General features: G+C 42.1%; 54 protein-coding genes, 3 tRNA genes, 2 rRNA genes and 1 pseudogene (2 of these 60 running past the window's edge). 38 read left to right on the plus strand and 22 right to left on the minus strand.

All coding sequences use genetic code 11. The annotated features are described in order from the left end of the window. The 3 genes from VOI46_RS00655 to VOI46_RS00665 form a co-directional block, all read left to right on the plus strand. Positions 1–1,874: ribosomal RNA gene (locus VOI46_RS00655) — 23S ribosomal RNA — on the plus strand; it begins 1,013 nt to the left of the window's first position. 202 nt (positions 1,875–2,076) lie between these two features. Next, a 5S ribosomal RNA gene (gene rrf / locus VOI46_RS00660) occupies positions 2,077–2,191 on the plus strand. A 597-nt stretch (positions 2,192–2,788) separates the two neighbouring features. Then, complete coding sequence (locus tag VOI46_RS00665) at positions 2,789–3,445, plus strand: NAD(P)H-dependent oxidoreductase (protein ID WP_282337999.1); 657 nt, start codon at positions 2,789–2,791, stop codon at positions 3,443–3,445. A gap of 49 nt (positions 3,446–3,494) precedes the next feature. Here the strand turns inward: VOI46_RS00665 and VOI46_RS00670 are convergent, their stop codons facing one another. From VOI46_RS00670 to uvrD, 3 genes are read right to left on the minus strand one after another with little or no spacing between them, the layout of a single operon-like run. After that, positions 3,495–4,343 (minus strand): hypothetical protein, encoded by an 849-nt coding sequence (locus VOI46_RS00670; RefSeq protein WP_004588661.1) that lies wholly within the window; start codon positions 4,341–4,343, stop codon positions 3,495–3,497. A 58-nt stretch (positions 4,344–4,401) separates the two neighbouring features. Next, positions 4,402–6,462, minus strand: coding sequence for a GNAT family N-acetyltransferase (locus VOI46_RS00675; RefSeq protein ID WP_004588662.1), 2,061 nt, complete (start codon positions 6,460–6,462; stop codon positions 4,402–4,404). Then, positions 6,440–8,605 carry a DNA helicase II gene (gene uvrD / locus VOI46_RS00680; RefSeq protein ID WP_004588663.1) on the minus strand — a complete coding sequence of 722 codons (2,166 nt, stop codon included), beginning with the start codon at positions 8,603–8,605 and terminating at the stop codon, positions 6,440–6,442. The genes VOI46_RS00675 and uvrD overlap by 23 nt, the downstream gene beginning before the upstream one ends. 311 nt (positions 8,606–8,916) lie before the next feature. Between uvrD and VOI46_RS00685 the strand changes: the two genes are divergently transcribed. Then, positions 8,917–9,141, plus strand: a complete 225-nt coding sequence (locus tag VOI46_RS00685; protein WP_004588664.1) for a hypothetical protein — start codon at positions 8,917–8,919, stop codon at positions 9,139–9,141. A gap of 113 nt (positions 9,142–9,254) precedes the next feature. Then, on the plus strand, positions 9,255–9,623 hold the full coding sequence (locus tag VOI46_RS00690; protein WP_004588665.1) for a YacL family protein: 369 nt from the start codon (positions 9,255–9,257) through the stop codon (positions 9,621–9,623). A gap of 130 nt (positions 9,624–9,753) precedes the next feature. Here VOI46_RS00690 and VOI46_RS00695 read toward each other — a convergent pair whose 3' ends face one another. Further along, entirely contained in the window at positions 9,754–10,398 is a 645-nt protein-coding gene (locus tag VOI46_RS00695) for a peroxiredoxin-like family protein (RefSeq protein ID WP_282337998.1), read from the minus strand. Between the two features lie 105 nt (positions 10,399–10,503). Here VOI46_RS00695 and VOI46_RS00700 point away from each other — a divergent pair, with 105 nt between their 5' ends. Further along, a complete protein-coding gene (locus VOI46_RS00700; RefSeq protein ID WP_004588667.1) occupies positions 10,504–11,127 on the plus strand; it encodes a dUTP diphosphatase in 624 nt (207 codons plus the stop codon). Between the two features lie 8 nt (positions 11,128–11,135). Here VOI46_RS00700 and yrfG read toward each other — a convergent pair whose 3' ends face one another. Continuing rightward, positions 11,136–11,783 (minus strand): GMP/IMP nucleotidase, encoded by a 648-nt coding sequence (yrfG, locus tag VOI46_RS00705; RefSeq protein ID WP_004588668.1) that lies wholly within the window; start codon positions 11,781–11,783, stop codon positions 11,136–11,138. 62 nt (positions 11,784–11,845) lie between these two features. Here yrfG and nudE point away from each other — a divergent pair, with 62 nt between their 5' ends. From nudE to VOI46_RS00740, 7 genes are all read left to right on the plus strand, one after another. Then, on the plus strand, positions 11,846–12,418 hold the full coding sequence (gene nudE, locus VOI46_RS00710) for an ADP compounds hydrolase NudE (RefSeq protein ID WP_029772216.1): 573 nt from the start codon (positions 11,846–11,848) through the stop codon (positions 12,416–12,418). After that, positions 12,411–13,202 (plus strand): 3'(2'),5'-bisphosphate nucleotidase CysQ, encoded by a 792-nt coding sequence (gene cysQ / locus VOI46_RS00715; protein ID WP_004588670.1) that lies wholly within the window; start codon positions 12,411–12,413, stop codon positions 13,200–13,202. Before nudE ends, cysQ begins: the two co-directional genes overlap by 8 nt. A 148-nt stretch (positions 13,203–13,350) precedes the next feature. Next, a tRNA-Met gene (locus tag VOI46_RS00720) sits at positions 13,351–13,427 on the plus strand. A 78-nt stretch (positions 13,428–13,505) separates the two neighbouring features. Then, positions 13,506–13,582: transfer RNA gene (locus tag VOI46_RS00725), tRNA-Met, on the plus strand. 182 nt (positions 13,583–13,764) lie between these two features. Further along, positions 13,765–13,841: transfer RNA gene (locus VOI46_RS00730), tRNA-Met, on the plus strand. Between the two features lie 350 nt (positions 13,842–14,191). Next, positions 14,192–14,806 (plus strand): trimeric intracellular cation channel family protein, encoded by a 615-nt coding sequence (locus VOI46_RS00735; RefSeq protein ID WP_055255143.1) that lies wholly within the window; start codon positions 14,192–14,194, stop codon positions 14,804–14,806. A gap of 33 nt (positions 14,807–14,839) precedes the next feature. Beyond that, complete coding sequence (locus tag VOI46_RS00740) at positions 14,840–16,348, plus strand: YifB family Mg chelatase-like AAA ATPase (protein ID WP_004588672.1); 1,509 nt, start codon at positions 14,840–14,842, stop codon at positions 16,346–16,348. Between the two features lie 105 nt (positions 16,349–16,453). Here the strand turns inward: VOI46_RS00740 and VOI46_RS00745 are convergent, their stop codons facing one another. Together VOI46_RS00745 and VOI46_RS00750 are read right to left on the minus strand one after the other, a co-directional pair. Beyond that, positions 16,454–17,158 (minus strand): response regulator transcription factor, encoded by a 705-nt coding sequence (locus tag VOI46_RS00745; RefSeq protein ID WP_004588673.1) that lies wholly within the window; start codon positions 17,156–17,158, stop codon positions 16,454–16,456. 179 nt (positions 17,159–17,337) lie between these two features. Further along, positions 17,338–19,833, minus strand: coding sequence for a S9 family peptidase (locus VOI46_RS00750; protein ID WP_282337997.1), 2,496 nt, complete (start codon positions 19,831–19,833; stop codon positions 17,338–17,340). A gap of 84 nt (positions 19,834–19,917) precedes the next feature. On the opposite strand from VOI46_RS00750, the gene VOI46_RS00755 reads away from it, so the two are divergent. Continuing rightward, entirely contained in the window at positions 19,918–20,994 is a 1,077-nt protein-coding gene (locus VOI46_RS00755; protein ID WP_282337996.1) for a hemolysin family protein, read from the plus strand. 18 nt (positions 20,995–21,012) lie between these two features. Here the strand turns inward: VOI46_RS00755 and VOI46_RS00760 are convergent, their stop codons facing one another. After that, entirely contained in the window at positions 21,013–22,230 is a 1,218-nt protein-coding gene (locus VOI46_RS00760; RefSeq protein WP_004588676.1) for an EAL domain-containing response regulator, read from the minus strand. Between the two features lie 182 nt (positions 22,231–22,412). Here VOI46_RS00760 and VOI46_RS00765 point away from each other — a divergent pair, with 182 nt between their 5' ends. Continuing rightward, a complete protein-coding gene (locus VOI46_RS00765; RefSeq protein WP_004588677.1) occupies positions 22,413–23,429 on the plus strand; it encodes a site-2 protease family protein in 1,017 nt (338 codons plus the stop codon). A 44-nt stretch (positions 23,430–23,473) separates the two neighbouring features. On the opposite strand, the gene VOI46_RS00770 is transcribed toward VOI46_RS00765, so the two are convergent. Then, positions 23,474–24,784, minus strand: coding sequence for a TIGR00366 family protein (locus VOI46_RS00770; RefSeq protein ID WP_004588678.1), 1,311 nt, complete (start codon positions 24,782–24,784; stop codon positions 23,474–23,476). A gap of 225 nt (positions 24,785–25,009) precedes the next feature. Here VOI46_RS00770 and VOI46_RS00775 point away from each other — a divergent pair, with 225 nt between their 5' ends. Next, entirely contained in the window at positions 25,010–26,077 is a 1,068-nt protein-coding gene (locus VOI46_RS00775) for a potassium channel family protein (RefSeq protein ID WP_282337995.1), read from the plus strand. A 19-nt stretch (positions 26,078–26,096) separates the two neighbouring features. After that, a complete protein-coding gene (locus VOI46_RS00780; protein ID WP_004588680.1) occupies positions 26,097–26,303 on the plus strand; it encodes a hypothetical protein in 207 nt (68 codons plus the stop codon). A gap of 2 nt (positions 26,304–26,305) precedes the next feature. Here VOI46_RS00780 and VOI46_RS00785 read toward each other — a convergent pair whose 3' ends face one another. Both VOI46_RS00785 and VOI46_RS00790 read right to left on the minus strand, forming a co-directional pair. Then, on the minus strand, positions 26,306–27,337 hold the full coding sequence (locus tag VOI46_RS00785) for a hypothetical protein (RefSeq protein ID WP_004588681.1): 1,032 nt from the start codon (positions 27,335–27,337) through the stop codon (positions 26,306–26,308). Between the two features lie 122 nt (positions 27,338–27,459). Then, complete coding sequence (locus VOI46_RS00790; RefSeq protein WP_029773519.1) at positions 27,460–27,918, minus strand: EVE domain-containing protein; 459 nt, start codon at positions 27,916–27,918, stop codon at positions 27,460–27,462. 79 nt (positions 27,919–27,997) lie between these two features. On the opposite strand from VOI46_RS00790, the gene tesB reads away from it, so the two are divergent. Next, positions 27,998–28,855, plus strand: coding sequence for an acyl-CoA thioesterase II (tesB, locus tag VOI46_RS00795; protein WP_004588683.1), 858 nt, complete (start codon positions 27,998–28,000; stop codon positions 28,853–28,855). A gap of 195 nt (positions 28,856–29,050) precedes the next feature. On the opposite strand, the gene plsB is transcribed toward tesB, so the two are convergent. Further along, positions 29,051–31,489 (minus strand): glycerol-3-phosphate 1-O-acyltransferase PlsB, encoded by a 2,439-nt coding sequence (gene plsB / locus VOI46_RS00800; protein WP_004588684.1) that lies wholly within the window; start codon positions 31,487–31,489, stop codon positions 29,051–29,053. 412 nt (positions 31,490–31,901) lie between these two features. Here plsB and rpsJ point away from each other — a divergent pair, with 412 nt between their 5' ends. Genes rpsJ through rpsQ form a run of 11 tightly spaced genes read left to right on the plus strand, consistent with a single transcriptional unit; the run spans position 31,902 to position 36,868 of the window. Then, positions 31,902–32,213 carry a 30S ribosomal protein S10 gene (rpsJ, locus tag VOI46_RS00805; RefSeq protein ID WP_002957900.1) on the plus strand — a complete coding sequence of 104 codons (312 nt, stop codon included), beginning with the start codon at positions 31,902–31,904 and terminating at the stop codon, positions 32,211–32,213. A gap of 27 nt (positions 32,214–32,240) precedes the next feature. Beyond that, positions 32,241–32,876, plus strand: coding sequence for a 50S ribosomal protein L3 (gene rplC, locus VOI46_RS00810; RefSeq protein ID WP_004588685.1), 636 nt, complete (start codon positions 32,241–32,243; stop codon positions 32,874–32,876). A gap of 17 nt (positions 32,877–32,893) precedes the next feature. Then, complete coding sequence (gene rplD / locus VOI46_RS00815) at positions 32,894–33,499, plus strand: 50S ribosomal protein L4 (protein ID WP_004588686.1); 606 nt, start codon at positions 32,894–32,896, stop codon at positions 33,497–33,499. Continuing rightward, positions 33,496–33,798, plus strand: a complete 303-nt coding sequence (rplW, locus tag VOI46_RS00820; protein ID WP_004588687.1) for a 50S ribosomal protein L23 — start codon at positions 33,496–33,498, stop codon at positions 33,796–33,798. Before rplD ends, rplW begins: the two co-directional genes overlap by 4 nt. A 17-nt stretch (positions 33,799–33,815) precedes the next feature. Beyond that, complete coding sequence (gene rplB / locus VOI46_RS00825; RefSeq protein ID WP_004588688.1) at positions 33,816–34,640, plus strand: 50S ribosomal protein L2; 825 nt, start codon at positions 33,816–33,818, stop codon at positions 34,638–34,640. Between the two features lie 15 nt (positions 34,641–34,655). Then, entirely contained in the window at positions 34,656–34,934 is a 279-nt protein-coding gene (gene rpsS, locus VOI46_RS00830) for a 30S ribosomal protein S19 (RefSeq protein WP_004588689.1), read from the plus strand. Between the two features lie 14 nt (positions 34,935–34,948). Continuing rightward, a complete protein-coding gene (rplV, locus tag VOI46_RS00835) occupies positions 34,949–35,281 on the plus strand; it encodes a 50S ribosomal protein L22 (RefSeq protein WP_004588690.1) in 333 nt (110 codons plus the stop codon). Between the two features lie 11 nt (positions 35,282–35,292). Next, positions 35,293–35,994, plus strand: coding sequence for a 30S ribosomal protein S3 (gene rpsC / locus VOI46_RS00840; RefSeq protein WP_004588691.1), 702 nt, complete (start codon positions 35,293–35,295; stop codon positions 35,992–35,994). A gap of 12 nt (positions 35,995–36,006) precedes the next feature. Beyond that, a complete protein-coding gene (gene rplP / locus VOI46_RS00845) occupies positions 36,007–36,420 on the plus strand; it encodes a 50S ribosomal protein L16 (protein ID WP_002957890.1) in 414 nt (137 codons plus the stop codon). Next, positions 36,420–36,611 carry a 50S ribosomal protein L29 gene (rpmC, locus tag VOI46_RS00850; protein WP_004588692.1) on the plus strand — a complete coding sequence of 64 codons (192 nt, stop codon included), beginning with the start codon at positions 36,420–36,422 and terminating at the stop codon, positions 36,609–36,611. Before rplP ends, rpmC begins: the two co-directional genes overlap by 1 nt. Continuing rightward, entirely contained in the window at positions 36,611–36,868 is a 258-nt protein-coding gene (gene rpsQ, locus VOI46_RS00855) for a 30S ribosomal protein S17 (protein ID WP_004588693.1), read from the plus strand. The genes rpmC and rpsQ overlap by 1 nt, the downstream gene beginning before the upstream one ends. Positions 36,869–37,194: 326 nt before the next feature. Here rpsQ and VOI46_RS00860 read toward each other — a convergent pair whose 3' ends face one another. Further along, entirely contained in the window at positions 37,195–37,731 is a 537-nt protein-coding gene (locus VOI46_RS00860; RefSeq protein ID WP_004588694.1) for a helix-turn-helix transcriptional regulator, read from the minus strand. A gap of 181 nt (positions 37,732–37,912) precedes the next feature. Between VOI46_RS00860 and VOI46_RS00865 the strand changes: the two genes are divergently transcribed. Beyond that, complete coding sequence (locus VOI46_RS00865) at positions 37,913–38,386, plus strand: hypothetical protein (RefSeq protein ID WP_004588695.1); 474 nt, start codon at positions 37,913–37,915, stop codon at positions 38,384–38,386. 112 nt (positions 38,387–38,498) lie between these two features. Beyond that, positions 38,499–39,095, plus strand: a complete 597-nt coding sequence (locus VOI46_RS00870; RefSeq protein WP_004588696.1) for a hypothetical protein — start codon at positions 38,499–38,501, stop codon at positions 39,093–39,095. Positions 39,096–39,125: 30 nt separating this feature from the next. On the opposite strand, the gene VOI46_RS00875 is transcribed toward VOI46_RS00870, so the two are convergent. Continuing rightward, entirely contained in the window at positions 39,126–40,757 is a 1,632-nt protein-coding gene (locus VOI46_RS00875; protein WP_282337994.1) for an endonuclease, read from the minus strand. 306 nt (positions 40,758–41,063) lie between these two features. Here VOI46_RS00875 and VOI46_RS00880 point away from each other — a divergent pair, with 306 nt between their 5' ends. The 4 genes from VOI46_RS00880 (at position 41,064) to VOI46_RS00895 (ending at position 46,086) form a co-directional block, all read left to right on the plus strand. Next, on the plus strand, positions 41,064–42,875 hold the full coding sequence (locus tag VOI46_RS00880) for an assimilatory sulfite reductase (NADPH) flavoprotein subunit (RefSeq protein WP_004589440.1): 1,812 nt from the start codon (positions 41,064–41,066) through the stop codon (positions 42,873–42,875). A gap of 60 nt (positions 42,876–42,935) precedes the next feature. Continuing rightward, the gene (gene cysI / locus VOI46_RS00885; RefSeq protein ID WP_024031990.1) at positions 42,936–44,633 is read left to right on the plus strand and encodes an assimilatory sulfite reductase (NADPH) hemoprotein subunit; all 1,698 of its coding nucleotides are present in this window, start codon (positions 42,936–42,938) and stop codon (positions 44,631–44,633) included. A 42-nt stretch (positions 44,634–44,675) separates the two neighbouring features. Further along, the gene (locus VOI46_RS00890) at positions 44,676–45,416 is read left to right on the plus strand and encodes a phosphoadenylyl-sulfate reductase (RefSeq protein ID WP_004589442.1); all 741 of its coding nucleotides are present in this window, start codon (positions 44,676–44,678) and stop codon (positions 45,414–45,416) included. A 127-nt stretch (positions 45,417–45,543) separates the two neighbouring features. Next, positions 45,544–46,086 carry a DUF4124 domain-containing protein gene (locus VOI46_RS00895; RefSeq protein ID WP_004589443.1) on the plus strand — a complete coding sequence of 181 codons (543 nt, stop codon included), beginning with the start codon at positions 45,544–45,546 and terminating at the stop codon, positions 46,084–46,086. A 209-nt stretch (positions 46,087–46,295) separates the two neighbouring features. Here VOI46_RS00895 and acnA read toward each other — a convergent pair whose 3' ends face one another. The 3 genes from acnA to VOI46_RS00910 form a co-directional block, all read right to left on the minus strand. Then, a complete protein-coding gene (acnA, locus tag VOI46_RS00900) occupies positions 46,296–49,037 on the minus strand; it encodes an aconitate hydratase AcnA (protein WP_004589444.1) in 2,742 nt (913 codons plus the stop codon). A gap of 219 nt (positions 49,038–49,256) precedes the next feature. Next, a complete protein-coding gene (locus VOI46_RS00905; protein WP_004589445.1) occupies positions 49,257–49,685 on the minus strand; it encodes a hypothetical protein in 429 nt (142 codons plus the stop codon). Positions 49,686–49,792: 107 nt separating this feature from the next. Beyond that, the gene (locus VOI46_RS00910; RefSeq protein WP_024031994.1) at positions 49,793–50,176 is read right to left on the minus strand and encodes an RNA-binding S4 domain-containing protein; all 384 of its coding nucleotides are present in this window, start codon (positions 50,174–50,176) and stop codon (positions 49,793–49,795) included. 269 nt (positions 50,177–50,445) lie between these two features. On the opposite strand from VOI46_RS00910, the gene VOI46_RS00915 reads away from it, so the two are divergent. Both VOI46_RS00915 and VOI46_RS00920 read left to right on the plus strand, forming a co-directional pair. Continuing rightward, entirely contained in the window at positions 50,446–50,748 is a 303-nt protein-coding gene (locus VOI46_RS00915; protein WP_004589447.1) for a hypothetical protein, read from the plus strand. A gap of 81 nt (positions 50,749–50,829) precedes the next feature. Further along, positions 50,830–51,459, plus strand: a pseudogene (locus VOI46_RS00920) (hypothetical protein). Between the two features lie 45 nt (positions 51,460–51,504). Here VOI46_RS00920 and VOI46_RS00925 read toward each other — a convergent pair. The 5 genes from VOI46_RS00925 to glnA all read right to left on the minus strand — a co-directional run bounded on the left by VOI46_RS00925 (position 51,505) and on the right by glnA (position 56,604). Continuing rightward, positions 51,505–51,963 (minus strand): cyclic nucleotide-binding domain-containing protein, encoded by a 459-nt coding sequence (locus VOI46_RS00925; RefSeq protein ID WP_004589450.1) that lies wholly within the window; start codon positions 51,961–51,963, stop codon positions 51,505–51,507. Positions 51,964–51,991: 28 nt separating this feature from the next. Beyond that, positions 51,992–53,377, minus strand: coding sequence for a nitrogen regulation protein NR(I) (glnG, locus tag VOI46_RS00930; protein WP_004589451.1), 1,386 nt, complete (start codon positions 53,375–53,377; stop codon positions 51,992–51,994). A 15-nt stretch (positions 53,378–53,392) separates the two neighbouring features. Beyond that, complete coding sequence (gene glnL, locus VOI46_RS00935; RefSeq protein ID WP_004589452.1) at positions 53,393–54,463, minus strand: nitrogen regulation protein NR(II); 1,071 nt, start codon at positions 54,461–54,463, stop codon at positions 53,393–53,395. Between the two features lie 89 nt (positions 54,464–54,552). Next, complete coding sequence (locus tag VOI46_RS00940) at positions 54,553–55,065, minus strand: DUF4124 domain-containing protein (RefSeq protein WP_004589453.1); 513 nt, start codon at positions 55,063–55,065, stop codon at positions 54,553–54,555. 132 nt (positions 55,066–55,197) lie between these two features. Beyond that, positions 55,198–56,604, minus strand: coding sequence for a glutamate--ammonia ligase (gene glnA / locus VOI46_RS00945; RefSeq protein ID WP_004589454.1), 1,407 nt, complete (start codon positions 56,602–56,604; stop codon positions 55,198–55,200). 507 nt (positions 56,605–57,111) lie between these two features. Here glnA and typA point away from each other — a divergent pair. Beyond that, positions 57,112–57,671: the 5' end (the start) of a translational GTPase TypA gene (typA, locus tag VOI46_RS00950; RefSeq protein ID WP_004589455.1), read on the plus strand. Its footprint extends 1,264 nt past the window's final position; the window shows 560 of its 1,824 coding nt (coding positions 1–560); it begins with the start codon at positions 57,112–57,114; its stop codon lies off the right edge, out of view.

Consider the following 57,671-nt stretch of genomic DNA (forward strand, 5'->3'; position numbering starts at 1 on the left):
ACGATGTGGAAAGGCCCAGACAGCCAGGAGGTTGGCTTAGAAGCAGCCATCCTTTAAAGAAAGCGTAATAGCTCACTGGTCGAGTCGGTCTGCGCGGAAGATGTAACGGGGCTAAACTATGCACCGAAGCTGCGGATTCATCTTAGGATGAGTGGTAGGGGAGCGTTCTGTAAGCGGTTGAAGGTGTACCGGGAGGTATGCTGGACGTATCAGAAGTGCGAATGCTGACATGAGTAACGATAATGCGGGTGAAAAACCCGCACGCCGGAAGACCAAGGGTTCCTATCCCATGTTAATCAGGGTAGGGTAAGTCGACCCCTAAGGCGAGGCCGAAAGGCGTAGTCGATGGGAAACGGATTAATATTTCCGTACTTGGTATAATTGCGATGGGGGGACGGAGAAGGCTAAGCAAGCATGGCGATGGTTGTCCATGTGAAAGTGAGTAGGCTAGTGACTTAGGTAAATCCGGGTTGCTGTTAGGCTGAGACACGAGACGAGCACCCAAGGGTGTGAAGTTGCTGATGCCATACTTCCAGGAAAAGCCTCTAAGCTTCAGATTATACCGAATCGTACCCCAAACCGACACAGGTGGTCAGGTAGAGAATACTAAGGCGCTTGAGAGAACTCGGGTGAAGGAACTAGGCAAAATCGTACCGTAACTTCGGGAGAAGGTACGCTCCTATCTGTGATGAGATTTACTCTCTAAGCGGACGGGAGCCGCAGTGACCAGGTGGCTGGGACTGTTTATTAAAAACACAGCACTGTGCAAAATCGCAAGATGACGTATACGGTGTGACACCTGCCCGGTGCCGGAAGGTTAATTGATGGGGTTAGTTTTCGGACGAAGCTCTTGATCGAAGCCCCGGTAAACGGCGGCCGTAACTATAACGGTCCTAAGGTAGCGAAATTCCTTGTCGGGTAAGTTCCGACCTGCACGAATGGTGTAACCATGGCCACGCTGTCTCCACCCGAGACTCAGTGAAATTGAAATCGCAGTGAAGATGCTGTGTACCCGCGGCTAGACGGAAAGACCCCGTGAACCTTTACTACAGCTTGGCACTGAACATTGAACCTACATGTGTAGGATAGGTGGGAGACTTTGAAGCAGCGACGCTAGTTGTTGTGGAGTCGTCCTTGAAATACCACCCTTGTAGTTTTGATGTTCTAACGTTGGCCCCTGAATCGGGGTTACGGACAGTGCCTGGTGGGTAGTTTGACTGGGGCGGTCTCCTCCCAAAGAGTAACGGAGGAGCACGAAGGTTGGCTAAGTACGGTCGGACATCGTACGGTTAGTGTAATGGTAGAAGCCAGCTTAACTGCGAGACAGACACGTCGAGCAGGTACGAAAGTAGGTCATAGTGATCCGGTGGTTCTGAATGGAAGGGCCATCGCTCAACGGATAAAAGGTACTCCGGGGATAACAGGCTGATACCGCCCAAGAGTTCATATCGACGGCGGTGTTTGGCACCTCGATGTCGGCTCATCACATCCTGGGGCTGAAGTCGGTCCCAAGGGTATGGCTGTTCGCCATTTAAAGTGGTACGCGAGCTGGGTTTAGAACGTCGTGAGACAGTTCGGTCCCTATCTGCCGTGGGCGTTTGAGAATTGAGAGGGGTTGCTCCTAGTACGAGAGGACCGGAGTGAACGAACCGCTGGTGTTCGGGTTGTCATGCCAATGGCATTGCCCGGTAGCTACGTTCGGAACTGATAAGCGCTGAAAGCATCTAAGCGCGAAGCAGGCCTCGAGATGATTTCTCACTAGACTTTTAAAGTCTCTGAAGGGCCGTTGAAGACTACAACGTTGATAGGCAAGATGTGGAAGTGGTGTGAGCCATTAAGCTAACTTGTACTAATTACCCGTGAGGCTTAACCATACAACGCCAAACGCGTTTTGTGACAGAAACAAGCGACAGAAGTTAATAGCTAAAGTAGATAAATACTTAGACTTAAAAAATATTATCAGAATTTTCCAAATTTATGAGGTGACTCTTAGCGCGTAGCGTTAAAGTTGAGGCACCTTGCGCAAAGGAAAAAGAAGCACTACGTGCTTGTCATTAATCCTTTGCACCTAATTTGCTTGGTAACCATAGCGTTTTGGACCCACCTGACCCCATGCCGAACTCAGTAGTGAAACGAAACAGCGCCGATGATAGTGTAGCATTTGCTATGTGAAAGTAGGACATTGCCAGGCTCCAAATAAGAGAAACCCGTTACAGCGATGTGACGGGTTTTTTGCTGTCTGGGATTTAGTAAATAACCAAGAACCCATGCCAAACTCAGTATTCAAACAAAACAGCTCGAAGGCGAGCCCCACGGAAGGCCGACCCGACACAATGATAATGTCCCATTTGCTATGTGACTCTCTACCGCTGTGGGCACTACGACATCGCCAGGCTTCAAATACAAGAAAGCCCGACTCGAAAGAGCCGGGCTTTTTTACGTCTGCAGAAAAGAGAAATACCTGCCTTTACACAGTCTCCTCGACCTCCGTAGCGTGGGTTGAGTATCACGAAACCCGCGGATAAGGCTCGCCGCACATCTTTGTATGGTAAATATAGTGTTCTTATCTCACGAGTTGGATTACCAGCAACAACAGTATCCGCCTCTATATGTTTCGTAACGACCATTCCCGCAGCAATTAAACTGTTACCCCAAAAGGTATGAGCTTGATCTATTATCAAATTTTTTTAGAAAGTCTTTTAAGTATTTTGCTAATTATCAATTGATAGCAAACCCTATAAACTTGCCCCATCTTGTATTTACATACCTTACCAAAGGGGAGAAGAGCATGTCTCATCAAATTATTAAAGACTTACATAACCGTTACACGGCTAAAAAATACGATACGAGCAAACGTATTTCATCGGCGGATCTTGACGTAATTAAAGAAGCTATTCGCTTGTCTGCTTCTTCAATTAACTCTCAACCTTGGAAGTTTGTATTGGTAGAAAGTGATGAAGCTAAGCAGCGTTTGCACGATACATTTGCTAACAAGCACCAGTTTAATCAATTACACGCTAAAGAAGCGTCGCATACGCTGTTATTAGCTTACGATCCTAAGTTTACTAAAGAGAAGTTTGTTAAACGTGTGGATGTTGAAGTGAGCTCTGGTCACTTACCAGCGCAAATGCGTGATAGCTTTATGGGTGCCTACGCTTTTGCTGAAATGAATACGGATGAAAATGGCTACAATGGCAGCTGGACTAAAGCACAAGTTTACCTAGCGCTGGGTAACATTATGCATACACTGGCGCGTTTAAATATTGCATCTACGCCTATGGAAGGTGTTGATCCAGAGTTAATCGGTGAGAAGTTTAGCGAAGAGCTTGATGGTCATATTTGTGAAGTGGCACTTGCAATGGGTTACCCAGTTGAAGAAGAAGATTGGAACTTTGGCAAACCTAAAGCGCGTTTACCTGTTGAAGATATTATAGCTACTGTATAACGTGTTGCTATAAGTTAATTAGCCGAGAGCCTTCTCGGCTTTTTTATTTTTAGAATAAACCATACGCTTGTGTTTCTTCGTCTTCCTCTTGTGCTAAATGATCAGGTCTAAATATTGCGCTAGGGTCTATTAAAACACTGTGTTTTTCGGCTAACTTTATTAGCCCTCGCATCATGCCTTTGGTTTGCGGGTCTATATCAAAGCCTACATCGGTTAATTTATCGAGTGGCTTAATGTCTTCTTTTTTATAATCTATATTGTCCTCTACTTTATCTACTAGTAATCCGATATGCGGGTTGAGCCCATCTTTAGTAGTAAAAACAATAATAGGTTTATAATCGAGTGTTATTTGCTCTTTTGCCGCATCAAACAGTCGTTGTAATTGCATAAAGCTGTTGCGCTTTATACTCGCTAAATATTTACTGGCTTGTTTATAGTCTTGCTCGTTATGAGTACTAACTGCGCGATCTGTAGTTGTTACTAGCGCTTGAAAAGGCTCATCAAGTTTTTCTATGATAGTTTTTAGGTCACTGTTGTCAGTTTTAAACTCTTTATAAAATACGGCGATGTTGTGCAGCTGAGTTTTATCGTTTGTTATTACGTGGCTCTGTTGCGCGATGCTTTTTTCAAATTGGCTAAACCAATCATTAAGCGAGGCTTGCCAAGTTCTTAGCTCATTAAGTGCTTTTTTATTACTTTGCTCTGTAGAGCTGCCATTTAAAATAACACCTAGGTCGAACACCGGCGTGGGTGTTTCCATGTAGTCTTTTACACCAATAAAGCTCTTATTGTTATTTGGCAATGTAGTGAGGTTATTATCAAACCGCTCGGTGAGTAAAATATCGAGAATTTTAAGTGAAATGGTTTTACAGCCCACTTGAAAGTTTATGAATTCCATACCTTTATCTTTAATTGCCTTGTAATGCTTTAAGGATAGAACAAAATAGATAAATAGCTTAAAGGTTGTGTGGTTTTTTAATTAGTGACTTAACTGCGAGTTTAAATTGTTGCTCTAATGCTTTTTTTCCACTTAAACGATGTTGCTTGATTAGCTGCTCATTACTGTGGTTTTGTAATACCATTTGTATCAGCAAGTGGCGATCTTCACTTTTAGTTGCCATTAGGCTGGATGGGGAGTGGTTAAATAAATACCATAGTTTTGGCGCGGTATTAAAGCGATTTATTGTACTAATTGCAGTGTTTATAGGTGGGCTGGGCACGCTAGATTCATCGATAAATTTACTTATTAGCTCACTGACTAACTCACTGTCCAGTTGGCTAAAGTGCGTTAATAAACCATAAAACAAATCACTTTTAAATTGTTGAGCTAAGGTATGTAAGCCCTGCGTGGATGTGTTTAATGCTTTAATAACGAGGGCTGAGTGCTCACCCGTGCTTTTATCTCGCTGATAACCTAGCTTTACAGCACTAAAGTCCTGAGATTGCCAAAAACGTAAAAGCCCTGCTGTAGCCCCAAAACTTGCACCTATATAACTACAGGTGGGGGTTAGCTGATGTTGGCAATGCGCTAGCAATGCTTTACCTACACCTTGTTGGTGCAGGTTAGGTGCAACAGCTATACGAATAACGCGTGCGCTTTGTTTTGTTAAATAGCTTGGCTGTGCGCTTAATTGCGCGAGCGATTGCGCCATTAAATGCCCTTGTGGGCGGCGTTCACCACTGATTACTTGCTTAGCTAGCTCTGCATCCATACCGCCTTCAACTGCTATTAAACACACCCCCACAACATGCATGTCGCATCTACTAATAAACAGCCTTTGCGCTGGGGCATCAAGTAATTGGCGTAAATCGTTAACACTGCTCTGGTAATGGGCAAGTGCTAGCAACGCAACTATTTGCTGCAGTAAAGGCTCATTGTCAACGAGTTGCTGTTGAGTGACCTCAATATGCTCAATGTTATTTAAAGCGGGTGGGTATTCGTTATATTGTGCATCTAAAGCAAAGAGTGTGCGTACATGTTGCTCAAGAGGGTCGCCCTTGGCAAAGCGTAAAGGCTCTTCTAAGTTTACAATTTTTGCCGCTTTGTAATTTACTTTAATATATTGCGTAAAGCGAATGGTATAGCCTCGGCCATTACCCTCGTAGCCTACCAAGGTGCTTGCAAAGACTATACGCGGGTAGTGCTTTAATATGGTTAACAGTAGTGGGACAGGTATTGCGGCGGCTTCATCAACCAGTAATAAATCACATGGCGGCAACTGATTAAGCAGTGCATCGGGCGCCATGTATTGTAAATTAGCTAAATGTTTTTGCTGAGCCTTGTATTCCACCTGTAAGGTTTTAGCTAAATGCTTAAAACAGCTATGGGTGGCTCTAAATTGTGTTGCGCATACAATGATTTTTTTATCATGTAATGCTGCGGCTGCAAGACCTAGCGCGGCTGATTTTCCTCGCCCTCTGTCGGCATTAATAATTAAAGGCCTGTTCGCACGTCCTGTGGCCACCTTAATTATTTGCTCAACGCAGTGTTGCTGCGCCTGATACTCAATTTTATTTGTTACATTGCTTTTGAGCGGCGGCTGTTTAAAGTCAGTATGTTCATCAAAGTGTATGGCAGGTAGCGTTTGTAAAAGGCGAGAAAAACGTAAATTAAAATAGCTTTGCTGATTACTACACCCATAAGACTGCACGCTTTGCAGCGCAGGGTCTTGCCATGAGGCTAAATGTTGTAAATCAGGCAGTAATAAAAATAAAAGCCCGCCGGCTTTTACGGTGCCGGCTAATGCAGCGAGTTTATCGGGGTAAATGCCACTAAAACCATCATAAACGGCATGAGGAAACTCTTGCCCAAGTAGTTGATGAGTATGCTCAGGCCAACTTGCATTGGCAAGGCTGCTTGAAAGTAGCTTTACATCATCCGAACGGGTTAACGCGCTTAATAGCTCATAGCACCACGTAGGCTGGCCTGTAATTAGCACTAACTGACGATGCTTTGCGCCAGTTAGTTGCTGCGTTAATTGCTCAACACAGTGCTTATACAGCTTGAAGTCGTGCATATGCGGTTACTAACCATTTGCTACCGAGGTCATCAAAGTTTACTTGCACACGCGATTGCGCGCCGCTGCCTTCGTAATTAAGCACAGTGCCAATACCAAATTTAGCGTGAAGTACACGTTGGCCTAAGTTAAAACCACTTTCTTCAAATACAGCATGGCTTACTGATGCGCTAAAACGTCCTGCAGCAGGCGGTCGTGATACCTGTGTTTTAATACGAATTTCTTCTACGCAATCTTCGGGTATTTCACGTAAAAATCGCGATGGGCTATGGTACTTTTCTTGGCCGTATAAACGACGGCTTTCGGCATGGCTTATGTAAAGTTTGTCCATGGCACGGGTCATGCCCACGTAACAAAGGCGGCGTTCTTCTTCTAAGCGCCCTGACTCTTCATTACTTTGCTGCGATGGGAACATGCCTTCTTCAACGCCCACCATAAACACAAGCGGAAACTCTAAGCCCTTAGCAGAGTGAAGAGTCATCATTTGCACAGCGTCTTCGTGTTCATCGGCTTGGCCTTCACCAGACTCAAGTGAGGTATAAGCTAAAAAGCCTTGTAGTGGTGAGCTAAACTCTTCTTCTTCGGGGAGTTCATACTGATCGCAGGCACTGATAAGCTCTTCTAAGTTTTCTACGCGAGCTCGGCCTTTTTCGCCTTTTTCAGCTTGATACATGGCCATAAGGCCAGAGGTTTGGATAGTGTATTTGGCTTGCTCTTGCAGTGTAAGGTCGCTAATTTTATCTTCTATGTGCTCTACCAACTCTACAAATTTTGTAACAGCGCTTGCCGCACGACCCGATAAATGTTGCTGTTCAACAATTGCTTTAGCTGCGTACCAAAGAGGCAGCGACTCAGCACGCGCACAGTCGCGTATATGGCTAAGTGTTTTATCGCCAATACCGCGCGCAGGGGTGTTAATTACACGCTCAAATGCGGCGTCGTCTTGGCGGTTTCCTACCAATCGTAAGTACGATAGCGCATCTTTAATTTCTTGACGTTCGAAGAATCGCATACCACCGTAAATACGGTATTTTAAGCCTTCTTGTAGCATGGCTTCCTCGAGTACACGAGATTGCGCGTTACTACGGTATAAAATAGCGGCGTCTTGCAACGCATTACCAGCATTTAACCAGCTGCGTAGCTTGCTGCTTACAAAGCGGGCTTCGTCTAGCTCGTTAAAGGCGGCATAAATTGATATAGGCTCGCCTTCGTTACCATCGGTCCAAAGGCTTTTACCCATGCGCTCTGAATTGTTTTTAATTAGCGCATTAGATGCTTTTAGAATGGTCGCGGTTGAGCGGTAGTTTTGCTCAAGACGAATAGTTTCGGCGTCAAAATCAGTTAAAAAGCGTTTAATGTTTTCTATTTTAGCGCCGCGCCAACCGTAAATACTTTGGTCATCGTCGCCTACAATCATAATGCTTTGTGTATCACCAGCAAGTAGCTTTAACCATGCGTATTGAATGGTATTGGTATCTTGGAACTCGTCTACCAGCATGTGGGCAAAGCGCTGCTGGTAATGGCGAAGTAGCGTAGGGTTATTTTTAAGTACTTCGTAGCTACGTAGCAGTATTTCTGCAAAATCAACTAAACCAGCACGGTCACACGCCTCTTGATAGGCGGCATATACACGCAGCATCATTTGCTCGTTTATATCGTAGGCTTGAATATCTTTAGGGCGCAGGGCTTCATCTTTTTTAGCGCTGATGTACCAGCCAAATTGTTTGGCGGGCCACTTTTTGTCATCAATATTCATTGATTTTAATAAGCGCTTGATCATTCTAAGTTGATCGTCAGAGTCTAAAATTTGAAAGGCTTCTGGTAGGTTTGCTTCACGGTGATGAGCGCGCAAAATACGGTGTGATAGACCATGGAAAGTACCAATCCACATACCACCGACAGGTGCTTTTAAGGTTTCTTCAACACGGGTGCGCATTTCTTTAGCGGCTTTATTGGTAAAAGTAACTGCAAAAATACTATAGGCTGATGCTTGCTCAACCTGCATTAACCACGCGATACGATGAACTAAAACACGTGTTTTACCCGAACCAGCACCTGCTAATACCAGCATGTTTTGTAGTGGGGCTGCAACGGCATCGCGTTGTTTGTCATTTAAGCCATCGAGTAATTCAGAAACGTCCATCGTTACGCCTTTTCAATCAATAATGAGGGCAGTATAACAGGTGTTTTTGTTAGGCTAAATAAAATACTGTTTTTATGAACAGCTATTCTAAAAATACTTGTAAAACTAATCCCTTAGCCGCTTTTTTGTACTCTTAAGTAACGATAATTAATAATAAAAATAATCAAATTGACCTATATTTAGTAAAAAATACTAAAGCAGTTATTTAGTAGTAATTTAACTATCTGATTTTTAAGCTTTAATAAATTGGCATAAAGTGTGATAGTAAGTAAATAACTAAAACTTAAAATTAATTAACTACAGAGGTGAGTATGGCTGATCAAGGTTCTGGCGGTAATGTTATTGCAGCGTTGTGTAATATATTTTTTCCTGGTTTAGGGCAATTGGTACAAGGGCGAATTTTAGCCGCTATCTTTTTTGCGCTAGCTATTATAATTAGTTACGCACTTATTTATGTATTAGTAGGCTTCGTACTCGTGCCTATTATTTATTTATGGTCGATTATAGATGCTGCACGTTTTAGATCGCGAAGTTAGCTTTTATGTCACCTATTTAATAGCGCCCATTGGCGCTATTTTGCGTTTTAGGGTCGGTATTTAAGGCTATTTATGGGTATAATTAGTGCATTAGCGTTTTAAAAGTAAAAATTATGGAATATCAATTTATACGTGACCCTATTAGTGGGCTGCGCATTAAAATAAGCAGCGAGCATGCCCTAATTGGCCGCTGGTTAAACGAAGAAATTGGCAAAGAAAAAGTCGCGATGGTACAAGCACTTATTAGCTCGGTAAAAACAAGTTACGAGCCAATAACGTTAAAAGGCCAAGAGATAGACTTAATACTCTCTAAAGACGAAGCCTTATTTGAAGCCCATGCTCTACACCAAGACAGCGAAGATTTAGTCGCCTATCAAGATGATGACTTAATGCTTGAAGAAAATGGCCTAGTGAGTGGTTGTGGCTTTGAAGATTTTATAGATTTAATAGAGTCGTGGGCTGAGTTTACTGGCTCGCGTTAAACGTTTAAAAGGCCAACCTAGTTGGCCTTTTTTGTAATATCAATTGTGTAAAGTTATTAAGCATTTATAGCGCTCTATTTAGCACCCTAGAATGATTAAATATTTAAGTCGATTGGTATATAACTACAGATTATTGATTTTCTATTGATTTAACGCCAGCTAATAATAGCTCCTCTGTTAAACGTACTTTGTAATTAGGGTTTGCGTACTGAAAATACACAACGCCACTTTTATCAATTACAAATACAGCCGGTACAGGTAAAGCGACGTTTACCTTGCCTTGGGCATCAACAAAGTTAACACCGCGCTTATTGCGATAGATAGCGGCTGTTTTATCATCTAAAAAATAAGCTAAACCTAAGGCTTTTGCTAGGGTTAGGCTATCATCTGAAAGCAGTAAATAATTTGGCGAGCTTATTTTACTTTGGGCTAGTTTTTCTGGGCTATCTGGCGATACTGCAATAATTTGCGCGTTTAAATTAGCGAGTTGCTGCTCAATTTTTTGTATATTAGCCAGTTGCTTTGAGCAATAAGGACACCAACCTCCGCGGTAAATAATAAGCACCGTTGTTTTTTCAGCAAAGCGCTTTTGTAACTCTACATTATTACCATGTTGATCTTTGAGCGTTATATTAGGCACGCTTAAGCCCGGTAATAATGATGATACTTGCTCGGGGGCTGCAGCAATTCCTTCTGTACTTGCTTGCGCATTCGTTACTAAAAAAGCAGCCATTACAATAGTCGCCAAGGTGTGTAGTAACACTTTACTCATCATTATTTCCTGCCTTGTTTTTATGTGCTGTTTATAATAGATCAAAAATGCACTTTTTATTATTTGCCTGTATCATAAGCGTAATTTAAAAGCTCAAGTGGAAACGATATGTCAGCCAACTTAAATAAGCTAGTAGTAATGCTAGAAATGCAAAATGCCATGAACACTAAAGTTCATGATCAATGGTTTAGCCAAGGCTTTGAGTGGTACAGAGCCATTTGGGTAGAGTGTGCAGAAATGCTAGATCATTACGGTTGGAAGTGGTGGAAAAAACAAACCCCAGACACCGAGCAAGTAATTCTAGAATTGGTTGATATATTTCATTTTGGTTTGTCGTTAAGAATTGACGGAACAACCTCTTACGAAGAGTTAGCTAAGCAGCTAGAACAAGAACTTAGCGCACCACAGGCCGCAGATGACTTTAAACAAACTCTTGAAATATTAGCAGCTTCAGCAGTTGCAAATAAAACCTTTAACGCGGCCGCGTTTGCAGGGTGTATGGCGCAAATAGGGATGGATATTGACGATTTATACCGCGGTTACGTAGGTAAAAACACGTTAAACTTTTTCCGCCAAGATCATGGCTACAAAGATGGCAGCTACATCAAAGTATGGAATGGCCAAGAAGATAACGAGCATTTAGTCGAAGTCGTTAAAAGCCTTGATACCGAACATGCCGACTTTGCAAAGTTAGTATATCAAGGCCTAGTGGCGCGTTACCCACAACAATAATCTAGCTGCTAGATTATGTTTCTGTAGTCGGTTACGTTTAAGTAATCGGCTATTACATTATGTGGTTGCTGGCTATCTGGGTTGGCCACCGCAAGTAAATGTTCAATGCCGTATTCTCGGGCAGCATTTAAAACTGGCACACTGTCATCAACAAACAAAGTGCGCTGCTTATTAAACCCTAAGTCCTTTTGTACTTGATGCCATAAACTTTGCTGCTCTTTACTCACTCCGTATTGATGAGTAGACACCACGCCATCTAAATAATTATCTATCGCGGTATGTTCAAATTTAAGCATGACGTTTTCAGGGTGGGCGTTAGTTAAAAGAATTAGCTCTTTACCTGCTTTTTTTAACTCTGTTAAAAAGTGGGGCACATCTTCGCGTACTTTTATTAAGTGCTGGGTTTGGCGTTTTAATTCCATTATCGGTAAATTGAGTTGCTCTTGCCAATAATCTAAGCAATACCACTGTATTTGACCACTTACCGCTTGATAGCGTTTGTGCATATCGGCTTTTGCTTCATCAAGGGTAATATTGCGAGTGAGCGCAAGTTGCTCTGGTACAACGTTAAGCCAGAAGTGACTATCGAAATGTAAATCGAGTAATGTTCCGTCCATATCGAGTAAAACGGTATCGATTTTTGACCAATTTAGCATGGGCTTTTCCTTGTGAAAAGTTTATGATTAAGCACAACTGCCATGATAGCAAAATAACGCCAATGACACAGAAAAAGCACCCAACTCCGCCTCAAATTATTAGTAACAATGTAGTTGCTAAAAGCCGTTTATTTACTGTTGAATCGTTAGAGCTTAAGTTTTCTAATGACGAAGAGCGCCAGTATGAGCGCATACGTGGCGGTGGCCGCGGGGCTGTAATGATTGTACCAATAACTGCAGATAACGAAATGCTACTGGTACGTGAGTATTGCGCGGGCACAAACGACTACCAATTAGGCTTTCCTAAAGGCTTGATAGACCCAGGCGAAACACCACAGCAAGCAGCAAACAGAGAGCTTAAAGAAGAAGTGGGTTTTGGTGCTGAATTTTTTGAGCCGCTAAAAGTAGTATCAATGGCGCCAAGTTACTTTAACGCGACCATGCATATTTTATTTGCTAAGCAACTATATCCGCAAACGTTAGAAGGTGATGAGCCCGAACCTTTAGTGGTTGTTAAGTGGCCATTAACAGATTGGCAGTCATTATTAGAGCAAGACGATTTTACCGAAGCTCGCAGTGTTGCCGCTTTGCTATTATTAAATAAGTATTTAGCGTCTGGAGCTGCAAATGAATAAATTACTAGAGCCTTGTATTGAACTTGCACAAAGTGCAGGCGATGCCATTATGGCTATTTATAAAAAAGACGATATTGGCCAGCAAGAAAAATCAGACTCTACGCCTGTTACAAAAGCAGACTTAGCGTCTAACGATGTGCTTGTTGCTGGTTTAAAAGCGCTTGCGCCCGACATCCCTATCATGTCGGAAGAAACGCCTATTCCGGCACTTGCCCAAAGAAAGAACTGGCAGCGCTATTGGTTATTAGATCCGATGGATGGCACTGGCGAGTTTATTTTAGAAAGTGGTGACTTTGCCGTTAATATTGCACTTATTGAAAATAATCACCCCGTTTTAGGTGTGATTCATTGGCCAGCAAAAGGGATCACTTACTTTGCTACTGCTAATCAGGGGGCATTTAAACGAGAAAATGGTAGCGACACAAAAATGTCGGTAGCAACACCCGATAACCTAACGTTGGCAGTAAGCCGTAGACAAAAAATTGAAGCGGTCAGTCAGTATTTAAATACGCAGTTTGCCACTATTGCAGTAGGCTCGTGCTCGCTAAAAGCATGTATAGTTGCCGAGGGTAAAGCCGACTGCTTTTTACGAATTGGCCCTACAGGCGAGTGGGATACCGGCGCGTCACAAGTTATTGTAGAAGAAGCGGGCGGGTGTATAACCGATGCAGAATTTAATCCGCTTACTTATAACCAGCGTGAGAGCACTGAAAATCCTGACTTTATTGTAATGGGACACCCAGATTGGGAGTTTCAAAAAATGATAAGCCCACATCAGAGATAGCTATTTATAGTGCTTGTTGGTTGCTTTTTGTTCGGTTGAACACAATTAACTAGTTAAAGCCTTGCAATATAAGTTTATTCCTATATTATAGCGCTCTCTTCGAAACAGGCTCGTTATTAACACGAAACTATTTCAAAGAAATTACAGGCGCGGGATGGAGCAGCCTGGTAGCTCGTCGGGCTCATAACCCGAAGGTCGTCGGTTCAAATCCGGCTCCCGCAACCAATTTTTTAAAAAGTTTGGTTACTGTAAACTCTAACTTAAGAGATTAAATTAAGTAGTCGATAGACTTAAAATAACAGGCGCGGGATGGAGCAGCCTGGTAGCTCGTCGGGCTCATAACCCGAAGGTCGTCGGTTCAAATCCGGCTCCCGCAACCAATTTCCTTTAGGGGTTTGAGGTTACTGTAAAATGTTAGTTAAAGAAAAGCTTGTCGGTCTCAGCTCTTCATTAGCCAGCAAAGGTAGTCGTTTTAAATCCGGCTCCCGCAAGCAATTTCCTTTAGGGAGTTGGCAGCCACGTTGTAATGTAAGCAACGCTAAATAAGTATACATATTTCAGGCGCGGGATGGAGCAGCCTGGTAGCTCGTCGGGCTCATAACCCGAAGGTCGTCGGTTCAAATCCGGCTCCCGCAACCACTGAAATACATAAAATGAAACGACACGCCAAAAGCGTGTTTTTTTATGCCTGAAATTCAGTGAAATGAATAGCTCGTCGGGCTCAGCTCTGCATAAGCCAGCAAAGGTCGTCGGTTCACCTTTCATAAGCTCTGGCTCCCGCAACCACTGAAATACATAAAATGAAACGACACGGTTAAAGCGTGTTTTTTTATGCCTGAAATTTATATTTCTTTCCCTATAAAGCACTCTTAGATTTATACCCCCGAGTAATATCTATAAATATTATAAACTTCTCTAAAAATATGTTATTACTTAAAACTTTGTATAGTTTGTGTTAAAACGGCACAAATAATTTTGGGTTGTTACACATGACTGAACTTTATCACTGGTTTGATTTAATCGGCATTGCTGTGTTTGCTGTTACAGGTACTTTGGTCGCACACGAAAAGAAAATGGATGGTTTTGGGGTTGTAGTATTAGCAGCGGTAACAGCGATTGGGGGCGGTACGGTTCGCGATCTCATATTAGATGTTCCGGTATTTTGGCTACACGATCAAAGTTTTTTTTATGCTATTTTAGCCGCGGTATTTATTACCACGCGGCTTATTAACAAGCAAAAGTCGATTCCGCACTACACATTACAAATTGCCGATGCATTTGGTTTAGCATTTTTTGCGGTAATGGGCACCCAAAAAGCCTTACTAGCCGGCATGCCAAATATGACCGCGATTATTATGGGTGTAATTACCGGTTGCTTCGGGGGCATGCTCCGTGATGTGCTTGCTCGCGAAATTCCTATGCTGCTAAAAGGTGAGTTATACGCTATTACCTGTATTGCTGGCGGTGTAGTTTATACGCTGGGAATTCATTTTGCGTTCGCGACCGAACTTGCCATGGTAATGGCAATGCTAACCACCTTATTGCTTCGTATTGCGGCTATTAAATGGCAAATCACAGTACACGTTTTTAAATATTCTGACTAAACTAATTAATTAAACCATTAATTAGGATAAGGAATGTCGCTAGCTCGCATTTACTCTCGTGCCCAAGTGGGTATAAACGCCCCCGAGGTTATTGTAGAAGTACACCTAGGTAATGGTTTACCGGCATTTAATATTGTTGGGCTGCCAGAGGCCTCAGTTAAAGAATCAAAAGACAGGGTGCGTAGCGCCCTAGAAAACTCTCAATTTGGTTTTCCTGATCAACGTATTACCGTAAATTTAGCCCCTGCCGATTTACCTAAAGATGGCGGGCGTTTCGACTTAGCCATTGCCGTAGGTATTTTAGTGGCCTCGGGGCAGGTAGTGTGTCCAGATATACATAAATATGAATTTTACGGTGAGCTTGCCCTTAATGGTGAAGTGCGGGGAGTTAATGCCATTTTGCCTTCTGTACTTGCTGCAAAAGAGCAAAACCGTTGCTGCTTTTTACCTTTTACCAACGATAGCCTCGCAAGTTTGGTGAACGGCGTTAAGCGTAAAGCGGTTAACTCGTTACAAGAAGTATGGGGGGATTTATTAAATCAGCAGCCACTACCTTTAAATATTGAATACCCAGATTGCGCCCAGTCTCCCGACTTTTTACTCGATTTAAGTGATGTTAAAGGCCAACCCGGTGCTAAGCGAGTGCTAGAAATAGCCGCCGCTGGAGGCCATAACCTACTTTTTTTAGGTCCACCTGGTACGGGTAAATCTATGCTAGCGCAGCGTATGGCTACGATAATGCCAACCATGTCAGACGATGAGGCAATATCAACGGCTGCACTGTATTCTATTATTGGCCAATCAATTGATTTAAATAATTGGCGCCAACGGCCTTTTCGAAACCCACACCACACTTGCTCGGCAGTCGCTTTAGTTGGTGGCTCTTCAAACCCTAAACCGGGTGAAATTTCACTTGCGCATAACGGGGTGTTGTTTTTGGACGAGCTTCCGGAATTTGAACGTAAGGTACTTGATTCGCTGCGTGAACCCATGGAAACCGGCTCGGTGGTTATTTCGCGGGCTGCAAGGCAAATGGAGTTTCCGGCGCAGTTTCAGCTTATAGCCGCACTAAACCCAAGCCCTACCGGGTGTCATAATGATAAGCGAGCAACACCTGACCAAGTGATGCGCTATTTATCGCGCGTATCAGGCCCGTTTATCGATCGTATCGATTTACAAATAGAGCTACCGCGACTAACAAGTGTTGAACTACAAAGTACCGAGCCTGAAGAAACCAGCGCCCAAGTAAGAGCCCGAGTAGAGGCGGCCTACAGTGCACAGCTAAAGCGCCAAGGTAAAGTTAATGCACGATTAAATAATAAAGAAATGAATATACATTGCACTTTAGCCCCGGCTGAGTTGCAGTTTTTAGCGCGCGCTAGCGAAAAGCTGTCGTTATCGCCACGCTCGTACCATAGGGTCATTAAAGTGGCGCGTACTATTAGTGATTTAAAAGGTGCAGAGCATATTAGTTTAGAAGAGCTAAAAGAGGCGCTAAACTATCGCGCTTTTGAGCGGTTACTAGCGCAGTTAACTAAATAAACTAAACGCTGCTGGAAATAATACCGAACCGCAATAATGTTTAATCATTTTAAGGTGCTAAGCTCGGAGCTTGCTGCGTTTTTCTGCGTTTAAAATTTTAATGCGCTAAATTGAGAGCATGTAACCTTTGCCGCGCACGGTTACAATGCGTTTTTGGTCTTTTTCATCGTATAGTTTTTTACGCAAACGGCCAATTAAAACATCCACAGTGCGGTCATTTGGGCTCCAATCTGGTTGGCCTATTTCTTCTGATATTTTTTCTCGCGAGGTTGCTTTGCCTGCGTTGCTAATTAAACAAATTAGCACTTTGTGCTCGGCTTCGGTTAAGCGCGATTCAATACCTGATGAGGTAATTAATGTGCGGTTATCGGGGTGGAGTTTAAAGTCGGCGTACTCTATAAACTCTTCGCTTTCATCATCGTCTTGATTAATTGCAATACGTTTATAAAGTGCGCGCATGCGCAGCTCAAGTTCTAATAAATCAACAGGCTTACAAATATAGTCATCAGCACCTTGTGCAAGCCCTGCAATACGATCGGCTTGAGAGTCGCGGCTAGATAAAACAATCACGCCAATATCGGTCAAAGTGTTGAGCTCTTTGGCAAGCTGCAACCCATCACGCTTGGGTAATACAATATCAATAATGGCAAGAGAAATAGCACTGCGCAGGTTTACGCGTTGCCTAACTATGTTTAGGGCATCGGCACCTGTGGGGTCTATTTCTATCGAAAATTCGGTGTCTGTAAAGTGATTTTGGATGCGCTTAACGAGTAGCTCGTCGTCTTCAACCAATAAAACGTTAATTGCCATAGGACTTATTTTTGTATATTTATAGCTCTGTATGGTAGCACCAATCGTTAAATGCTGAGAAGGGGGCGGTGTAACTTTTCGGTAACTTTATGTTTCAGATATAAAAGGCGGATTACCTAAGGTTGCTGTTTATGTGAGTAAGCTCAGCACATTTAGCTAAAAATGTGCTGAGCGCTGTGTTACTTATCTGAATACATTGCGTCCCACCACTGTGGTTCGCCTTTTAGTTGTTTATCAAAATAAGCAAGCATGGTGTTCCACCAATCAAAGCGTTTATCACGAGCAAAAATTTGATGGTCGGCGCCTTTATATTCAATAAGTTCTACGTCTTTATTTAAAAGCTTTAAGGCGGTATACATGGTTAAGCTTTCGCCAACAGGTACATTGGTATCGCCATCGCCGTGTAACAGTAGTAAAGGGGTCGTTACTTTATCGGCATGAAATACAGGGCTGTGATCGCTATAAAGTGAAGCGTTATTCCACGGAAAGCTATTTTTTGATGCTTCGCCTGAGTATAAATACCCCCACCAACCTTCGCCCCAATACGAGGTTAAGTTTGATATACCCGCATGCGCAATAGATGCACTAAACATGTCTGTTTTGGTGGCAAGTAGCATGGTCATGAAGCCTCCGTATGAGGCGCCTAAGTTACCCACTTTTTTGCTATCAACAAAATCGTATTTTTTTAAAAAGGCGTGTGTACCTTGCATTATATCGCTAGCGGTATAGTCGCCCCAGGCGTTAACGTGCTGAGCAGAAAATGTTTGCCCAAAACCAGTTGCCCCTGTTGGCTGCAATACATAAACAACATAGCCATTTTCTGCCCACAAGTTAAATGGGTAGCGCCCTGTAAAACCACGGGTAACCGGTGAGGTGCCACCGTAGTAATAGACAAGTGCAGGGTGTTTTTTAGTTTTATCTAGGTTAGTAGGTATGTACACACGCCCTGTAATTTCTACGCCGTCTTTATTTGTAAAGTTAAACTCTTCCAGAGTCGGTATTTGTGTATTAGCGTAGGCAAGCGGCTTAGAGTCCCAGATTAGGTCTGTTTTATTTTTACTTATATTTAAGCGTTTAAGCTGCTGAGGGGTAGATGCTGTGGTACCGCTTAGTAGCACTTGCGGGTTTCTCTCGTGCGAGTAGCTAAATTGCTCAACGATATCTAAACCCGTATTAAGTTTTTTAAAGCGCTGTTTGCTCAAGTCATATAAATACAAAGGTTGGGTATCTTGCTCGGTTACTTTTATAAGCGCATCGCCATTATCAAGCACATGTAATTCACCTATAGCGGGGTCAAACTGTTTACTAAGCGCTTTTACGTTTTTACCGTTATCGCTAAGTAAGTATAATTGGCCGTCGTAATTATTAGCTAACATCCCTTTTGGAAGGGCACGGCCTGCGCCATTTTTAAAATCTGGGCCAGCAACAACGTACACATCTTTGTTGGCGTACTTTGCATGGTTAAAGGTTTTAAATTTACCAAAAGACGTTATTTTATTCGATTGTAAGTCAAGTTCCACCAGTTCAGTTTCTGGGTGGGTGGTGGCTTGCATAACCATAACTTGGCGGCTCATTAATACTTTGCCACGATTAGTGTTTGCATCTTCAAAGCTATGCGAAATAGGGCCTTGGCTAAGCGCTTTGGTTAAGCCGCTGTTGGTGTCTAACATATAGAGCTGACTTACGTTGCGTGCGTATGACCATCTATCTTGAAGGCCTTTGTAGTGCTTAGTTAAGCTGTTGTTGTCTTCGGGGGTTTTAGACCAGCTAAAAATAAGGCTGTTGTTATCATAAAAATTAAAGTTACTCGCGCCTTCAAGCTCTCTGGCCAATGTTTTAATGCTGAAGTTTTTACGGTTTAGCTGTTTTAGTTCACTCCCTAACATATAAACTAAAAATTGATTATTGGGGCTCCATACCATATTGCTTGGTTGCTGGCCTTCAAAGCGATACAAGGTTTGATTTTGGCTATTTTTAAGCTCAGTTACCACGTTTGCTTGGTTAGCTGTTTTATTTGAATAGCTACGCGTGCTGGTAACGTATTGCTTAGCATCGGGCGCTAAAGAAAGTCCACTAATGGTGGGTGCATCAAAAAGTTGCTCGGCTGAAAGTCGCTTAGTTGTAGAGGTGTTAATTGTAATGTTGTCAGTGTCGGCTTGGGGTTCAAAGTCGAGAGAAACGTTGTTCCAGTTAGCCACTTGTTGCGCCACTACAATCACACTATGAGAGCCATTAGTTAACGATAAAGAGTATGTGTGGTTATCGCCTTTTTGAAGCTTGGCATCAATAAACAACTGAGCGTTTTCTATCCCTTTTATAGTTAATGTGCCTTGGCTATAGCGGGTTGTTTCAATATTGAACTTAAGCGCTTGTAGGCCACCTAAAGTAAGTGCGTTTACTTTATTAAACGGCTGCCAGCTATGCTTTTTACCAAATACAGACACACTTTGCGTATTACGTTGCAACTGCTCTAATAAGTTATTAATAATGACTTGGCCGTGTGGTGTTTGAAATGGCTTAACTTGCATGTTTTCGCCTAAAGGGCCAATAAACTCGATATTTGATTTATCAAGCGGGGCTGCTATTGCTGTCAAGCTCAAGCTGCCAAGAGCAAAAAAGGTAGCTGCTTGTTTTAGTAATTTATTTTTTGTGGTCCAAGGTGAGCTAATTCTCATATTTGTGCCTATTATTGATAGTTATTTGGCCAAATATAGCATGTATTGTTACCATGCCCATATGTTCAACTCATCGGAGAAAAAGTGACTTTACTGATTGTGTACATGGTTGCTGCCATCGTTATTTCTTTTTTATGCTCTGTAATGGAAGCTGTACTGTTAAGTATTTCGCCCAGCTATGTGGCGCTATTACGCAAAAAACAGCCTGAACTTGCAAAGCAGCTCGAAAAACTAAAAAATAATGTAGATCAACCGCTTGCTGCAATACTAACGCTTAACACAGTGGCCCATACCGCTGGCGCTGCAGGTGTGGGTGCACAAGCCGCTGTGGTTTTTTCAGATGCGGCAGTAGGAATTGCCTCTGCCATAATGACACTTTTAGTATTAGTACTTTCAGAGATTATTCCAAAAACCTTAGGGGCCAATTTTTGGCGTGCCTTAACCCCTAGCGTGACCTATTCTTTACGCTTTTTAGTGATATCGCTAAAACCATTTGTGTGGCTTGCTCAAAAGCTTACTAATTTAATGGGGGCCAAGCACGATGAGGCTTTTTATATTCGCCAAGAAATAGAAGCTATGGCAGATATAGGCACCGAAACAGGGGCAATCCATGCCGATGAGTCAGAAATAATCCGCAACCTTTTACATTTTAGGCATGCGAAATTAACCGACTTAATGACGCCGCGTACTGTGCTGTATAAAGTGCATAAAGGGTTAACGGTCGATCAGTACATGAGCGAGCACGGCTCGTCTTCATTTTCGCGCGTGTTAGTGTTTGATAAAGACGCCGATGACATAATTGGCTTTGTGCATAAAAACGATATTATGTTGGCTTATCACCGCTTAGGTACCGATTATAAAATTAGCAAATTAGTTAAGCCTATTCATACGGTACCCGAAGGGCATAATGTGTCATCGCTACTACAAATCTTGCTTAAACAGCGTACTCACATATGTTTAATTGTTGATGAATACGGTGATGTTCAAGGCATTGTAACCCTAGAGGATATGATAGAAGCCCTTATGGGGCTTGAAATTGTTGATGAGCGCGACCAATCGACCAATATGCGCATGGTTGCCAAGCAGCGCTGGCGCCAGCGTTTAGCAAGCAGCGAGCACATAGTTAGTGAAGATGACGACACGCCCCGAGATAATAAATAATTACGACGGGGTTGAAGGTTAGCGTTTAATTGTGCCCCCCGTCGTATTTACCCAGTTTAGTGCCCACTCTATAAAATCGTCTTTGGCTTTTGGGCAGGTAAACAAAAATCCTTGCATGGCTAAATTAGTGCGGTAGTTTTTTAAGTAGAGCGATTCTTCGGCGCGCTCTACGCCTTCGGCCACAAGGGCTAGTTGCTCTTGACTGGCAATATCAACCAGTGAGCTGACCACCACTTGCGAAAACTGATCTGTTTCAATATTACTAATAAGTGTACGGTCAATTTTTATTTCAGTAAAAGGCAGGCGCTTAATCTGGTTCATGTTGGTAAAGCCAACCCCAAAGTCATCCAATGATATGCCAAAGCCATGCATTCTTAATCTGTTTAAGGTTTCTAGTTGAGAAAGGCTAGACAGCGCATGTTGCTCGGTAATCTCTAAAATTATATCACTAGGTGATAGCTCATTGAGCTGCAATATAAGCATCAGCTTGTTGGGGCAGCTTAAATCATCTAATTGTGTGGGAGATAGGTTAAAAGCCAGTTTTAGGTGTGCAGCAATGTTTGTTCGTATAGCTTTTAAGTCGCTGGTGGCTTGCTCAAATAAGCTAAAAGTAATTTGATTAATTAACCCCGACTGCTCCGATAACGAAATAAATCGATTGGGCGAGATAATTTCGCCAGTGTGCGTTTTAACGATACGCGCTAGCACCTCAATACTTTCTATTTCGCTGGTTTGAGAATTTATTTTTGGCTGATAGTAAGGGATTATCTCGTTTAAATTGATTGCCTCATGCAATGCTTTTTCTGAAATAGAGGCATGAGAAAGGTCGTTATGTACTGCTAAGTGCTTTGCTTTTTGTAAAACGGTTTTTACTTGGCTAAGTTGCACGGGTTTAGCTAAATTTGCGACTAAATGAATATTGCTATGGCGCGCTAAATTGGCAGCTAGGTTAATAACCTTATGATCCATCTCCGAAATTATAACTACTGCGCCTGTAAAATTAAGCTCGCCTAGTTTTCTTATAAACTCCATACCATCCATTTCAGGCATGTTTAAGTCTGTAAATACAATATCGTAAAAGTTTATATCGTCGGTTACGTGAGTTAGTGCTTGCTGAGCACTCAGGCATTTTGTAACTTTATTCGAGACTCCTAGCTCATTTAAAATGGCCTCCATAACAATTAAAATCGCCTTTGAGTCATCCACAACTAAAATATTGGGTACCGAAATCGACATGCTCTATCCTTGTAACTGCTTAATATATTAGTACTGTAAAAATAGCGCCTGATCAGCCTTTTGTCAGCTTAGTTTTATATTATTTTTTATCTTCTAAGTGCTTTTGCGCTTATGGTTTAAGGCAATTCGTGTTTTTTAAATTCATCGGTATACTAGCGCCATTGTTTTAACTGGTTTTAGTCATGATAAAAATCGATCTCATGCTTGCAGAGCAACCATTAACGCTAATGGTATCTGGGCATAAAATAGTACAAATATTTCATAATCAACAGGCCATAAGCTTTACAACACCCAAAGAGCATTACGCCGAATTTACTTTAGATAATAAGCAAATAGGGATTGATAGCTCACATGTTCATGAGCAGTCTTTATCGTTATTTATTGATGGTGTGTTTGCTACTGAACTAGCTTTACCTGCGCCGGTAAATAGCCAGCCTAAAAAAGGCTTTTTAGGGCTAGCGGCATTGGGCTTTAAATTATTTAAAAGTGCAAAAGTAATTAAGGTGGCTTTAGCGAGTGCATCGGTTGCCGGCTATGCATGGTTATTTAGTATTGAATTTGCACTAATGCTAATTGCCTGTTTAGTGGTACATGAGTACGGACACGTTAGAGCCATGAAATACTTTGGCATAAAAACCAAGGGTATTTACCTTATTCCCTTTGTAGGCGGATTGGCTGTTAGTGACGATAAAATAACAACACGTTGGCAAGATGTCGTTATATCCCTCATGGGGCCAGCGTTTGGTTTGTTTACCTCAGTGTTGGGTGTGGTTTTATATTACGCCACCGAAATGGACATATTTGCCGGCGTTGCAGTACTCAGTGCCTTATTGAATTTGTTTAACCTTTTGCCTATTTTACCGCTTGATGGCGGGCATGTATTAAAAAGTATCAGCTTTTCAATGCGCTCTTGGGTCGGTTTAAGTGTGTGTTTACTCGGTGTGTTATTTGGATTATGGCTTAGTTATACATTTGGCTTAATGTTGCTGGTGTTCTTTTTGTTTGTTGGCGCACTGGAAATCGTATTCGAATGGCGCGGTCGACATTACTCGCATTTATTGCCGCTTGATAAATACGGCCAAGGTTTTTCAGCCGCTATGTACGCTATTGTAGTTGCAGGCCATGTGGCAGTGATGATGCACTTTGCAGATTCAGAAAACCCAATATTGAGCCTGCCGATGACGATTTTATCAAGCTAAACGCTATACGCGCAGTATACCTAAATACTGCGCGTTATTAAGGGTTAGTAAAAGCTCAGCACTAGCGATATAAATACCCCCGTTACAAATAACTGCACAACACAAAATCCCATAATGTCTTTTGCTTTTAACCCTGCAATGGCTAATACCGGTAAAGCCCAAAAGGGTTGAATTAAATTGGTCCACGCATCGCCCCACGCAACAGCCATAGCAACACGTGATATATCGGCGCCCAGCTCTTGCGCTGCGGGTATAACAATAGGTGCTTGTACTGCCCATTGGCCCCCGCCAGAAGGTACAAACATATTAACGAGTCCTGCACTTATAAAGCTAAAAAATGGCAAGCTATCGGCATCAGCAACAGCTATAAAACCACGCGATATTTGCTGCGCTAAACCGCTGTCGACCATCACAGCCATTATGCCTGCGTAAAACGGAAATTGAATGACAATACCCGCACCGCTGGGAATTGCTTGTTGCAAGCTATTAAGCAAGTTATGGGGTGTTTGGTGCAAGGTAATGACTAAAAACAAAAACACAGCAATAATACTGTTTAGGTTTAGGCTACCGCCTGCAACTATAAAGTAATACGCCAAATAGCAAAGGCCAAGTAAACCAATCGAAATGCCAAGCAGCTTTGTGTGTTCTAAATGCTGAGCAGGGCGAGTAATTTTTTCATGTACGGGCGGGGGCTCTTTAATAAGTGCTGGGTCTACATACACGCTGTTTTTATCACTGGGTAGCATGTAGCGGTTAACCAACGGCATAATAATAAATAAGCCAATTAATATTGCTATGTTAAAACCAGCAAACAGGGTTTGCTCGGTACTAATTATGCCAATGCTATTTTGTGAAAAGTGCCCTTCGGTAGCAATCGTAAGCGGAATTGAGCCTGCTAAGCCGCCATGCCACACCAAAAAGCCAGAATAAGCACTGGCAACTAATAGGCGGTAATCGACCTGTGTTTGCCTTGCAATTGCTTTGGCAAATAAAGCCCCAATAACTAAGCCAAACCCCCAATTAAGCCAGCTGGCTAATAGCGAAATAAGCGTGACTAAAATAATCGCTTTTGGCGCTGAATTAGCAAGCGCCGCCAGTTTGTTTAATAACGAATTGATAATGGGGGTGCTTGCTAGCATGTAACCTGTAATCAGCACTAACAGCATTTGCATGGCAAAGCTAAGCAAGTTCCAAAAACCACTCCCCCATGCGTTAATAACTTCAATATGTGTTGCGGGGGTAAAAATACTGGCAGAGAGTAAAGTAATTAAGCTCAGCAATATGACAAATATAAAAGGGTCAGGTAAGTAGCGCTCTACTAATTTGGTAAACGGTGTGGCAATTTTATTAAGCATAATGTGTCTGTGTGTTTTTTAGTCTTATTATAATTAATCATGCTCTTAGCACATTAGCAAACCCGCATTTAGTCTTATATTTTAGGGTCTGAGTATCTTATAGGTTGAACAAAATTTAATCCTAAAAGGGTAACAGGCCTTACTTAAAGGCTTAAACGTTGCTTAAAAGCATGGCTTACAGTAACGTACTGTTTATAGATAATTTACTAACAAAGATTTTGTATCATGCCGGTAATATTTAAGAGGCTAGCGCTACTTGTTCGTGCTCATATCGATCAGCTGAGCTGGCAAGCCGTGGTGCTTGCAATACTTGCTCATATGTTAGTGACTTGGGGGCTGCTATTTATTGCAAATGAGCAAGCGCTTACCTCGTTTACGACCTTTTTTTACTACTACACAGTAACTACCTCAACAGTGGGTTACGGCGATTTTAGCCCAACCAGCGAGCTGGGGCGTTGGGTTGTGGCTTTAATACAAATTCCGTTTGGATTAGCTTTATTTGGCGTTCTGTTAGGAAAAACAGGGCAAACAGTGACTTACTTAATTAGGCGCGCTATGACTGGTGATAAAAACTTTGCTCACAGTAACAACCACATTATTATTTTTGGTTGGCACGATACCCGAACAAAAAAAATGATTGATTATATCCTTGCCGATACCAAACGTACCGACCGCCGTATTTTGTTGGCGGTGACCGAGCAAATGGATCACCCATTTTTAACTAACGAAAATGTCGACTTTGCCCGCCTAGCAAGTTTTACTGATTTAGAAGAACTTGAGCGCGTAGCTATATGCCGTGCCGACAAAGTTATTATTGATGGGCAAGATGACGACCAAACATTTACAACGGCACTGCGTATTAGCCGTTTAGTTAAAGATGAGTGCCATATTAGCGCGCACTTTTTAGATGAAACCAAGGTCGATATGTTGCTTGAGCATTGCCAAAATGTGGAGTGTAGTAGCGCTAAGTCGGCTGAGATTTTAGTACGCTCAATGCAAGACCCAGGCTCGAGTCGAGTACAAGAAGAGCTATTATCTACATTGCACGGCGACACGCAGTTTAGCCTAGCTATTCCAAGTGAATGCGAAGAGATGGAGTTTGGCACTTTATTTCATCATTTTAAGCATGACTATAATGCTATTTTGTTAGGGGTGGCGCATAACTTAAGTGCACAAAATATGGATTTAAATCCGCCACTTGATTACAAGGTAAATGCGGGCGATATCCTGCACTACATTGCACTTGAACGTGTGCTAACAAATGAAGTGGATTGGCAAAGCTTGGCCAAATAACCAAGGCTTAGGTTAAATAATGAATGAAGTAGTATTTTTAATAATTATTTTAAGCGCTTATATATTACCCGTGGTGATAGTGGTTAATAGTAAGCGCACCCAAGGCCACGAAAAAAACGGCTGGTTATTAGGCGTAATTATTTTTTCGTGGTTGGGGCTTTTTATGTATTTTACGATTGTGCCCAAGCATGGTCACAAAAAAAGAAAGAAGAATAAACCGTCATAGGTCTATTCTAGCTGCTTGAGTTTGTGCTCAACCAGCGGATCATCTGGCACTATTTGTTGGGCAACTTCTAATAACTGAATAGCATCATTTGGGTGTTCATCTTGATGTTTAAGTGCGACATCTATTAACGGCTGAATATCTATTTTGGCCTGATGTTCTTGCACATGCACTTCTTTTTCATCTGCTAAAATTTGATGTGCTGTACTTAATAATGCCAAGCGGTGAGGCGAGCTCGCATTTGCCTTATTTAGGCTTTGATAATACTCTTCTTTTAAGCGCAAGGTTTTGGTTTGCAAACGAAACTGCGCTATATCAATCTGCTGGTGGCGTATAAAATCAACAGCCACTTGTTTGTAAAAGCCAAATTTGGTGAGGTAACTTGCGTGGGTACCGTGGCCCATGCCAAACACTCTTAAATGAGTCAGTTGTGGGTACCGCTTAGCATGTAGGCGGTCTATTTTATTGGTGGGGTCATAAATTATATACCCCTTAGCATGGCCTAAATCGAGGTCGTTATACTCACTTTGCCAATCAAATTGCTGCGCAAGCTCTGTGCTGGAGCGGGTGTCCCACGGAACTGTTTCGGTGTTTTTGGTGCTAACAGGATGAAAAAATAAAACCTGATCTAATTTAAGTAATTTTGCAAACGCGCCAACAGCAAAACCACCGCGACTAAGGCCATAGCCTAAGCGGCACTTAAACGGTGTAAGTAAGCTTGATAACTGCTCCAAAAAGAAGATTAAATTACGGCTTCTAAACCAATTGCTTTTGCCTAAATGTTGGAACGAAATAACATTAACATTTTGTTTTTGCGCTAAGTGATAGCCCCAAGGGGCAAAGTCATCGGTTAGGTCGTGTTCTTGGACGTTGGTCCCCGCGGGGGAAAAAGTAAAAAGCAGGGGCTTATTTAAATCAACAAAGTCGTATTTTACATACACATCGCCGAGTAGGTCGCCGCCACACATAGGCAGCTTAGTTTGTTGTTCATCACGGCAAAGCGTTAACCATTCATCTAACCAATACAGTAGTTTCATTAATCCCCCAATTATAACTCGCGGGGGATCGTATCAAACACGGCCAAATGAGGTCAAACATAGCCAAGCTCTAGCCCGTTAATGATTAGCTACTATTACAGCTTGATATTTGCTTACTGAGCTTAATTGCTCATGGCTATGATTTGCTCCCAGTCGTTTTGTGTGACTGGCATTACCGAAAGACGGCCTGCTTTTTTAAGGGCTAATTCGGTAATTGCCTCGTTAGCTTTAATGTCTTTTAAGCTTACGCGTTTGTTTAAATGGCTTTTATAGGTTACTTCAACTACAAACCAGCGTGGCTTGTCGGGCGTCGCTTTCGCATCGTAATAGTCACTATTTAAATCAAACTGAGTTGGGTCGGGGTAGGCTTCTTTAGTAACAGTGGCTATGCCCACAACGCCTACTTGTTTGCAGCTAGAGTGGTAAATAAATACTAAGTCACCTAATTTTATATCGTCACGCATAAAGTTACGTGCCTGATAATTACGCACGCCTTCCCACAGGGTGGTTTGTTGCGGCGCTGTTTTTAAATCATCAATCGAAAAAGCATCGGGCTCAGTTTTAAATAGCCAATAATTCATAGCGTTACTCATTTAGTTAGATTTACATAGCTGCATTGTATAGTATCATTAGCTTATCTGGGGATTGAGAGAACAGCAAATGAGCCAAGTATTAGATGATTTATTATCGTTATTGTCACTTGAAGAAATTGAACAAGGTTTATATCGTGGGCAAAGCCAAGATTTAGGGTTTAGAGCGGTATTTGGTGGTCAAGTAATGGGGCAGGCGTTGTCTGCTGCAAAAGAAACGCTACCAAAAGGACGTGTTGTTCATTCATTACACTCTTACTTTTTACGCCCCGGCGACGCCGCAAAACCGATTGTTTACGACGTAGAAACCATCCGCGATGGTAAAAGCTTTAGCACCCGCCGAGTAAGCGCTATTCAATACGGTAAACCTATTTTTTATATGACTGCGTCGTTTCAGGGTGAAGAAGAAGGCTTATCGCATCAAGCAACCATGCCTAATGTACCGCCACCAGAGGAGCTTCGCTCGTCTCTAGAGTTTTATCAAGAAAATGCCCACCACATACCCGAGGTGATCCGTAATAAGTTTATACGCGAAATGCCCATTGAAATGCGCCCGGTTACTTTTCATAACCCGTTTAAGCCAGAGGTTATTGAGCCCGTAAAGCACATTTGGATTAAAGCCAATGGCGATATGCCCGACGATCAACGCATTCATAATTACTTATTAGCGTATGCCTCTGACTTTGAGTTTTTACCTACGGCATTACAGCCCCATGGCGTATCGTTTATGCAGCCAAATATGCAAGTGGCAACGATTGACCATGCTATGTGGTTCCACCGCCCATTTAGAATGGACGATTGGATTTTATATACCATAGACAGCCCAAGTGCTAGTTCTGGGCGAGGCTTGGTAAGAGGCCAGTTTTTTGACCGCCAAGGTAATTTAGTCGCATCAACGATTCAAGAAGGGGTGATGCGACAGCGTTAATTTTATTAGACTTACTGGCAATAGACTGGCTGTTAAGCGCAAATTAGTAGTGCTTTCGCTAAAGGTTTTGCCAAGAGATAAGAGTCTTTATGTAGCGTTGTTGTTCAATAACCAAACGTACAAAAAAGCCTCAACATGTTAAATGTTGAGGCTTTTTAATGGTGTTTAATTAGAGCTTAAATTACAGCAGCTCGGCTAATTACATTGATCTTGCACTATGTCGCTAACCGATTGCCATATACGCGCAGGTAATAAGGTTTTTAAGTACATGTATATTTCACACAGTTGTGTACTACCGTGAATACCATTTTCACCTTCAGTAATGAGCAGCTCACCGCGTAAATTATCAATAAAGCTTACCAGTACTTTTTTATCAAAAAACTCCGGGGTTTTAATGCCGTGTAAGGTGCCTAAACGGTTTGCCAGTACTTGGCTTTCACGCTCTAGTTCGGCTTTTTCAATTCCGTTACTGGTTTGAATAAAGCCCACAACAATGGCATAACGTTGCAACGTAAAGCTAAGCGACCTTCCTAGCATTTCAAGTTTGGCTAACGAATCATTCGTGTTAGTAACATGAATGGTATCGCCATCAAGCTCAATTAAGTTTTGATCGCTAAAGTTAGCCAAAATACGGCTTATGTAGTTTTCATCTAGCGGCTGTAAATACCATTCTTTTGCAAACAGAGGGTAAAAAGCCGAAACAAGCTTTTGGCATTGCTCAACCGTACTACTGTGTTGCTTAAATAAGTGCAAAGCAATAAGGCTTGGCACAGCAAATAAGTGCAAAATATTATTACGATAATAGTTAAACAGGGTTTTTTCTTTATCGTTAATTGCAATAATTTCGCCAAATTCATCGCTAATAACATCAAACTTATTAAGCTTAATGGCGTGCGTTAATAGTTGCTCTGGTGTTTCATCGGGGGCAGTGACTTTATCGCTATAGCTTGCATCGCGTTGTAGGCGTAAGTAAAAATCTAGTTGCGCTAATAGCTTAGGCTTACTTAACGCGTGCTTGTCGTTAACTAGCAAAATCATAGCCAGTAAATTCACAGCGTTAAGTGCTGCGGCATTATTAATTTTTACCATTACTTGGTCGGCCAATGCGGCTACTTGAGGGCCTAGCCATTGCGGCTTTTGCACATCGGTAGGGTGTATTGCATCGCGCCAATCAGGTTGGTTGTCGTTTAAGTATTGGTTTATAGAAATAGGGTCGCCAAAGTTTAAGTAACCACGGCCATAATTTTTAAGGTTTTTAATGGCTTTAAAAATACCAAAAATGGACTCGCCTTTTTTATCTTTACCGGCAAGCTCTTTTAAGTAGGTATTGATTTCCATTACATGTTCATAGCCAATGTATACCGGCACAATAGAAACCGGGCGATCTATGCCGCGTAGCATTGCTTGCAATGTCATGGCGAGCATACCGGTTTTTGGCGGTAGTAATCGGCCTGTGCGGCTGCGCCCGCCTTCAGTGTAAAACTTAACTGAGTAACCTTTAATAAATAGCTGGCTTAAATACTCTTTAAATACGGCAGAGTAAAGTTTATTACCGGCAAACGAGCGGCGGATAAAAAACGCCCCTGAGCGGCGAAAAATACCACCGGCAGGGAAAAAGTTAAGATTAATGCCCGCGGCAATATGCGGCGGCACCAAACCTTGATGGTATATGGCATAGGTAAGTAACAAGTAATCCATGTGGCTGCGATGACACGGCATATAGATTATCTCGTGACCTTTATTTGTTAGCTCATGAATTTGCTCGGTGTATTTTATATCTAAACCGTTATAAAGCTTAGTCCACAGCCACGTTAAAATTCTGTCGCCTACACGTATCATTGCCTCAGAGTAATTAGCGGCAATTTCATCTAGTAGTTTTAACGCGTTTTGGCGGGCTTCTGTTTGGCTTATTCCTTTTGACTTTGCTTCATCTTGAATTGCTTTTTTTATTGTCGGCGAAGCCAAAAGTGAGTTAAATAGTTGCTCGCGCGAGGGCATTTTAGGGCCCGTAGCGGCCAGTTTTTGGCGTTTAAAGTGCACACGAGCAACACGCAATAGTTTTTGTGGTAGCTCATTTACGTCGGCTTTTTCGTTCACGATAAGTGATAAATCGAGTGGCTGGCTAAAGCGAATAAAGTTATCGCGCCCAGAAAACAGCACAACGAAAAATTTTCTAAACCAACTAGGCGTAAGAGAGTGGGTAATTAAGGTACGAATACCTGGCTTTTCTTTACCTGGGTCGCGCCCCCATAAAATAGTTACCGGCACCACTTGTACATTCTTTTGCCCGCTATTTAATAAATGCTCAACTATTTGCTTACCCTGTGATAAAGCGGCAGTCGGTTTAGCTGTATCGCCAAATAAAGGCGGCGGATTTTTAATACCAATAAAGCGGGCCAACTCGTGGTTTCCTAACGTTTGATATTCGCATGGGTTAGGCAAACCATACTTTTTACATACATTAGTAAGCGCGGCTAAATCGAAACGCGAATTTAAACGTACTATATAAAAAGTAGGGTGTTCAGGATTAAGGCCATATTGCTCTATAGGGCTTTGGGGAAGGACCTTACTTTTTACCAAAACACGGCTTACGCAGCTAGTAAGAAAATTCAAACAATAATTTAATAAACGCATCGACTCACCATATTGAGAGTATTAAAAGCAAAATTAGCGCATAGGATACCATAATATCTATAAAATCCTGTAATTTGCGTAATCGGTTAAATTATAAACATAAGACTAATTTGGCGCTGAGCAGTTCAATTTTAGCTATAAATAACCAGTGGCGGTTATTTGGGCAGCCTACACCCATAATTAATTTGCAATTAGTTGTTGCATTTATCACCAATATCACTATAATACGCAGGCTTTCAAGATTCATCTGGAACTTGAAGGGATAAATTAAGCTTGGATTTCAAGCTAATAAACAGGAGTTCCGATTTGGAACTCATCGTAGATATAAATCAACAACCGGCATCTTAATTATTAAGATTGTTTCGGTCGTTTTTTTATGCTCTTTAAATGCTCTTTATATTGAGGTTTAAGAATGTCAAATCAACGCATTCGTATTCGCCTAAAAGCTTTTGACCACCGTTTGATTGACCAATCAACGGCGGAAATCGTGGAAACTGCGAAACGCACAGGCGCACAAGTACGTGGTCCAATCCCACTACCTACACGCTTTGAACGTTTTACTGTACTAACTTCACCGCACGTAAACAAAGATGCGCGTGATCAGTACGAGATCCGCACCCATAAACGTCTGATCGACATCGTAGAACCAACTGACAAGACTGTTGACGCATTAATGCGTTTAGATCTTGCTGCTGGTGTTGATGTTCAAATCAGCCTGGGTTAATCGAAAGATTAGAGAGGTTATAGGAAAATGGCATTAGGTCTAGTCGGTCGTAAAGTGGGTATGACACGTATCTTCACTGAAGATGGTGTATCTATCCCTGTGACAGTTATCGAAGCGACTCCTAACCGCATTGCTCAGATCAAATCTGACGCAACAGACGGTTATAACGCGCTTCAAGTAACCGCAGGCACTAAAAAAGCAAGCCGTGTAAACAAAGCAGCAGCGGGTCATTTCGCTAAAGCTGGTGTTGAAGCGGGTCGCGGTCTGTGGGAATTCCGCCTAAATGGTGGTGAAGGCGATTTTGAAGTAGGCGCTGAGCTTACTGTTGAATTATTCAACGAAATCAACAAAGTTGACGTAACCGGTACTTCTAAAGGTAAAGGTTTCCAAGGTGGTGTTAAGCGCTGGAATTTCAGCATGCAAGACGCTACTCACGGTAACTCTCTATCTCACCGTGCTCCTGGTTCAATCGGTCAAAACCAATCACCTGGTAAGGTGTTTAAAGGTAAGAAAATGGCCGGTCATATGGGTGCTGAGCGTGTAACGACTCAAAACTTAGAACTAGTTCGCGTTGACGCTGAGCGTAACTTGCTTTTAGTTAAAGGTGCAGTACCTGGCGCTATCGGCGGTGACGTTATCGTTAAACCAGCTGTTAAAGCATAAGTCCTGGAGATTTAGTGATGGAATTAGCAATTAAAGACGCTTCTGGCGCTCTTGAAGTTTCTGAAGCTACTTTTGGACGTGAGTTTAACGAAGCATTAGTACACCAAGTAGTTGTTGCATACGCAGCAGGTGCTCGTCAAGGTACTCGTGCTCAGAAGACACGTTCTGAAGTAAGCGGTGGTGGTAAAAAACCATGGGCTCAAAAAGGTACTGGCCGTGCACGTGCTGGTACAATCCGTAGTCCAATTTGGCGTTCAGGTGGCGTTAGCTTCGCAGCTAAACCACAAGACCACAGCCAAAAAGTAAACCGTAAAATGTACCGCGGTGCGATCAAAAGCATCTTATCTGAATTAGTTCGTCAAGAGCGTTTAATCGTTGTTGAAAGCTTTGGTCTTGAAGCACCAAAGACTAAAGAACTAGTTTCTAAGCTTAAAGAACTTGAGCTTAAAGATGTTCTTATCGTGACTGAAGAAGTAGATGAAAATCTTTTCTTATCGGCACGTAACCTGTACAAGGTTGACACGCGTGATGTAGCTGGTATCGATCCTGTAAGCTTAATTGCTTTCGACAAGGTACTTATTACAGCTGCTGCTGTTAAGCAACTTGAGGAGGCGCTAGCATGATCCGTGAAGAACGTCTTTTAAAAGTGATCCTTGCTCCACATATCTCTGAAAAAAGCACAATTGCTGCTGAAGAAAACAATACTATTGTTTTTAAAGTAACAAATGACGCAACTAAAGCTGAAATTAAAGCAGCAGTTGAGAAGCTTTTTGAAGTAGAAGTAACGGGTGTTCGCACACTTAACGTTAAGGGTAAAACAAAACGTACTGGCATGCGTTTCGGTCGTCGTAGCGACTGGAAGAAAGCTTACGTTACTCTTAAAGAAGGTAGCGAGCTAGACTTTGTCGGCGGCGCCGAGTAATAAGGGGAGTTAGAATTATGGCACTTCAAAAGTGTAAACCAACTTCTGCGGGTCGTCGTCACCTAGTTAAAGTGGTTAACCCAGATTTACATAAGGGTAAACCTTACGCACCACTATTAGAGAAAAACTCTAAATCAGGTGGTCGTAATAACAATGGTCGTATTACGGTTCGTCATATCGGTGGTGGTCATAAGCATCATTACCGTTTAATCGATTTTAAACGTACTAAAGATGGCATTCCAGCCACTGTTGAGCGTTTGGAATATGATCCAAACCGTAGCGCAAACATCGCTCTTGTATTATATGCAGACGGTGAGCGTCGTTACATTATCGCACCTAAAGGCTTAAAAGCTGGCGATGCAATCCAGTCTGGTGTTGATGCACCAATCAAGCCTGGTAATGCATTACCTATGCGTAACATGCCTGTAGGTTCGACTGTTCACAACGTAGAATTAAAACCAGGTAAAGGTGCTCAAATCGCACGTTCTGCTGGTGCATACGTTCAAATCCTTGCGCGTGATGGTCAATACGTAACATTACGTCTTCGTTCTGGCGAAGTACGTAAAGTACAATCTGATTGTCGTGCAACGCTAGGTGAAGTAGGCAATGCTGAGCATATGCTTCGTTCACTTGGTAAAGCAGGTGCAAATCGCTGGCGTGGTATTCGTCCGACAGTTCGTGGTGTTGCCATGAACCCGGTAGATCACCCACACGGTGGTGGTGAAGGTCGTACATCTGGTGGTCGTCATCCTGTGTCTCCATGGGGTAAGCCTACTAAAGGTGCTAAGACGCGTAAGAACAAGCGTACGGATAAATTTATAGTACGTCGTCGTACTAAGTAATATTGAGGAATAGCCATGCCACGCTCTCTCAAGAAGGGTCCTTTTATAGACCTACACTTGCTGAAGAAGGTAGAGAAAGCTTTGGAAAGCGGTGAAAAGAAGCCAATTAAAACTTGGAGCCGTCGTTCAATGATCATACCTAACATGATCGGATTGACCATTGCTGTCCATAATGGTCGCCAGCATGTACCAGTTTTCGTTTCTGACGAAATGATCGGTCACAAACTAGGTGAATTTGCACCAACTCGCACTTACCGTGGCCATGCCGCGGATAAGAAAGCGAAGAAACGCTAAGAGGGGAATGATAAATGCAAGCATTAGCTAAACATAAATTCGCCTCTGGTTCGGCGCAAAAAGCTCGTCTAGTTGCAGATCAGATCCGCGGACTACCTGTCGATCGCGCTCTAGAAATCCTGGCGTACAGCCCGAAAAAAGCGGCTGTATTAGTTAAAAAAGTACTTGAGTCTGCTATTGCTAACGCAGAGCATAACGAAGGTGCTGACATTGATGAGCTTCGTGTAACTACGATTTTTGTGGACGATGGTCCTACAATGAAACGTATTATGCCACGTGCTAAAGGACGCGCAGACCGCATCCTTAAGCGTACAAGCCACATCACTGTTGTGGTTTCAGATAGCTAGGAGTATAAGTAATGGGACAAAAAGTTCATCCTACTGGTATTCGCCTAGGTATATCTAAACCTTGGGTTTCTACCTGGTACGCGAGTTCTAAAGATTTCTCTGATCAGCTTTTTGGCGATCACAAAGTACGTACTTTCCTTACAAAGGAATTAAAAGCGGCTTCTGTGTCTAAAATCGTTATTGAGCGTCCAGCAAAATCGATCCGCGTAACAATTCACACGGCTCGTCCGGGTGTTGTTATCGGTAAAAAAGGCGAAGACGTTGAAAAGCTACGTCAAGCGGTAACTAAGATCGCAGGTGTACCTGCTCAGATTAATATTTCTGAAGTACGTAAACCAGAGTTAGATGCACAACTAGTAGCAGACGGCATTGCCTCTCAGCTAGAGCGTCGTGTTATGTTCCGTCGCGCTATGAAGCGTTCGGTACAAAATGCAATGCGCATCGGTTCTAAAGGGATCAAAGTTGAAGTTAGCGGTCGTCTTGGCGGCGCAGAAATCGCACGTTCAGAATGGTATCGTGAAGGTCGTGTACCTCTACATACTCTTCGTGCTGATATCGACTACGCAACTTCTGAAGCCTTAACCACTTATGGTATCATTGGTGTTAAAGTTTGGATCTTCAAAGGCGAAGTTATTGGTGGTTTACCACTAGTACAAGAGCAAGAGAAGCCAGCTAAACGCGCACCAAAGAAAGCCAAGAAAAGTGCTAAGTAGAGGTAGCGAGTAATGTTACAGCCAAAACGTACAAAATTCCGTAAAATGCACAAAGGCCGCAACCGCGGTTTAGCGCAAAACGGTAACAAAGTAAGCTTCGGTACTTTCGGTTTGAAAGCTACTGGTCGTGGCCGCATGACTGCTCGTCAAATCGAAGCAGCTCGTCGTGCTATGACGCGTCACGTGAAACGTCAAGGTAAAATCTGGATCCGTGTCTTCCCTGACAAGCCGATCACAGAAAAGCCTCTTGAAGTTCGTATGGGTAAAGGTAAAGGTTCTGTTGAATATTGGGTTGCTGAAATTCAGCCTGGTAAAGTACTTTACGAAATGGAAGGTGTTTCTGAAGAGCTTGCTCGTGAAGCGTTTGACCTTGCAGCTCGTAAACTGCCATTCAAAACAACTTTCGTAACTCGGACGGTAATGTGATGAAAGCAAGCGAACTAAAAGACAAAAGCGTAGAAGAGCTAAATGCTGAACTTCTAGGACTTCTTCGTGAGCAGTTTAACCTGCGCATGCAAGCAAGCACTGGTCAGTTAGCTCAGACACACACGCTAAGAACAGTACGTCGCGATATCGCGCGTGTAAAAACAATTATTAACCAGAAGGCAGGTCAATAATGAGCGATAAAATTCGTACTCTTCAAGGCCGTGTAGTAAGCGACAAGATGGAAAAATCTTTCACTGTTGCTATCGCACGTTACGTGAAGCACCCAATCTATGGGAAATTCATCAAACGTACTACTAAGCTACACGTACATGACGAAAACAACACAGCAAAAGCGGGTGACGTAGTTACTATCCGTGAATGCGCACCAATTTCTAAGAATAAATCTTGGACTTTAGTAGACGTTGTTTCTAGTCCAAAACAAGCTTAATTTTTAAATTAAGTAAGTTTTGTAAAAAAAGCCCTGGCATTAGCCGGGGCTTTTTGTTTGCGTTAAAAAAGCTGTAAGTTTGAAGCTTTCAGTCCTCAGCTGTTCGCAGTGAAGTGAAGCGCCGTAGCTTGGGTTGAGACTAGAACACTTGAGAAAAAAGCACACCACGAATACGTAATAGCCCTAATACTAAACGAAAATAATTCCAATCGTGTTAAGTTATGAGGCATTTATAGCGACAGATAAAAATTTCTGATGTACGACTGTATAGATGTTTGAGGTAGAGTAATACTGGAGTAATTGCCAAGAACAACTAAATAACAGCTCTATAATTTACCAAACCTATGCCTTTGCGAGAGTAAAGCTGCAACAATAGATATTAATATGCACACGGCAGAGCCTACCACTAAGAAGCGGTTCTCGATTCGACTGACTTGCCTTTCTCCTACAATTTGATAGGTCACATCCCCCTCAATAAAGCGTTCGCCTTGGTATTGCTGAGTGACGTTAAATGCTAAAAAGTCACCTAGCTTTGCTTGATAGGTAAAGTAGGTTTGTGGATAAAAAATTTCATATGTTGCACATAACCACGCTATCAGCCCACATATAAATAAAGCCAAGCTCATAATTAAAGTGATGTTTGAGGGCTTATCTATCGCTGAACTTATAGGTAGGCATTTATCAATACAGCCTTCGCCATAGCAAAGTTTAAGCTTTTCAATTACCTCAGTTGAGGGGATAAACTGTCCATTTTCAAGCTTTGAAAGGTACGACTGTTGAATTCCAATTTCACGCGCAGCATAAGCCTGAGTCCACTTTTTATTTACTCTAAGGCGTTTTAACTCCATTCCTAACGCTTGCATACCCTCTGCTCTTATTTGATTAGTTAAGCGTTTTATTATCGCTAAAATTAGTATTTATAAATAGTCTAAAAGCGTATATTCATGCTTATTAATATAAATAATATTATGAATATTAATAGCTTATATTAAATTTAATAAAATATAAGGTATGATCAATTCGATTTTAATAAGGAGATATAATATGCCGAATAAATTTACTAGCGCTATTTTAGTGCTTATCAGTTCACTGTTTTTTATAAACCCCAGTTACGCAGAGCCTGTTTTTGCAATTAAGGCCAGTATTTATAAATTACAGAATGAGATTACCGTAGATAGTAAAATAGAGCAGGCTTTAAAAAATCTAAGCCCTACGCATCAACCTCAGCTACTCACGCTATTAAATAAAAGTGCAATGATAGAAATTGGTGATGATACGCAAATGACGGCGCTTGAAGTAAAGCCTAACGCAGAGGGGTCGCACTTTAACGCTAGTTTGAAGCTAAAAGAGCAGGTTGATGGCAAGTGGGAATCTATTTCTTCCTTTATGCCGCAAATCCCAAATGGGCAAACAGTGTATTTAAGCCGCACCTTTACAGATAAAGTATGGCTGATAAAAATTACAGGTAAACGCTACGAATCAATAGAGCGTGCAGAGCAGGCCTTAAATCAAAAGTAACGCCTGTTAATTTACCGTACAGTGTGTGGCTGCAAAAAAAGTTTATATAAGTTTGCTGGTAAAGTGTGGCGGGCACGTTAGTATGCGCTAATAAAGGTACAAGGAGCGTAGTATGGCTAAGCAAACAGTGTTAATTATAGGTAATGGCCCCGTCGAAAAGGATGTAAGTAAAGCTCTAAATAGCTTTGATAGAGTGGTGCGCTTTAATATGTGTGCAAACATGCCTGCATACTTAGGCCGTAAATGTACTGATTTATGGCTAGTGGGACGAGGTAAGCAAGGCGCAATGCTTCGCGCAGCGTTTCCAGATATAGATATAACGCAGCTGAAAAATGTCATGATCACTGATCCAAAACCTAACTTATTTACTCAACCTTTTTATAAGCTAATTAACCGCAGGGGCTGTATTGACCATGGCGATGAAATAATACGCAAATATAGCCCGCGTGCAAACGTGAGTCGAATCGCCCAGCACGATAAAACAGCATTATTAAAACACTTATATACGTTTGGCAAACCTGCTTTTAAAGCTAAAACACCCAGTTCGGGAATGTTAGCCATTGAGCACTTTTTAAAGCAGCAAGCACAGGTGCATATTATCGGTTTTGGTTTTAAGGGCTGGAAGCGTCATCCGTGGGATTTAGAAAAGCAGTATGTAGCGTCACTTATTGCCAAACAAAAAGTACAGTTATTAAAAAGCCCCAGTTAATGCTGGGGCTAAAAAGTTATAATCAAGCTATTACCAAATCATCTCAACAAATTCAGGGTGATCGATATACGGGTTACGATTACCTTGAAACTCATAAGCTGCTTGGTTACGGTCAAGCTCCATTTGGCTAACAGGGTCGGCGTTATGCCAGTTAAGTAGCATAGCTACCACCCAGTTTTCGAATACTTGATTGCTTGTACCATTAAGGACAGCATTACTGGCAGTTGTGTTATTTTGCCACGAGCCTATTACATTCTCGTAGCGGGTTGCCATGTAAAAATAAGCGCGGGCAAAGTCACCTTTAAACTCATCAATTGGCTCAAACACCGTACCTGAGTAATTAATAGAGCTTGCTGCTGAACCGACTTTACTACCGTTTGTTGATGTAAATGATGCGCTAGCCACTTCACCAAAAGGGTGGTTACTACGTTTTGAGTTTACATAACCGTCGGTTGCATAAATGTGGTGCACGTCTGAATTCATTGGCTCATTTGAGCCGCCAAACCAGCTTTTAGGGAACGAATGCTCGCGGTTATAGCAATCTGCTTCACTGTTATAAGTACCACACTGATCGCTTACCGCAGTGTAAGTATAGCTGTCGCTACCATTTGGCTTTTCACTATAAATATCTAAAATACTGTTATCGTTTTCAAAGTATTTATCGCGTGCTGAAGAATCGTAAAAGTTCCAAATAGCCGAGTAACCTTGCGAGCTGTGATTTTTGATAATGTTATAAAGCTCAGTTTTTAATGCATAGCTAGATAGACCCTGAGTTGTTACGTAATAACCTGTTGGTGTAGGGTTAGTGCCACCGCCAGTATCACCGCCAGAACCATCGCCTAATTCAAAAGTTGTACTATCTGTGTTATTAAAACTTGCGCCACTGGCAAGTGTGGTGCTGCCCTGAGTGAGCGCGTAATTACCATTACCTACGTTACAGCACATACCGTCGCCATAGCTGTCACTTATAACTAGGGTGTATGCGCCATCAGTTAAACAGAGTTGCTCATTATATTGTGTGTTAGAGGCATAACCACTACCACTGGCTACGCTGCTACCTTGGCTGTTGTTAACCACCCAGCTGGTTTCGCTGCCGTAGTTATCGGTATTAAGGGTTAAAGTAAGGCTATGGTCGTTACAGCTGCCTGAAGCGCCGCCGTCTGTATTAGGCAAAAAATTATCTACATAAACGGTTTCATTGCCATCAAAGCCGCTCATATCGTAAAAACGTAAACCAACATTAATGGTTTTATTACTGGTAGGCGTATAACTGTGGCTAATTGTTTGCCACTGGTTAGTTTGCGCTTGGTTAGAGTACCCTTGGTAGCCATCTACATACAGGCGGGCTCTTATGCTTCCTTCAGTGTGATATACATCCACTGAGAAATCATATGTTTTGCCAGCCTCCACACTAACTTGTTGTAATAAGTCGGTATTGCTTTGCGAGCCGGTGGTCACATTAATAGCCGCTGCGTTGTTTGCGTTATTTACGATACTGGTTGAGCGCGATACATTAATACCGCTATCAATTGTGGTCCACGCGTCAGGCGTATTGCCTGTCCACTGCTCAAAGCCGCCATTTGCGACATTGGCCATTGCTGGGGTGGCGGCAATCAGTAATGCCGTGCTAAGTAACTTATTTTTGTATGTCCCGTGTGACATGATTGTTCCTATTTTTTATAGTTGAGTAAATAACATACACTATCTGCACAAGGTTACAAATTTGTTAAATACAAAATTAATAAAATAGCAATAATCAGCCTTTAAGCTGTTTTTGAAGGTCTTTATATAAATTAATAACTAAATGGAATAACAAAGCAGATTCTATTCTTTTTTTCTCACTGCATAGCCCGCTATCCTGCACACTAATAAAACCTCAGCAGAGTCACTCTGGGTGAGGTAAAGCTCATTTTGAACAGCGCATCATGTGGGCTGTATGTAATTTTCAGGGTTATGGGGAACAAATTCATGTTGTTAGGTCAACTTAACGCAGCGGCAAGCCCGCTATCGCAAGAGCAAGTACAAAAGCTGCAAGGCTTAGTAGCAGAACTTAATCCGATTCAGCAAGCGTGGGTAAGTGGTTACTTAGCTGCAAATGCTAATTCTGCAGCTCTTGGTGGGCAAGCGCCTACTGCGGCTACAAGCGATGCTGCGCCACTTACTATTTTGTATGGTTCGCAAACAGGTAATGCAAAAGGTGTGGCGACTAAGCTTAAAGAGCAAGCAGAGTCGCGCGGTCTAGCTGTAAAACTTGTGAGCATGTCTGACTACAAACCTACAGCCCTGAAAAAAGAAAAGTTTTTAACCGTTGTTGTATCTACCTACGGTGAAGGTGAGCCACCTGAAGATGCTGAAACACTGTATGAATTTTTAACTACCAAAAAAGCACCTAAGTTAGATGGCGTTAAAGTAGCAGTACTGGGTTTAGGCGACTCTAGCTATGAGTTTTTCTGCCAAACAGCAAAAGACTTTGAAGAGCGTTTAAACAAACTTGGCGCAGAAACTATTTTCCAACGTGCCGACCTAGATGTTGATTACGATGATGAAGCAGCCACTTGGATCACCGGTGCACTTGATGCATTCGAACCTGATCTAAAAGCGCAGCAAGATGCTGCTGGCGGTCAAGTTGTATCAATGCCATTTGGCGCGCCAACAGCGGCAGCAAGCCAATACACTAAGCAAAACCCATTTGCGGCAGAGCTTGTTACCGTACAAAAAATTACAGGGCGCGATTCTACTAAAGATGTACGCCATGTTGAGATTTCCCTTGAAGGCTCAGACATCACCTACTTACCTGGTGATTCATTAGGCGTGTACTTCTTAAATGATGAAGCCCGCGTAGATGAGCTACTAACACACACGCAAATCGATTCAGGCACACTTGTAAAAGTGGGCGAAGAGTCACTGCCTATTCGCGATGCATTAATCGAAAAGTTAGAGCTTACTCAGTCATACCCAGGCTTTGTAGAAAAATACGCAGTTGCAACGGGCACGCCAGAGCTACTAAAGCTTGTAGAAGATAAAGCCGCGATGCGTGAGTACATTGAGCCTCGTCAAATTTTTGATGTAGTGGCACAAAATCCTGCAAAAATAGATGCACAAACCTTAGTAGATTGCCTACGTAAACTACAAGCGCGCTTATACTCAATCGCTTCAAGCCAAAGCGAGGTTGAAGAGGAAGTGCACTTAACGGTAGGTTTAGTTGAGTTTGACGCCTTTGGCAGCGAACATTTAGGTGGCTGCTCTGGTTATTTAGCACGCCGTGCTGAAGAAGGGTGTAAAGTTAAAGTATTTAGTGAGCACAACGACAACTTCCGTTTACCTAGCGATGATAATACCCCCATTATTATGGTTGGTCCAGGTACCGGTATTGCGCCATTCCGTGCATTTTTACAAGAGCGTGACTCGCGAGAAGCACAAGGCAAAAATTGGCTGTTTTTCGGTAACCCACACTTTACACAAGACTTTTTGTATCAAGTAGAAATTCAGGGTTATTTAAAATCAGGCCTATTAAGCAAAGTTGACGTTGCATTTAGCCGTGACCAAGCCGAAAAAGTATACGTACAAGACAAACTACGCAAAAATTCAAAAGAAATTTTTGAGTGGCTAGAAGCAGGTGCGCATTTTTATGTATGTGGTGATGCAAACCGCATGGCAAAAGATGTACACAACGCCTTAGTTGATATCATCAGCGAAAACACCGGTAAAAGCTACGAAGACGCAGAGCAATATTTAAAAGACTTACGTAGTGCTAACCGCTATCAGAAAGACGTGTATTAATCACGTTTCTTATTTTATTAACAGCTAGCAGCCGTCACTGTAACAAATTTAGGATTTAAAATGAGCGAACAAGATAAAAACGTAAAACTTTCTGATAACGAACGTTTGAAAAGAGAAAGTAACTTTTTACGTGGCACCATAGAGCAAGACTTAAAAGATGAAATTACCGGTGGTTTTACAGCCGATAACTTCCAACTTATACGTTTTCACGGTATGTACCAGCAAGATGACCGCGATATACGCCCTGAGCGCGCAAAGCAAAAGCTAGAGCCGCTGCACAATGTAATGCTACGTGCACGTATGCCTGGTGGTATTATCAAGCCTGAGCAATGGCTAGCAATTGATAAATTTGCCGATGAAAAAACAAGCTACGGCAGTATTCGTTTAACAACACGTCAAACGTTTCAATTTCATGGTGTATTAAAGCCAAATATTAAAGGCATGCACCAAATGCTTAATAGCGTTGGCATTGACTCTATTGCCACCGCAGGCGATGTAAACCGTAACGTACTATGTACGACTAACCCTGTTGAGTCAGAGTTACATCAAGAAGCGTATGAGTGGGCTGCAAAAATTTCTGAGCATTTACTTCCAAAAACGAAAGCATACGCTGAAATTTGGTTAAATGGCGAAAAAGCAGAAACCACAGAAGAGCCAATTTTAGGTTCTAACTACTTACCGCGTAAGTTTAAAACCACGGTTACCATTCCGCCTAACAACGAAGTTGATGTGCATGCGAATGACTTAAACTTTGTTGCTATTGCCGAAGATGGCAAGCTTGTTGGCTTTAACGTACTTGTAGGTGGTGGCCTAGCTATGACCCACGGTGATACGGCTACGTATCCGCGTAAAGCTGACGACTTTGGTTTTATTGCCCTAGAAGACACCTTAAAAATTGCTGAGCATGTTGTATCAGTGCAGCGTGATTGGGGTAACCGTTCTAACCGTAAAAATGCAAAAACTAAATACACACTAGACCGTGTTGGGTCTGACGTATTTAAAGCGGAAGTAGAAAAACGTGCCGGTGTAAGCTTTGCACCAAGCCGCCCTTATGAGTTTACTCACCGTGGCGATCGTATTGGTTGGGTAGAAGGCATTGATGGAAAGCACCACCTTACGCTATTTATACAAAGTGGCCGTATTTTAGACTACCCAGGTAAGCCATTAAAAACAGGTTGTCGTAAAATTGCAGAAGTGCACCAAGGCGATATGCGCATGACGGCTAACCAAAACTTAATTATTGCCGGTGTGCCTGCCGATCAAAAAGCAGTTATTGAAGAAATTGCCCGTAACCACGGCCTAATTGATGACAAAGACACTGAGCAACGTAAAAACTCAATGGCGTGTGTAGCATTGCCAACGTGTCCGCTTGCTATGGCCGAAGCTGAGCGTTACTTACCAAGCTTAATTGAAAAAACCGAAGCACTACTTGCTAAGCATGGCATACCTGATGACAGCATTATTATGCGTGTTGTAGGTTGTCCTAACGGTTGTGGCCGCGCAATGCTTGCAGAAGCTGGTTTAGTAGGTAAAGGCCCTGGTAAATACAACGTTTACTTAGGCGGTAATTTAGAAGGTACACGCATTCCTAAACTGTACCTAGAAAACGTAGGTGAAGATGTTTACCTAGACGCGTTTGATAAGCTGATTGGCCAGTGGGCAAGTGAGCGAAACGACGGTGAATGTTTTGGTGACTTTGTAATTCGCAAAGGCATTGTTGCTGAAGTAAAAGTATCAGTAACCGATTTTCACGCTTAATTAAATACCCACGCGGAGCGTGGGTGAGGTTTAAAATTGACCATGAGTGAATTTAAAAACATATTACAGCTTGATAAGCAAAGCCAAGCGGCATTGCTTGCAGATGCAAACGGCATACTTGCACCAATGAGTGCGGAGCAGCGTGTTGCATGGGCACTAGAGAACTTACCCGATACAGCTTTTTTATCATCAAGCTTTGGTATTCAAGCGGCGGTAATGCTGCATTTAGTCACATCTCAGCGTCCTGATATTCCTGTGGTATTAACCGATACGGGTTATTTATTTCCAGAAACGTATCAGTTTATTGAGCAAATGACAGCGCGCCTATCACTTAATTTACAGGTGTATAAAGCTGAGCTAAGCCCTGCATGGCAAGAAGCTAAATACGGTAAATTATGGGAACAAGGCGAGGACGGTATTAAGCAATATAATCAGCTTAATAAAGTAGAGCCCATGACCCGCGCATTAAAAGAAATTGGTGCCGGTACTTGGTTTAGTGGCCTGCGCCGTGACCAATCATCGACCCGTGCAGATAAACAGTTTGTTGAGATAAGCCGAGGTACGGTAAAAGTGTACCCGATTATTGAATGGTCAAACCGCGATGTATATCAATACCTTACTAAGCATGATTTACCTTACCACCCATTATGGGAGCAAGGTTATGTGTCGATGGGTGATGTGCATACTACGCGTAAACTTGAGCCAGGTATGAGCGAAGAAGAAACGCGCTTTTTTGGTTTAAACCGCGAATGCGGGCTGCATATTGACGGCGATGGTATTTAAAAAAAGCGAATGCTAAACAACTATTTAAACGCAACTTAGGTTGCGTTTTTTATTGCAAAAAAATTGCCTGATTAAGTATTTTTTATTAGACTTGCCTTTCAAGGATTCATTTTTAAGCAGGAACGCTATGAAATACTTCACCTACTTGGCAATATCAGTCATGATCATTGCTGTTATCTCTTTGTTTTACCTAAAAAAGCCAGATGGCCAAACATGGCTTTCTAGTTCATCTATTAGTGCTGAATCTCACAAAATTAAAGAAAAAATGGTCGCGTTATCTACCAATACGCTTAATCAGGCAGTGCAAGGTGCAAAGCAAGCAGGCGATAAAATTGCGCAGAGTGTAAACAATGATGCGGCGACAATTAAACCCGGTAGCAAAATTTATAAGTGGCAAGATAAAAACGGCCAATGGCATTTTTCAGATACGCCTAATGCAGATGGCAAAAGTATTGAGGTAAAACTTGATGCCCGTGATGTCACTGTTGTAGCCGCAGAAGACACCTCAATTTTGAGTAGCAGTGCAAGCACCTCAAAAAAGAGTATTCAACCACCTACACCTACCGTTTACAACGCTGAATCTATTCAAAAACTGTTTGAAGATGCTGAAAAGGCAAAGCAAAAATTAGAGCAGCGCAGTAAAGAGATGCAAAGTATAGGTGGTTACTAAATTTTTATTGTGCGCTTAGCATTAAAGCTTACTCAATATAAGGGGTTTTAATCGTGCGGGGTTTGTAATTAGTGAGCTGAGTTACTGCGCCTTCGTTATGCTAAGGGCTTATAACCAGTTAAAAGCAATACCAAGCTGCAATACTCGTTAATTATTTAGCGCATAAAAAAGCCTAGCGACTGCTAGGCTTTTTAGTTTTAAGTATATGGTTAGTCAATCATGTTACGTAAAACGTATTGTAGAATACCGCCGTGCTTGTAGTAATCCCACTCTTTAGGGGTATCTATGCGTACATCGGCGCTAAAGCTGACTTTTTTGCCCTCAGCATTCGTGGCAATAATGCTTACTTCATTCGTTTTGTCGTACAAACCTTCAATATCAAACTGCTCTTGGCCAGTTAAATTTAATGATTCGTGGCTCTCACCCTCTTTAAACTGTAAAGGCAGTACACCCATACCAATGAGGTTAGAGCGGTGAATACGCTCATAACTTTGTGCAACCACCGCTTTTACACCTAATAAAAGTGAGCCTTTTGCTGCCCAATCGCGTGATGAACCGGTACCGTATTCTTTACCAGCTAACACAATTAATGGTGTGTTACTCTTTTCATATTCCATTGCGGCATCGTAAATGCTGGCAAGCTTGTCATCAGGTTGGGTGCGAGTAACGCCACCTTCTGTACCTGGTGCGAGTAAGTTTTTAAGCCTAACGTTCGCAAATGTGCCTCGCATCATCACTTCGTGGTTACCACGGCGTGAACCGTACGAGTTAAACTGCGCTTTTTCTACGCCTTTTTCCTGTAAGTAAATACCGGCTGGCGCTTCAGCTTTAATGGCCCCCGCAGGAGAAATATGGTCAGTGGTTACTGAGTCGCCAAGTTTAGCTAAACAACGCGCCCCTTCAATTGTTGGCACGCCTGGTGGTTCAGCGCTCATGCCCTCAAAGAATGGTGCTTTTTTAATGTAAGTTGACCCATCATCCCAATCATAGAGCTTACCATCAGGAATTTGAATTTTTTGCCAACGGCTGTCGCCTTCGTATACGTTGGCATAGCTTTTTTCGAACATTTCTCTGGTTACCGTTTTCTGTACTAGTTCGCTGACTTCGCTCACGCTTGGCCAAATATTTTTCAGGTAAATATCGTTACCGTTTTCATCTTGCGCTAATGGCTCGTTGTATACATCTATGTCTGTACGCCCTGCAATGGCATACGCTACCACAAGTGGAGGCGAGGCTAAAAAGTTCATTTTAACGTCTTGGTGTATACGCCCTTCAAAATTACGGTTACCCGATAAAATAGAGCTTACAACTAGCTTGTGCTTTTGAATTGCTTCGCTAATTTCATCTGCAAGCGGGCCTGAGTTACCTATACACGTGGTACAACCATAACCGACCAAGTTAAAGCCTAAGCTTTCTAGGTCATCCATTAGGCCTGCTTTTTCAAGGTAGTCGGTTACCACTTGCGAACCGGGTGCAAGCGATGTTTTAACCCACGGTTTTACATTAATACCCAGCTGTTTGGCTTTTTGAGCCACTAAGCCTGCGGCTAAAATAACACTGGGGTTAGAGGTATTTGTACAGCTTGTAATAGCGGCAATAACACAGGCGCCATCGTTTAGTTCAAATTCTTGGCCTTTAAACTTCACTTTGGCTGCACCCATAAACTGCGCTTCGTCTACCGGTTCATCTGGGTTGGTTGTTGGGCCTTCACTTTCAATGCGCGCTTCTTCAATATCGCTTTTATCACGACGAGCCATACGCTCATCTTGGAAACCTTTTAGGTGCTGGCCTATCACATCACCGGCTTTATCAAGTGTAATTCTGTCTTGTGGGCGTTTAGGGCCTGCAAGGCTAGGTACTACGTCGTCTAATTTAAGCTCAAGGGTGTCTGTGTAATGCGCTTCGTCGCCTTCATGGCGCCATAAGCCTTGGTGTTTAGCGTAGTCTTCAATCAGTTTGAGGTGTTCTTCATCGCGGTTCGTTAAACGCAGGTAGTTAATTGTTTCATCATCAATTGGGAAAATACCACATGTTGCACCGTACTCTGGCGCCATGTTGGCAATGGTTGCTCTATCGGCTAGCGGTAAATCAGCTAGGCCGTCACCATAAAACTCAACAAATTTACCCACTACTCCGTGATTACGTAGCATTTCGGTAACGGTGAGCACTAAATCGGTAGCTGTGGTGCCCTCGGGTAAGCGGCCATTTAATTTAAAGCCCACTACCTGAGGAATAAGCAAGCTAATTGGTTGCCCAAGCATGGCTGCTTCGGCTTCAATACCACCTACGCCCCAGCCTAACACACCTAAACCATTAATCATGGTGGTGTGCGAATCAGTCCCTACAAGGGTGTCTGGGTAGGCTATTGATTTTCCGTTTTCACTGTCGTTAAAAACAACACGCGCTAAAAACTCTAAGTTTACTTGGTGCACAATACCTGTAGCTGGTGGCACTACTTTTAAATTATCAAAAGCAGTTTGCCCCCAGCGTAAAAATTCGTAGCGTTCTTTATTTCGTTCGTATTCTAGCTTGGCATTTAAATCAAACGCACCGTCATCACCGTAGCCATCTACTTGTACTGAGTGGTCAATTACAAGTTCAGCAGGAGAAAGCGGGTTTATTTTTGCAGGATCGCCACCTAGCTTTTCCATTGCATCACGCATGGCAGCTAAATCAACAATGGCGGGAACACCTGTAAAGTCTTGCATTACCACACGTGCCGGCGTAAAGGCCACCTCAGCTGAGGGCTTTGCTTTAGGGTCCCAGTCAAGAAGGGCTTGAATGTCTTGTTCTTTAATATTTACGCCATCTTCATTGCGTAATAGGTTTTCTAGTAATACTTTGAGAGAAAAGGGCAATCGCTTTGCTTTGTCGCCTAATCCTTTAAGTGAGTGAATATGGTATTGCTCGCCATTAATCGTTAATTGTTGTTGGGTGTCGAAACTATTCATTTTTTGCCCCTTTGATAGTTAGGATTATGTCCTTGATAAAATAACGTGTTTATTTGCCAATAGTTTGCAAAGTGCATACCAGAGATAATAAATATGACAAATCAGGCTAAAAAGCAGGTAGCGCAATGCATGTTTTTTAGACAGTACTAAGTATAGAAGTGCTACCTAAAATTGTTTTTTCAAGTAGCAAAATAATGAGTTTACAAAAGGGGGGGGAAGTTAGTTCAACCAACCTTGTTGTTTGCTTTTTATACTTAAATATAAAAGCAAAAACGCAATAACAATCACTAAAATAGGCATAAACACCGCGCTTATCCCCAGCATTTTAATGCTATTTATCACAATGAAATTATAAAATTGCTGAATAAATATCGCTACCAATGATAACGCAAAGGTAGGCGTTGCAAATGCATTTTTGGCCAATAGTAGTATGCAGCCAAGGGTGCCACCAAATACCGCTACAGCAAATGCAATGGTAGACCACAAAGGCACGTTTGAATATGCAGCTTGTTGATCTAACGGAAGTTTACTTATCATCTCGGGGGTCATCATAAGGTGCATTATAAATGCAAACACACCTAATAAATTCCAGATAAGTGCTGCCCACAGGGCGGGTTTAAACCAATTGGGTGTGGCTGAGATTGTCATATTATTACCTTGTTTTTATTGTATTTTACGAGGTAATTAAAGAGCAAAAAGGCTAACTGTTCAAGCTAGCCTATACATATAATAAAAACGGCACAAAGCGCTAAGGGCTAGCCAAATGAGATAGGGCGGCGCCCTGTATTTTCATCAACCTTTGGCTTTTTAGTGCGCTTTCTTTTATTTTTTGCCGGCTTTTGAGCTGTTTCATTAGGTGTTTTTTCTGGCTGTGGCTGGGTTGTTGCCACTGGGCGCTCTACAGGAGTCGCATCTTCACTTAAAGTGAGTTGAAAAAGCTCGCCATCAAATTCAAGTACATCGCCACTGTATAATTTTTTCCGTTTTATTGTACATATTTCATGGTTAACCCCAACATAGCCTTGCGCTATTAGGTTTTTAGCTTGGCCGCCACCTTCTACTAAATCGAGTACTTTTAGTAATTTACAAAGCTCTATAGGTTCTTCTTCAAGTTCAATTTCAATGTATTCTTCTGACATGGTTATCTCTGTTGGTGGCGCATAAGCAGCAAGTATAAAGGCTTGCACTGTTTTTTGCACCTAGCAAGCTCGCCCGAGTGGGATAAAAAAGAGTGATAAATATAAAACTTTTTTCAACTTTAAAAAAACTGCAGCATTTGATGCGTATGCTCTAGCAAAAATTTGGTGTGCTATTTGCTATTGCTTTGGCAAATAAAAAATCGTACCTAAAACATGGTAATTATTTCACCGTTTTAATTGTTTAGGTCTGCATATAATTGGAGCAGTAAATGGGCATAAGATTAGCAATGAAAAAAGAGCTAATGGGCTTAGATAATTCAGATATGCTGACAGCAGATGATGTAAGAGCTCACTTAGCTAACTCGGTAAAAACACAAAAAGAGCAAGATGAACGCGGCTTTTCGGTTATTTCTAAGTTTAACGATACGCACAGTCGGCTAATTAGTGGCGATCCACTTAAAAAATCAAAACTGGAATTTGAACGTCATCGCTTATTTAATGAAGTTTTATATACGCGCCAAAGTGTAGATGCCTGGTTAGACAGCCAAACAAATTATACCAACGTACAATAATACTTAATTAAGCACATGAGTATTAAGTTGCTATAGATAGTTTCCTCCAATAGACTACAATTGTAATCATAGGAGGTAACTATGAAAAATGGCATTTTAATCTGTATGTGGGCGCTATTATTAACTGCGTGCCAACAACCTACCGTTTATGTTTTTAGTGAAAACTTGCAAGATGAGCAGCGCAAGCAGCTCGATGCTGCGCTAAAAGCACAAAATCTTCCTTATGAATACGTAGCGCTAGAAATCCCATCTACCTTTGGTGAGGCTACATTACTCTTATCAAGCGATAAAATTTACCCAAAAGAGACTGAGCTGTTAGCTATTATTATGCAAGAGCTAGGTTATCAGCCCTAAATTAACTACACGACACGATCAAATCATTTTTATGGTGATGGCAATATAGGCTTTTATTTAAAGAGCACTGATGGAGAAGACGCTTTTACTATGCCGTCTCGGCTAAGAACAACCCATTGCAGCGAAGACAAGTACAATGATTTACTCGTCACATTTACAGATAAATATGCTGACTTTACCTTACCCAGTGGCGCTGTTGTAAGGTTAGGTTGGGAGTTTTTATATGGTTATGTTGTTATTTATTATAAAACCTACTCGCAAACATATAGCCACTCACAGCCGCTTGTAGCAACGCCCTTTGGCGCTAAGCCATCCGATACGTATACATTTACGGCGCATGTTAATAACCCCAGCTGACTTGATTGCTCACTACAAATTGTTTATATGGACTGAGGGATAGAGTTAACCGTGGGTTTCTATGTGCTCACTCAGCTTTGCAATACGCAGGCTCATACCTTCTATGATTCTATCTTTAATTTTTTCGCGTATTACATTAGGCAAGCGAGTAAGTGCCTCTGGGGTAATGGCAAGTACTATGGTGTCGGTTTTAGCGCGAGCGCTCGTACTGCGCTCGCGGTTATTAATAAATGCGCCTTCACCGATAAACTCACCGGGCTCTATAGTGCCAAGCTCCAGCAAGTGGTTATGTTTAAAAACAAGTAACGCACCACTTAATACAATGTATAAGCGTTTGTCGTTATCGTATTGTTTAAATAAAAACTGATGCTGGTTAACTAAATACAATAACCCAAACGACTCTAGTAGCACTTGGCGTTCAGCAAGGGTGAAGTCTTTAAAAAAGTGCAATCTATTCACTATTTCCATTTGTTTAAATAATGGAATGTGTTCTATTAATTTCATCCTAGGGCCAACGAGTAACGGTTAGAAACTAGCTAATATTGCGCTCTTTTAATTTGCGGGTCAACGTGTTGCGCCCCCAGCCAATTTTTATGGCTGCATCTTGTTTATGGCCAGAGCAATTAGCCAGTGCTGTTTTTATAAGACGAGTTTCAAGCTGAGCTTGAATATCGGGCCAAATGTTTTCTTTACCTTGCTTAAGCTCTTGATTGAGCCATTGCTGAAACGCATCGAGCCAATCACCTTCTTGTTGAACAGGCGCTGCATCAATGATCTCTGGTGGTAGGTCTTGCTCACTTACTAATTCACCAGGGGCCATAACGGTCAACCAGCGACAGGTGTTTTCGAGTTGGCGCACATTACCAGGCCAGCTAAATAGCCTAAGCTGCTCTGTGGCTTTTGGGCTTAGTACTTTACTTTCTACTTGCAGGTCTTTTGCGCTTTTGTGTAAAAAGTGCTGCGCTAGGCGTTCAATGTCTTCAGTTCTTTCTCTAAGAGCCGGTAAACGAAGGCGCACAACGTTTAAACGATGAAATAAATCGTCCCTAAATTTACCCTGTTTTACTAAATCTTCTAAATTTTGATGCGTTGCAGCAATAATGCGTACATCTACTTTAATACTTTGGTGCCCGCCCACACGGTAAAATTCACCATCGGCGAGTACGCGTAATAAACGTGTTTGCACATCCAGTGGCATATCGCCAATTTCATCTAAAAACAGTGTGCCGCCATTGGCTTGTTCAAAGCGGCCTTTACGAACGCTATCGGCACCAGTAAATGCGCCTTTTTCGTGGCCAAATAGCTCAGACTCCACAAGCTCTTTTGGAATAGCGGCCATGTTTAATGCAATAAACTGGTTTTCTTTACGTGGGCTATGGTTATGTAAAGCGCTGGCTACAAGCTCTTTACCTGTGCCAGACTCACCATTAATTAGTACGCTCATACTTGAAGCCGACAGTTTACCTATCGCTCTAAACACTTCCTGCATCGCAGGGGCTTCGCCAATAATGTGCGCGCTTTTAGGTGGAACTTGTTTACGCTTAGTCTTTTTAGTTGAGTTTGCTCTACAGGCACTTTCGATTAATGCCACGGCTTCGTTTAAATCAAATGGCTTGGCTAAGTACTCAAACGCGCCTTTTTGAAATGCGTTAACTGCTGAGTCTAAATCTGAGTGGGCGGTCATTATAATAACCGGCAGCCCTGGGTTTTGCTCTGCTATGAGTTCAAGCAATGCCATGCCGTCCATGCCTGGCATCCGTACGTCAGATACCAACACGGTTGGTTGGCTAAATTTTAGCGCGCTTAACACGTCTTGCGCATTTGCAAAGCTTTCTGCTTCAAACCCTGCGCGTGTCAGCGCTTTTTCTAATACAAAGCGAATTGATGCGTCATCATCTACAAGCCAAACTGTTTTCATGCCAACTCCAAAACATTAATCTGCAAAAGGCAGATAGATATTAAATTCAGTATGGCCAGGCCAGCTATCGCAGTCTATATAACCGTCGTGCTGATCTATGAGCGTTTGTGCGATTGAAAGCCCTAGCCCTGAACCACCTTCTTTGTTGGTGATCATCGGGTAAAACAATGTTTCGCGAACGCTAGGGTCTATGCCTGGTCCATTATCAGAAACCTGGATCAACAAGGCTTTTTTAGGGGCTTTTCCGGGGCGGCGATACTGATGATTAATGCGGGTTTTTATTTTTATTTCACCGCCATCAACTAACGCCTGTTGAGCATTGCGTACAATATTAAGTACAACTTGCTGAACCTTGCCTTGGTCAATAAACACATCAGGGATACTTGGGTCGTAATCTTTAACTAGACTAATATTTTTACAATTATCTAATGTGCTTAATTTAACAACCGACTCAAGTGTTTGGTGAATATTGCCATACGACTTTTGCGGAAGCTGATTTGGCCCAAGTAGCCTATCAACTAATTCGCGTAATCGGTCGGCTTGCTCAATTATAAGCTCAGCGCATTCGTCCCTTTCTTGTTGATCTACCTCATACTGCAATAACTGCGCCGCTCCGCGTATTCCCCCTAAAGGATTTTTAATTTCGTGAGCAAGCCCTCTAATTAAATTTCGTGCCGCTTGATATTGATGCATTTGGTTAGAGGCTTTGTCGTGTTTTATTTCTTCATCGGTTTTACGACACTCAAGTAAAATATAGCGTTCGTTTTTAAACTTAACTTGGCGCGATGTAATGGCTATTTTTGCATGGCGAGAATCTATAAAGACCACGTCAGCTCTGTGCTGGCTGCAATCTACACCATCAACAAGTGAGTACTGGGCTATGCGCTCTAAATCCACAGAATGGTAATTAAATAAGCTGTTAAAGGTTTGCCCAATAATGCGCTTTTTACCCAAGCCGAGTAGTTCGCTGGTGCTGGTGTTGGCATAAACAAGGGTAAAACTTTTATCAAGTAACATGACCGATGTAGTTTGATTTTGCCAAATGGCATTGAGAAGTTCAGGGCTAAAATTTTGTTCGTTTGACATCTTTGCACCACTTTAGTGCGTTAATATTTGCAAGCAAGTTTTAATCAGTAAATACTGCTGCGCTAATTTTGCTTCATGAGACATTGTACTTAGTTTACAGCCTTTCTTTGCATCACAAAGGTACTGGGCTGACTGATAGCAATGGCTTGATTTTGTTTATTATAAAGTTTGAGATACAAAGTATGAGCTCCGTTTTCTACATCCCGTATGGCAAACGTTGATAAATTGCTTGCGGGCCCATAAGCGTTACCGTTTAAAAATAGCTGTATGGTAAAGCCAGCTTCAAAACGCGGTGTTATGCGGCTTGTTACGTACACCGAGCCAGTGTTTTCGCGTACGGTTTGGTTATGTGTAGGCGACGATATCATAATTTGAAAACGGTTAGGGTGCGTTGGCTGTGGTGAACCAGGGGTGTGTTTATCGGTCTCAGACAGGGTAAGATCTTGGCTGCTTAGTTTTATTTCGTGCGCGCCACTACGTGGTGTATCTGAGAACACTAAAACACCATTTTTATCTTTCCAAGCATAAATTTTCTTATTGCCTGCATAACTATAAATGCTTAATCCTAAAGCAAAAAATAGTAATAATATCCTGTAATTCACATTGCTACCCTGCATATTTTGTAATTACATAACTTTAGTGGAGATAACCCTAATTTACCATAAAAAAAAGCCCGCTAAGCGGGCTTGAGAACACACATTTATTATCTTATCGATAATTTTGTCTACGGCGTATTAAACGCTGTAGTACATTTCAAACTCAACTGGGTGAGTTGTCATGTTAAGTTTTTCAACTTCTTGAGATTTAAGTGCAATGTATGCATCGATTAAATCATCAGTAAATACGCCACCTTGCGTTAAGAATTCACGGTCAGCACTAAGTGCTTCTAGCGCTTCATCTAGTGAAGATGCAACTTGTGGAATTTCTGCTGCTTCTTCTGCTGGTAGGTCGTATAAATCCTTGTCCATAGCATCGCCAGGGTGGATCTTGTTTTTGATACCGTCAAGGCCAGCCATAAGCATTGCAGAGAAAGCAAGGTATGGGTTAGCAGTTGGATCTGGGAAGCGTATTTCGATACGACGACCTTTTTCAGATGGTACAACTGGAATACGGATTGATGCAGAACGGTTACGTGCAGAGTATGCAAGCATTACCGGTGCTTCAAAACCTGGTACTAAACGTTTGTACGAGTTAGTTGAGGCATTTGCAAACGCATTGATTGCTTTAGCGTGCTTAATAATACCGCCAATGTAGTAAAGTGCATCTTCAGAAAGACCACCGTACTTATCACCAGCAAAAAGGTTAACACCGTCTTTTGCTAAAGATTGGTGACAGTGCATACCAGAGCCGTTATCGCCTACAACAGGCTTAGGCATAAATGTGGCCGTTTTTCCGTAAAGGTGAGCCATGTTATGAATAACATATTTCATCTCTTGGATTTCATCCGCTTTTAATACCATTGTATTAAAGCGAGTTGCGATTTCGTTTTGACCCGCTGTTGCAACTTCGTGGTGATGTGCTTCTACTACTTGGCCTAGTTCTTCAAGTACTAAACAAGTAGCTGAACGCCAATCTTGTGAAGAGTCAACTGGTGAACATGGGAAGTAACCACCTTTAACACCTGGGCGGTGACCTGTGTTACCACCTTCGTAGTCTTTATCAGAGTTCCAAGCTGCTTCAACAGCATCAATTTTGTACATAGAACCTGACATATCTGACTTGTATTTAACATCATCAAATAGGAAGAATTCTGGCTCAGGGCCAAATAAAACTGTATCTGCGATACCGGTAGATTTCATGTACTCTTCAGCGCGTTTAGCAACTGAACGAGGGTCACGCTCGTAACCTTGTAGTGTAGATGGCTCTACAACATCACAACGTACGATTAGCGTAGCTTCTTCTGTGAATGGGTCTAATTTTACTGAATCAGCTACTGGCATAAGTACCATGTCTGATTCGTTAATGCCTTTCCAACCTGCAATTGAAGAGCCGTCGAACATTTTGCCGTCTTCAAAAAAATCTTCATCTACTTGGTGATGAGGAATAGAAACATGTTGTTCTTTACCTCTAGTATCAGTAAAGCGTAAATCAATGAACTTAACGTCATTTTCTTTAATAAAATCTAAAACCGATTGTGACATGTGTCCTCCAACTGTTGGGTTTTATTATTGCTGCATTAAATGCTTTGGTTTTTTAGTAAGCCGATTTTATGCCATTATTTTAACTTACTGTTTATTAAGTTAAAAATTATGGTTGCACAAAAGTGGTCACGGGCTTTGCACTTTTGTGGTGCGTAAAATATCCACATTGGTGCAAAAATTTCACGCTCGATTCTGCACGTATTTTAATCACCTAAATCAGCTTAACTTAAATAGTAAATAGTGCCAAAGCAATCAACAAATTAGCTAAAAAACGACAATTTATGTAATTTGTCGAAATTTATTTCATATAATTGTCATATAAAAAACAGATACTTAGTAAAAGTATTAAGAAAGTTTTTAAAATTGTATTGGATAAACTTTCATCCATGTCATTAATGAGGGATAATATGCGCCCTTTTAAATCCTATGCTGGGACATCTGGTGAAAACGCAGATGAGTGCGTAGATCTTGCAGGATCAATGAGAATAAACTTCTCTGAGTAAAAATATGAGCATCGAACAGTTAAGAAATATAGCGATTATCGCGCACGTTGACCACGGTAAAACGACATTGGTTGACAAACTACTTGAGCAATCAGGTACATTAGAAACACGCGGCGGTAACGAAGAGCGTGTGATGGACTCAAACGACATTGAGAAAGAACGTGGTATTACCATTTTGGCTAAAAACACAGCCATTTCTTGGAAAGACTACCATATCAATATCGTAGATACCCCGGGACACGCCGATTTTGGTGGTGAAGTTGAACGCGTACTTTCGATGGCTGACTCAGTATTATTACTTGTTGATGCTCAAGAAGGTCCAATGCCGCAAACGCGTTTCGTAACGCAAAAAGCATTCGCGCAAGGCTTAAAGCCAATTGTTGTTATCAACAAAATCGACAAGCCAGGTGCACGTCCTGATTGGGTTATGGATCAAATCTTTGATTTATTCGACAACCTAGGTGCAACTGACGAACAGCTAGACTTTAAAGTAATCTACGCTTCAGCAATCAACGGTTGGGCTACACTAGATTTAGACGAGCCGTCTGACAACATGGAACCTAT

The sequence above is a fragment of the Pseudoalteromonas sp. CuT4-3 genome (genome assembly GCF_035666335.1).
Lineage (GTDB): Bacteria > Pseudomonadota > Gammaproteobacteria > Enterobacterales > Alteromonadaceae > Pseudoalteromonas > Pseudoalteromonas atlantica.

Bases quoted from the DNA above. Each gene is read 5' to 3' on its own strand.
- VOI46_RS00665 (WP_282337999.1), top strand. From the start codon at position 2,789: ATGTCTCATCAAATTATTAAAGACTTACATAACCGTTACACGGCTAAA.
- VOI46_RS00670 (WP_004588661.1), bottom strand. From the start codon at position 4,343: ATGGAATTCATAAACTTTCAAGTGGGCTGTAAAACCATTTCACTTAAA.
- VOI46_RS00675 (WP_004588662.1), bottom strand. From the start codon at position 6,462: ATGCACGACTTCAAGCTGTATAAGCACTGTGTTGAGCAATTAACGCAG.
- uvrD (WP_004588663.1), bottom strand. From the start codon at position 8,605: ATGGACGTTTCTGAATTACTCGATGGCTTAAATGACAAACAACGCGAT.
- VOI46_RS00685 (WP_004588664.1), top strand. From the start codon at position 8,917: ATGGCTGATCAAGGTTCTGGCGGTAATGTTATTGCAGCGTTGTGTAAT.
- VOI46_RS00690 (WP_004588665.1), top strand. From the start codon at position 9,255: ATGGAATATCAATTTATACGTGACCCTATTAGTGGGCTGCGCATTAAA.
- VOI46_RS00695 (WP_282337998.1), bottom strand. From the start codon at position 10,398: ATGATGAGTAAAGTGTTACTACACACCTTGGCGACTATTGTAATGGCT.
- VOI46_RS00700 (WP_004588667.1), top strand. From the start codon at position 10,504: ATGTCAGCCAACTTAAATAAGCTAGTAGTAATGCTAGAAATGCAAAAT.
- yrfG (WP_004588668.1), bottom strand. From the start codon at position 11,783: ATGCTAAATTGGTCAAAAATCGATACCGTTTTACTCGATATGGACGGA.
- nudE (WP_029772216.1), top strand. From the start codon at position 11,846: ATGACACAGAAAAAGCACCCAACTCCGCCTCAAATTATTAGTAACAAT.
- cysQ (WP_004588670.1), top strand. From the start codon at position 12,411: ATGAATAAATTACTAGAGCCTTGTATTGAACTTGCACAAAGTGCAGGC.
- VOI46_RS00735 (WP_055255143.1), top strand. From the start codon at position 14,192: ATGACTGAACTTTATCACTGGTTTGATTTAATCGGCATTGCTGTGTTT.
- VOI46_RS00740 (WP_004588672.1), top strand. From the start codon at position 14,840: ATGTCGCTAGCTCGCATTTACTCTCGTGCCCAAGTGGGTATAAACGCC.
- VOI46_RS00745 (WP_004588673.1), bottom strand. From the start codon at position 17,158: ATGGCAATTAACGTTTTATTGGTTGAAGACGACGAGCTACTCGTTAAG.
- VOI46_RS00750 (WP_282337997.1), bottom strand. From the start codon at position 19,833: ATGAGAATTAGCTCACCTTGGACCACAAAAAATAAATTACTAAAACAA.
- VOI46_RS00760 (WP_004588676.1), bottom strand. From the start codon at position 22,230: ATGTCGATTTCGGTACCCAATATTTTAGTTGTGGATGACTCAAAGGCG.
- VOI46_RS00765 (WP_004588677.1), top strand. From the start codon at position 22,413: ATGATAAAAATCGATCTCATGCTTGCAGAGCAACCATTAACGCTAATG.
- VOI46_RS00770 (WP_004588678.1), bottom strand. From the start codon at position 24,784: ATGCTTAATAAAATTGCCACACCGTTTACCAAATTAGTAGAGCGCTAC.
- VOI46_RS00775 (WP_282337995.1), top strand. From the start codon at position 25,010: ATGCCGGTAATATTTAAGAGGCTAGCGCTACTTGTTCGTGCTCATATC.
- VOI46_RS00780 (WP_004588680.1), top strand. From the start codon at position 26,097: ATGAATGAAGTAGTATTTTTAATAATTATTTTAAGCGCTTATATATTA.
- VOI46_RS00785 (WP_004588681.1), bottom strand. From the start codon at position 27,337: ATGAAACTACTGTATTGGTTAGATGAATGGTTAACGCTTTGCCGTGAT.
- VOI46_RS00790 (WP_029773519.1), bottom strand. From the start codon at position 27,918: ATGAATTATTGGCTATTTAAAACTGAGCCCGATGCTTTTTCGATTGAT.
- tesB (WP_004588683.1), top strand. From the start codon at position 27,998: ATGAGCCAAGTATTAGATGATTTATTATCGTTATTGTCACTTGAAGAA.
- plsB (WP_004588684.1), bottom strand. From the start codon at position 31,489: ATGCGTTTATTAAATTATTGTTTGAATTTTCTTACTAGCTGCGTAAGC.
- rpsJ (WP_002957900.1), top strand. From the start codon at position 31,902: ATGTCAAATCAACGCATTCGTATTCGCCTAAAAGCTTTTGACCACCGT.
- rplC (WP_004588685.1), top strand. From the start codon at position 32,241: ATGGCATTAGGTCTAGTCGGTCGTAAAGTGGGTATGACACGTATCTTC.
- rplD (WP_004588686.1), top strand. From the start codon at position 32,894: ATGGAATTAGCAATTAAAGACGCTTCTGGCGCTCTTGAAGTTTCTGAA.
- rplW (WP_004588687.1), top strand. From the start codon at position 33,496: ATGATCCGTGAAGAACGTCTTTTAAAAGTGATCCTTGCTCCACATATC.
- rplB (WP_004588688.1), top strand. From the start codon at position 33,816: ATGGCACTTCAAAAGTGTAAACCAACTTCTGCGGGTCGTCGTCACCTA.
- rpsS (WP_004588689.1), top strand. From the start codon at position 34,656: ATGCCACGCTCTCTCAAGAAGGGTCCTTTTATAGACCTACACTTGCTG.
- rplV (WP_004588690.1), top strand. From the start codon at position 34,949: ATGCAAGCATTAGCTAAACATAAATTCGCCTCTGGTTCGGCGCAAAAA.
- rpsC (WP_004588691.1), top strand. From the start codon at position 35,293: ATGGGACAAAAAGTTCATCCTACTGGTATTCGCCTAGGTATATCTAAA.
- rplP (WP_002957890.1), top strand. From the start codon at position 36,007: ATGTTACAGCCAAAACGTACAAAATTCCGTAAAATGCACAAAGGCCGC.
- rpmC (WP_004588692.1), top strand. From the start codon at position 36,420: ATGAAAGCAAGCGAACTAAAAGACAAAAGCGTAGAAGAGCTAAATGCT.
- rpsQ (WP_004588693.1), top strand. From the start codon at position 36,611: ATGAGCGATAAAATTCGTACTCTTCAAGGCCGTGTAGTAAGCGACAAG.
- VOI46_RS00860 (WP_004588694.1), bottom strand. From the start codon at position 37,731: ATGCAAGCGTTAGGAATGGAGTTAAAACGCCTTAGAGTAAATAAAAAG.
- VOI46_RS00865 (WP_004588695.1), top strand. From the start codon at position 37,913: ATGCCGAATAAATTTACTAGCGCTATTTTAGTGCTTATCAGTTCACTG.
- VOI46_RS00870 (WP_004588696.1), top strand. From the start codon at position 38,499: ATGGCTAAGCAAACAGTGTTAATTATAGGTAATGGCCCCGTCGAAAAG.
- VOI46_RS00875 (WP_282337994.1), bottom strand. From the start codon at position 40,757: ATGTCACACGGGACATACAAAAATAAGTTACTTAGCACGGCATTACTG.
- VOI46_RS00880 (WP_004589440.1), top strand. From the start codon at position 41,064: ATGTTGTTAGGTCAACTTAACGCAGCGGCAAGCCCGCTATCGCAAGAG.
- cysI (WP_024031990.1), top strand. From the start codon at position 42,936: ATGAGCGAACAAGATAAAAACGTAAAACTTTCTGATAACGAACGTTTG.
- VOI46_RS00890 (WP_004589442.1), top strand. From the start codon at position 44,676: ATGAGTGAATTTAAAAACATATTACAGCTTGATAAGCAAAGCCAAGCG.
- VOI46_RS00895 (WP_004589443.1), top strand. From the start codon at position 45,544: ATGAAATACTTCACCTACTTGGCAATATCAGTCATGATCATTGCTGTT.
- acnA (WP_004589444.1), bottom strand. From the start codon at position 49,037: ATGAATAGTTTCGACACCCAACAACAATTAACGATTAATGGCGAGCAA.
- VOI46_RS00905 (WP_004589445.1), bottom strand. From the start codon at position 49,685: ATGACAATCTCAGCCACACCCAATTGGTTTAAACCCGCCCTGTGGGCA.
- VOI46_RS00910 (WP_024031994.1), bottom strand. From the start codon at position 50,176: ATGTCAGAAGAATACATTGAAATTGAACTTGAAGAAGAACCTATAGAG.
- VOI46_RS00915 (WP_004589447.1), top strand. From the start codon at position 50,446: ATGGGCATAAGATTAGCAATGAAAAAAGAGCTAATGGGCTTAGATAAT.
- VOI46_RS00925 (WP_004589450.1), bottom strand. From the start codon at position 51,963: ATGAAATTAATAGAACACATTCCATTATTTAAACAAATGGAAATAGTG.
- glnG (WP_004589451.1), bottom strand. From the start codon at position 53,377: ATGAAAACAGTTTGGCTTGTAGATGATGACGCATCAATTCGCTTTGTA.
- glnL (WP_004589452.1), bottom strand. From the start codon at position 54,463: ATGTCAAACGAACAAAATTTTAGCCCTGAACTTCTCAATGCCATTTGG.
- glnA (WP_004589454.1), bottom strand. From the start codon at position 56,604: ATGTCACAATCGGTTTTAGATTTTATTAAAGAAAATGACGTTAAGTTC.